Annotated in this window: 42 protein-coding genes and 2 pseudogenes; 40 read left to right on the forward strand and 4 right to left on the reverse strand. The window is 28.1% G+C overall.

What is annotated here, in order from left to right; all coding sequences use genetic code 11:
• The 4 genes from ACESR5_RS10145 to ACESR5_RS10160 form a co-directional block, all read left to right on the forward strand.
• A partial coding sequence (locus ACESR5_RS10145; RefSeq protein WP_373155450.1) for a PD-(D/E)XK nuclease family transposase occupies window positions 1-829 on the forward strand: 829 nt, incomplete at its 5' end.
• Window positions 830-1,010: 181 nt separating this feature from the next.
• The gene (locus ACESR5_RS10150) at window positions 1,011-1,886 is read left to right on the forward strand and encodes an ABC transporter ATP-binding protein (RefSeq protein ID WP_373155453.1); all 876 of its coding nucleotides are present in this window, start codon (window positions 1,011-1,013) and stop codon (window positions 1,884-1,886) included.
• A gap of 6 nt (window positions 1,887-1,892) precedes the next feature.
• The gene (locus ACESR5_RS10155) at window positions 1,893-2,693 is read left to right on the forward strand and encodes an ABC transporter permease subunit (protein WP_191341956.1); all 801 of its coding nucleotides are present in this window, start codon (window positions 1,893-1,895) and stop codon (window positions 2,691-2,693) included.
• Between the two features lie 59 nt (window positions 2,694-2,752).
• Window positions 2,753-3,664: an NAD-dependent epimerase/dehydratase family protein gene (locus ACESR5_RS10160; RefSeq protein WP_373155457.1), complete on the forward strand. Its 912-nt coding sequence runs from the start codon at window positions 2,753-2,755 to the stop codon at window positions 3,662-3,664.
• 24 nt (window positions 3,665-3,688) lie between these two features.
• On the opposite strand, the gene ACESR5_RS10165 is transcribed toward ACESR5_RS10160, so the two are convergent.
• Together ACESR5_RS10165 and ACESR5_RS10170 are read right to left on the reverse strand one after the other, a co-directional pair.
• Window positions 3,689-4,501 carry a purine-nucleoside phosphorylase gene (locus tag ACESR5_RS10165; protein WP_087298323.1) on the reverse strand — a complete coding sequence of 271 codons (813 nt, stop codon included), beginning with the start codon at window positions 4,499-4,501 and terminating at the stop codon, window positions 3,689-3,691.
• 64 nt (window positions 4,502-4,565) lie between these two features.
• Window positions 4,566-5,084 (reverse strand): ferritin, encoded by a 519-nt coding sequence (locus ACESR5_RS10170; protein WP_087935977.1) that lies wholly within the window; start codon window positions 5,082-5,084, stop codon window positions 4,566-4,568.
• A gap of 123 nt (window positions 5,085-5,207) precedes the next feature.
• Between ACESR5_RS10170 and ACESR5_RS10175 the strand changes: the two genes are divergently transcribed.
• The 5 genes from ACESR5_RS10175 (at window position 5,208) to ACESR5_RS10195 (ending at window position 10,446) form a co-directional block, all read left to right on the forward strand.
• Window positions 5,208-6,473: an HD domain-containing protein gene (locus tag ACESR5_RS10175; protein WP_373155461.1), complete on the forward strand. Its 1,266-nt coding sequence runs from the start codon at window positions 5,208-5,210 to the stop codon at window positions 6,471-6,473.
• Window positions 6,454-6,864 carry a GNAT family N-acetyltransferase gene (locus ACESR5_RS10180; RefSeq protein ID WP_373155463.1) on the forward strand — a complete coding sequence of 137 codons (411 nt, stop codon included), beginning with the start codon at window positions 6,454-6,456 and terminating at the stop codon, window positions 6,862-6,864. The genes ACESR5_RS10175 and ACESR5_RS10180 overlap by 20 nt, the downstream gene beginning before the upstream one ends.
• A gap of 273 nt (window positions 6,865-7,137) precedes the next feature.
• Complete coding sequence (locus ACESR5_RS10185) at window positions 7,138-7,944, forward strand: PD-(D/E)XK nuclease family transposase (RefSeq protein ID WP_373155466.1); 807 nt, start codon at window positions 7,138-7,140, stop codon at window positions 7,942-7,944.
• A gap of 163 nt (window positions 7,945-8,107) precedes the next feature.
• Entirely contained in the window at window positions 8,108-9,175 is a 1,068-nt protein-coding gene (locus ACESR5_RS10190) for a hypothetical protein (protein WP_373155469.1), read from the forward strand.
• Window positions 9,172-10,446 (forward strand): hypothetical protein, encoded by a 1,275-nt coding sequence (locus ACESR5_RS10195; protein WP_373155472.1) that lies wholly within the window; start codon window positions 9,172-9,174, stop codon window positions 10,444-10,446. The genes ACESR5_RS10190 and ACESR5_RS10195 overlap by 4 nt, the downstream gene beginning before the upstream one ends.
• 398 nt (window positions 10,447-10,844) lie before the next feature.
• Here the strand turns inward: ACESR5_RS10195 and ACESR5_RS10200 are convergent, their stop codons facing one another.
• Window positions 10,845-12,401, reverse strand: a complete 1,557-nt coding sequence (locus ACESR5_RS10200) for an AAA family ATPase (RefSeq protein WP_373155475.1) — start codon at window positions 12,399-12,401, stop codon at window positions 10,845-10,847.
• Window positions 12,402-12,804: 403 nt separating this feature from the next.
• On the opposite strand from ACESR5_RS10200, the pseudogene ACESR5_RS10205 reads away from it, so the two are divergent.
• A pseudogene (locus ACESR5_RS10205) lies at window positions 12,805-13,132 on the forward strand (recombinase family protein); the annotation flags it as partial.
• 70 nt (window positions 13,133-13,202) lie between these two features.
• Here ACESR5_RS10205 and ACESR5_RS10210 read toward each other — a convergent pair.
• Window positions 13,203-14,669, reverse strand: coding sequence for an IS1182 family transposase (locus tag ACESR5_RS10210; protein WP_373155479.1), 1,467 nt, complete (start codon window positions 14,667-14,669; stop codon window positions 13,203-13,205).
• Between the two features lie 204 nt (window positions 14,670-14,873).
• On the opposite strand from ACESR5_RS10210, the gene ACESR5_RS10215 reads away from it, so the two are divergent.
• The 30 genes and pseudogenes from ACESR5_RS10215 to ACESR5_RS10360 all read left to right on the forward strand — a co-directional run.
• Complete coding sequence (locus ACESR5_RS10215) at window positions 14,874-15,140, forward strand: recombinase family protein (protein ID WP_373155482.1); 267 nt, start codon at window positions 14,874-14,876, stop codon at window positions 15,138-15,140.
• Window positions 15,141-15,343: 203 nt separating this feature from the next.
• Window positions 15,344-15,799 (forward strand): hypothetical protein, encoded by a 456-nt coding sequence (locus tag ACESR5_RS10220; RefSeq protein WP_373155485.1) that lies wholly within the window; start codon window positions 15,344-15,346, stop codon window positions 15,797-15,799.
• A gap of 395 nt (window positions 15,800-16,194) precedes the next feature.
• The gene (locus tag ACESR5_RS10225) at window positions 16,195-18,066 is read left to right on the forward strand and encodes a polysaccharide biosynthesis protein (protein WP_373155488.1); all 1,872 of its coding nucleotides are present in this window, start codon (window positions 16,195-16,197) and stop codon (window positions 18,064-18,066) included.
• Between the two features lie 232 nt (window positions 18,067-18,298).
• Window positions 18,299-18,811 (forward strand): antiterminator LoaP, encoded by a 513-nt coding sequence (gene loaP / locus ACESR5_RS10230; RefSeq protein ID WP_373155491.1) that lies wholly within the window; start codon window positions 18,299-18,301, stop codon window positions 18,809-18,811.
• Between the two features lie 34 nt (window positions 18,812-18,845).
• Entirely contained in the window at window positions 18,846-19,460 is a 615-nt protein-coding gene (locus tag ACESR5_RS10235; RefSeq protein ID WP_373155494.1) for a sugar transferase, read from the forward strand.
• Entirely contained in the window at window positions 19,457-20,242 is a 786-nt protein-coding gene (locus tag ACESR5_RS10240) for an NAD-dependent epimerase/dehydratase family protein (protein ID WP_373155497.1), read from the forward strand. Before ACESR5_RS10235 ends, ACESR5_RS10240 begins: the two co-directional genes overlap by 4 nt.
• Window positions 20,232-21,344, forward strand: coding sequence for a glycosyltransferase family 4 protein (locus ACESR5_RS10245; protein WP_373155500.1), 1,113 nt, complete (start codon window positions 20,232-20,234; stop codon window positions 21,342-21,344). The genes ACESR5_RS10240 and ACESR5_RS10245 overlap by 11 nt, the downstream gene beginning before the upstream one ends.
• A 3-nt stretch (window positions 21,345-21,347) precedes the next feature.
• On the forward strand, window positions 21,348-22,142 hold the full coding sequence (locus ACESR5_RS10250) for a glycosyltransferase family 2 protein (protein ID WP_373155503.1): 795 nt from the start codon (window positions 21,348-21,350) through the stop codon (window positions 22,140-22,142).
• 1 nt (window position 22,143) lies between these two features.
• Complete coding sequence (gene wzy, locus ACESR5_RS10255) at window positions 22,144-23,589, forward strand: O-antigen polysaccharide polymerase Wzy (RefSeq protein ID WP_373155505.1); 1,446 nt, start codon at window positions 22,144-22,146, stop codon at window positions 23,587-23,589.
• Entirely contained in the window at window positions 23,577-24,533 is a 957-nt protein-coding gene (locus tag ACESR5_RS10260) for a glycosyltransferase family 2 protein (protein ID WP_373155508.1), read from the forward strand. The genes wzy and ACESR5_RS10260 overlap by 13 nt, the downstream gene beginning before the upstream one ends.
• Window positions 24,534-24,535: 2 nt before the next feature.
• Window positions 24,536-25,486 carry a glycosyltransferase family 2 protein gene (locus ACESR5_RS10265; RefSeq protein ID WP_373155511.1) on the forward strand — a complete coding sequence of 317 codons (951 nt, stop codon included), beginning with the start codon at window positions 24,536-24,538 and terminating at the stop codon, window positions 25,484-25,486.
• A gap of 5 nt (window positions 25,487-25,491) precedes the next feature.
• Window positions 25,492-26,391 carry a glycosyltransferase family 2 protein gene (locus tag ACESR5_RS10270; protein ID WP_087297850.1) on the forward strand — a complete coding sequence of 300 codons (900 nt, stop codon included), beginning with the start codon at window positions 25,492-25,494 and terminating at the stop codon, window positions 26,389-26,391.
• A 14-nt stretch (window positions 26,392-26,405) separates the two neighbouring features.
• The gene (locus ACESR5_RS10275) at window positions 26,406-27,839 is read left to right on the forward strand and encodes a flippase (protein WP_373155513.1); all 1,434 of its coding nucleotides are present in this window, start codon (window positions 26,406-26,408) and stop codon (window positions 27,837-27,839) included.
• The gene (locus ACESR5_RS10280; protein ID WP_087297848.1) at window positions 27,836-28,747 is read left to right on the forward strand and encodes a beta-1,6-N-acetylglucosaminyltransferase; all 912 of its coding nucleotides are present in this window, start codon (window positions 27,836-27,838) and stop codon (window positions 28,745-28,747) included. The genes ACESR5_RS10275 and ACESR5_RS10280 overlap by 4 nt, the downstream gene beginning before the upstream one ends.
• A complete protein-coding gene (glf, locus tag ACESR5_RS10285) occupies window positions 28,737-29,834 on the forward strand; it encodes a UDP-galactopyranose mutase (RefSeq protein WP_373155518.1) in 1,098 nt (365 codons plus the stop codon). The genes ACESR5_RS10280 and glf overlap by 11 nt, the downstream gene beginning before the upstream one ends.
• Before the next feature lie 598 nt (window positions 29,835-30,432).
• Complete coding sequence (locus ACESR5_RS10290) at window positions 30,433-31,569, forward strand: hypothetical protein (protein ID WP_373155521.1); 1,137 nt, start codon at window positions 30,433-30,435, stop codon at window positions 31,567-31,569.
• Window positions 31,570-31,572: 3 nt separating this feature from the next.
• Window positions 31,573-32,610: a dTDP-glucose 4,6-dehydratase gene (gene rfbB, locus ACESR5_RS10295; RefSeq protein ID WP_373155524.1), complete on the forward strand. Its 1,038-nt coding sequence runs from the start codon at window positions 31,573-31,575 to the stop codon at window positions 32,608-32,610.
• Between the two features lie 2 nt (window positions 32,611-32,612).
• Window positions 32,613-33,518, forward strand: a complete 906-nt coding sequence (rfbA, locus tag ACESR5_RS10300) for a glucose-1-phosphate thymidylyltransferase RfbA (protein ID WP_373155527.1) — start codon at window positions 32,613-32,615, stop codon at window positions 33,516-33,518.
• Entirely contained in the window at window positions 33,487-34,875 is a 1,389-nt protein-coding gene (locus ACESR5_RS10305; RefSeq protein ID WP_373155531.1) for an NDP-hexose 2,3-dehydratase family protein, read from the forward strand. Before rfbA ends, ACESR5_RS10305 begins: the two co-directional genes overlap by 32 nt.
• The gene (locus ACESR5_RS10310; RefSeq protein ID WP_373155534.1) at window positions 34,875-35,846 is read left to right on the forward strand and encodes a Gfo/Idh/MocA family protein; all 972 of its coding nucleotides are present in this window, start codon (window positions 34,875-34,877) and stop codon (window positions 35,844-35,846) included. Before ACESR5_RS10305 ends, ACESR5_RS10310 begins: the two co-directional genes overlap by 1 nt.
• Entirely contained in the window at window positions 35,839-36,963 is a 1,125-nt protein-coding gene (gene rffA / locus ACESR5_RS10315; RefSeq protein WP_373155537.1) for a dTDP-4-amino-4,6-dideoxygalactose transaminase, read from the forward strand. Before ACESR5_RS10310 ends, rffA begins: the two co-directional genes overlap by 8 nt.
• A 1-nt stretch (window position 36,964) precedes the next feature.
• The gene (locus tag ACESR5_RS10320) at window positions 36,965-38,134 is read left to right on the forward strand and encodes an acetyl-CoA carboxylase biotin carboxylase subunit family protein (RefSeq protein ID WP_373155540.1); all 1,170 of its coding nucleotides are present in this window, start codon (window positions 36,965-36,967) and stop codon (window positions 38,132-38,134) included.
• A 5-nt stretch (window positions 38,135-38,139) separates the two neighbouring features.
• Window positions 38,140-39,345 (forward strand): lipopolysaccharide biosynthesis protein, encoded by a 1,206-nt coding sequence (locus ACESR5_RS10325; protein WP_373155543.1) that lies wholly within the window; start codon window positions 38,140-38,142, stop codon window positions 39,343-39,345.
• 122 nt (window positions 39,346-39,467) lie between these two features.
• Window positions 39,468-40,151 carry an acetyltransferase gene (locus tag ACESR5_RS10330; protein ID WP_373155547.1) on the forward strand — a complete coding sequence of 228 codons (684 nt, stop codon included), beginning with the start codon at window positions 39,468-39,470 and terminating at the stop codon, window positions 40,149-40,151.
• On the forward strand, window positions 40,148-41,362 hold the full coding sequence (locus tag ACESR5_RS10335; protein WP_373155550.1) for an ATP-grasp domain-containing protein: 1,215 nt from the start codon (window positions 40,148-40,150) through the stop codon (window positions 41,360-41,362). The genes ACESR5_RS10330 and ACESR5_RS10335 overlap by 4 nt, the downstream gene beginning before the upstream one ends.
• Before the next feature lie 15 nt (window positions 41,363-41,377).
• A complete protein-coding gene (locus ACESR5_RS10340; RefSeq protein ID WP_373155553.1) occupies window positions 41,378-42,019 on the forward strand; it encodes a hypothetical protein in 642 nt (213 codons plus the stop codon).
• 22 nt (window positions 42,020-42,041) lie between these two features.
• Window positions 42,042-42,962: a glycosyltransferase gene (locus tag ACESR5_RS10345; RefSeq protein ID WP_373155556.1), complete on the forward strand. Its 921-nt coding sequence runs from the start codon at window positions 42,042-42,044 to the stop codon at window positions 42,960-42,962.
• Window positions 42,963-42,981: 19 nt separating this feature from the next.
• Window positions 42,982-44,850, forward strand: a complete 1,869-nt coding sequence (locus ACESR5_RS10350; protein WP_373155558.1) for a hypothetical protein — start codon at window positions 42,982-42,984, stop codon at window positions 44,848-44,850.
• A 113-nt stretch (window positions 44,851-44,963) separates the two neighbouring features.
• Window positions 44,964-46,103, forward strand: coding sequence for a pyridoxal phosphate-dependent aminotransferase (locus tag ACESR5_RS10355; RefSeq protein ID WP_373155561.1), 1,140 nt, complete (start codon window positions 44,964-44,966; stop codon window positions 46,101-46,103).
• A gap of 56 nt (window positions 46,104-46,159) precedes the next feature.
• Window positions 46,160-46,509, forward strand: a pseudogene (locus ACESR5_RS10360) (hypothetical protein); the annotation flags it as partial.

Here is a 46,509-nt window from a genome sequence, read left to right on the forward strand (position 1 = left end):
AAAAATAAAAGGAGGAATGATCAAAATGAATCAGGAATATCTTGAATTTGTGAAAACATTAAGACCTATTGATGATATCTTTATGAAAGTTATCTTCAATGATCAGCACTGCATTGAATTATTATTCAATATCATTTTTGAAGAAGATATTTCCATTACAAAATGGCATATTCAGGATGAATACAGAAATCTTCATGGTAGAACAGTCATCATGGATATAGTAGCTTCAACAGAGAATGGGAATATTATTAATGTGGAAATGGAAAGAAGTCTAAAGAACGCTTCACCCTTAAGGGCGAGGTTCCATGCCAGTATATTGGATAGCAGTCTGTCATATGTCAATGAGAAGTGGGAAAAGTTGCCTGAGATTTATATTATTTTCACATGTGAAAAAGATGTTCTAGAAACAAACAGATTGAAAAATCATATCCAGAGGTATGGGGAAGATGGAGAATCATTTGAGGATAAGGTACATATCATTTATATGAATGCCACCAAGGAAGATGAAACACCTTTAGGGAAGCTGATGCATGATTTAAGATGTGAAAATCATGAAGACATGTATGATGAAGTCTTGAAAGAAAGAGTCAGATATTTTAAACAGGAAGAAGGAGGAAAGAAAATTATGTGTGATATGATGGAAAAATTGGAAAAACGAGGAGAAAAAAGAGGAGAAATGAAAAGCCTTATTCAAATTCTGTTGAAGAAATTTCCAGGCATGAACTTTGAATGGGTCAAGGAATGCAATGAAAAGCAGATAGAGAAAATCCAAGATCATATCTTAATGAATATCAGCTATGAAGAATTTTATCGCTTGATTCACTCATAAGTGAAAATGTAAAATAAATATTTATGGCTTTCTATGAGTTGATACTATTGTGAGAAAGATAATCGTTGAATGATGGAAAATGATTATCTTTTTTATTTTATTAAGTATTAAAAAGTGAACATCATATTTTTATTGTGAAAGATTGACAAGAGAGTAAAATAGAAATAGGGAGGGGAATGGAATGAATATCATAACAATTGATCATGTGACAAAGGATTATGGGTGTCAACGTGGTATTTTTAATATGAGTTTTCAAATCAAACAAGGAGAAACATTGGGATTTTTAGGACCTAATGGTAGTGGGAAGACAACAACGATTCGACATTTGATGGGATTTATGAAACCAGATAGTGGCGTTGTTCAAATTCATGGTTTAGATTGTTTTCAGGATGCTGCTCAGATTCAAAAAATGGTAGGCTATCTACCGGGTGAAATGTCATTTATTGATGATATGACAGGAATAGATTTTATTCAATTGATTGCTAAACTGAAGGGAATGCAAGATTTGAGTTATGCCTATGAATTGATGCAGTTTTTAGAATTGGATGCAAAAGCTCCAATCAAACGCATGTCTAAAGGAATGAAACAGAAGATAGGTTTAGTCATAGCATTTATGCAAAATCCACCAATCTTGATTTTAGATGAACCTACAAGTGGACTTGATCCATTAATGCAATTAAAGTTTGTAGAATTGATGAAACAATTCAAACAACAGGGAAAGACAATTCTTATGTCTTCACATATTTTTGAAGAGATTGAAAATATTTGTGATCGTGTGGTTATTATTAAAGCTGGTCAAATTGTAGCTATTGAAGATATGGAAAAACTCAAACATAATCGTTATAAACATTATGAAATTCAATTCAGTTCATTACAGGAAGCAAACTTATTTATGCAAAAATATCCTGATGCCAGGCAAAATGAATATTATGTATCTTTAATGCTTCAAGGACATATTGATGATTTTATTAAAGATTTATCTCATTATAAGGTGAATGATCTGAATATTCGCTCACAATCATTAGAAGAAATCTTTTTACAATATTATGGGGAGTGATGGTAGATGTCCTGGACTTTATATCAAAAAGAATTAAAATCAAACTATAAAATTCTTTTGCTTTTTCTTGTTGTGATAACTATGTATTCAAGCATTATTATCGCTATGTATGATCCGGATATGAATAGTAGTCTGGAAATATTAGCAAAATCTATGCCACAAATTTTTGCGGCATTTGGTATGATGAACATAGCGACAACACTTTTAGATTTTATTACAAATTATCTATATGGATTTATACTTATTGTTTTTCCTTTTTTATTAAGTGTGATCTTATGTTATCGTTTGATTGGCAAATATGTAGATCATGGATCTATGGCTTATTTATTGGCAACACCTTTAAGTCGCCAACAGTTCATGATGACACAGCTGATGGTTTTATTAACAGCATTGGTCATTGTTGTGATATATGCTTTTGGATTTATTTCTATTTATGCCTGGTTGATGGTTAAAGATGCGAGTATAGATATGATTTCCTTTTTGTCTGTCAATATAGGATTGTTAGGTATCCATTGTTTATTGGGAAGTTTATGTTATCTATCTTGTGCTTTGTTTAATGAAGCTAAGTTATCTATTGGCTTTGGTGCTGGATTAGGTATTGTGTTTATTTTAATTCAAATGTTATCTGATGTCAGTCAACAATTTGAAATTCTTAATTATTTGACACCCTTAACTTTATTTGATCCTCAAAGTTTATCGAGTGGAGAATATCAGGCATTTGTTTATGTATTTATACTTTTTGTGAGTGCTTTGTTGTTGTTTGGGATTGGACAATGTCTTTTTAAAAAACGTGATTTACCATTATAGGCATATATGTTGTGCCTATGATGGTTTTTCTATATAATGAAGACAAAGGTGGGATATTTGTGAAAGTATTAGTTATTGGTGGTAGTTATTTTTTAGGACGTGTTTTAACCATGTCTTTATCAAAGTCATGGGATATGACATTGGTTAATAGAGGACATTATTCTATGAAAGATTATGGTGTCTTGGAATATATTTTGGATCGTCATGATTTGGATGCCTGGCAAAAATTACCAAAAGAAGATTATGATGCAGTTATTGATTTGTGTGCTTATCAAAAAGGAGATATTCAAACAGTGATTCAGTCTTTTCCTGGACAGATTCGTCATTATATATTGATCAGCACTGTTGATGTGTATCAGCGTCAAACAGGTCTTGACAAAGATGAACAGCACCCCCTTGAAACACGTCAGTTTGAAGGAGAAACAGGGGCTTATATTTTAGGAAAAGTTCAATTAGAACAAGAATTACAGTCATTATCAAAAGAACATCATATTCCTTATACCATTTTAAGACCAGGCAATATTTATGGTCCATTCAATTATGCACCTAGAGAATCTGTATTGATTGAAAGAGCAGTGAAAGGATGGCCTCTATTTTCAATCCAGGATGCTCAGTGTACTTTTCAGCTTGTCTATGTGAAAGATGTTGTCAGTGCGATTGAAAAAGTTGTTGAAAAGAAAGCTTATAATACTATTTATAATGTTATTAATGATGAACAAGTGACTTATTCTATTATGAATGAAATTCTTAAAACTTGTCAGTCTGATGTCAGTATAGAAGAACATTCTTTAGTTGAAGCCATTGAACAACAATATCCATTGCCATACCCTATTTTTCAAGAAGAAATGGAATCTTATAATGGACAAAAGATTGTTCAAGAATTAGGTTTATCTTATACTCCACTAAATGTCGGATTAAGTAAGACTTATCAGGCTTTTTATCCAGTCTTTAGTCAAAATGAAAAACGATGAGATTTTGATTCTCATCGTTTTCTTTTACATATCTTGAATAGTTTGTTTGACAAGTTTCACAAGATTGATTTCAGCCTGATTGGCAGCTTCCATGACTTCCTGATGATTTAATTCACTATTTCCTAAACCAGCAGCTTTATTTGTCACAAGTGAAATACCTAAAGTTGTCATACCAGAATGTCTAGCGACAATCGCTTCAGGAACTGTAGACATTCCAACCATGTCTGCACCAATTGCTTTTAAAGCACGAATTTCAGCAGGTGTTTCAAACATTGGACCTTTAAAGAAACAATAAACACCTTCTTTAAGAGAAACATTTGTTTTTTGGGCTGCTTTTTTTGCAATTTCCTGTAAATGTTTTGAATAGACTTCTGTCATATCTTTAAAGCGTGGACCAAATTCATCTAAGTTAGGGCCACGTAATGGACTAGGTGCCATAAATCCAATATGATCTGAAATTAAAGTGATTTGTCCAGGATTTAAATCTTCTCTAATTCCACCACAAGCATTTGTAACAAATAAATAAGGAATGCCTAGTTTCGCAAATACACGAATAGGTAATGTCACAACATCCATATCATGCCCTTCATAATAGTGAAAGCGTCCTTTCATGGCACAGACTGTTTTTCCAGCAATGGTACCAATATAAAGTTTTCCTTCATGTCCAGGAATAGTAGAAACTGGAAAATGAGGAATATCCTGATAATCAATAATGATTGGATTTTCAATTTCATCTGCCAATGGACCTAAACCAGATCCTAAAATAATCGCAATATCAATTTTCCCATTATAGCGTGAATGGATATATTCATAAGCTTCATTAATTTTTGTATACATAACTCTCCTCCTTGTTTTCATTATAAACAAACTGTGCATGAAAAAAAAGACCTTTTTGAGGTCTTTAGTCAGCATTTAAGATTGCTGCCTGTGTATATGTTCTTTGAGCCAATTCATTATTTAATGAATAAAGTGATTTAGGATCATGACCAAACAATTCAAATTGTGTTAATAAGTCAGTTGCATTTTTTTCTTCTTCACCTTGTTCAGAGACATACCAGTCTAAAAATTTCATTGTACGGTAATCTCTCACTTCATATGCAGCATCATAGATTGTATGGATTAAACTTGTGACATATTGTTCGTGTTCTAACCCATATTTTAATGGATCATCAAGATGATTTAATTCTTTATCAGGTTTATCAATAGCAGATAATGTTACAGCATAATCATTATCCTGTAAATATTGAAGAATACCCATAGCATGATCCATTTCTTCTTTAGCTTGAATATTATACCAGTTGGCATAACCATTTAAACCCTTATGCGTATAAAAATTAGCAAAATCTAAATATAAATAAGCAGAATACATTTCTTTATTAATTTGTTCATTTAATAAATCAGCAACTTTTTGATCTAACATTTTTTCATTCCTCCTTATATGTCTCATTATATACCTGATAGAATACAAAAACAATATTCAACATTTAAGATTATGGACTTTATGAATCAAAATTTGATACAATATATATAAGAAGGTGAGGCTATGAATTTTAAGGAGAATTTTAGACTACAATCAATTGAACTTAATGAAAAAAGAGTCATACGTGATGCCATTCATGATTATATTCATGTTGATCATTTGATTATCTGGCGTTTGATTAATTCTAAGGAAATGCAAAGGCTTCGAAGAATCAAACAATTAGGAGGAACTTATCAGGTTTTTCAAAGTGCAGAACATTCAAGATTTGTCCATTCTTTAGGTGTGTATCAGGTTGTAAGACGCATGTTAGAAACAGAGTGTTTAACAAATGCTTTAAGTGATTATGATAAGCTTTGTGTGATGTGTGCGGGATTACTGCATGATATCGGACATGGTCCATTTTCTCATTCTTTTGAAGGTGTTTTTGAAGAAAATCATGAAGATATGACAGTCAGAATGATTTTAGAAAAAAGTGAAGTTCACGATATTCTCGTATCGTTATATAAACAACTACCACAAGATGTCGCAAGTATTATTCAACATACACATCCTAATCGCATTTTAATTCAAATGGTATCCAGTCAGTTAGATGCTGATCGTATGGATTATTTATTAAGGGATTCTTATATGAGTGGAACGACTTATGGACATTTTGATATGTCACGTATTTTGCGTACAATGCGTATTCGTGATGGGAAAATTGTGTATAAAGAATCTGGAGTTCAAGCTATTGAAAATTATATTTTGGCAAGATACCATATGTACTGGCAGGTGTATTATCATCCGACAGCTCGTAGTTATGAACATCTTCTACAAAGCATTTTTCAAAGAGTCAAAGATTTATACTACGATGGTTACGTTTTCCAGACCCATTTACATTATTTAATTCCCATGTTGGAACACCGTTTTCAGGTCAGTGATTTTGTTGATTTAGATGAAGCTGTTATTTTATATTATTTTAAAGAATTTACACGTGAAAAAGATTTCATTTTAAGTGATCTGTCATCAAGATTTTTAAATCGTCATTTATTTAAATATCAACAATTGAAAAGTCAAAAAGATCTCATGTCTATCAAAGCTATTGCCCAAGCCAAAGGATATCATCCGGATTATTATATTGTCAGTGATAATCAAAAACAAATTCCATATTTGCATTATGGTGAAAGTGGAGAATTAAGTGAAATTGAAATTTTAGATAGTGAAGGTTGTCTATCACCATTACCAATGAAATCTGAGATTGTTTCAGCTATCTTAAATTCAAAACGTTTTAAATCAGATCAAAAAGTATTTTTCCCAAAGGAGATTAAAGATGAACTATCAATTTTTTAATAAGCTTCCTGAAGAAGCAAAAATGATTAGACAAAAAGTCTTTGTTGAAGAACAGGGATTTCAAAATGAATTTGATGAACAAGATGAACATAGTTGGCATCTGGTTATTTATGATTATCGTACACCTGTAGGATGTGCCCGTATGTTTGATGAAAAGGGAGATATTGTTTTTGGGAGAATCGCAGTGATTCCAGAAAAACGACATAAACATTTAGGAAGTTATATCTTACATGAACTAGAAAAGAAAGCCAGAGAACTTGGTTATCCAAAAGCAAAACTTTCAGCTCAGGTAAGTGCTATGGGATTCTATGAAAAAAACGGTTTTCAAGCATATGGAGAGGAATATTTAGATGAATTTTGTCCTCACATTCATATGGAAAAAAGATTATAATATGTGTCATTGTCAATGAACTGTTGTTCATTGACTTTTTTGAAAAATAAAATCATTTGAATATATAGAAACTATATATAATGTTTCATATACCACAATATTTACTATCAGCAAATATTATGATATATTTGTCTTAGAAAGATATGTTTTTTTACTTTTTTATCCTGAAAAAAAGAAAAATGTCAAAATAATGCGTATATAGATAAGTGAAGGGTTCCTGATTATCATTCTTTAAATATCCAAGAGATTGAAACTATAAAAATAAAAGGAGGAATGATCAAAATGAATCAGGAATATCTTGAATTTGTGAAAACATTAAGACCTATTGATGATATCTTTATGAAAGTTATCTTCAATGATCAGCACTGCATTGAATTATTATTCAATATCATTTTTGAAGAAGATATTTCCATTACAGAATGGCATATTCAGGATGAATACAGAAATCTTCATGGTAGAACAGTCATTATGGATATAGTAGCTTCAACAGAGAATGGGAATATTATTGATGTGGAAATGGAAAGAAGTCTAAAGAATGCTTCACCTTTAAGAGCGAGGTTCCATGCCAGTATATTGGATAGCAGTCTGTCATATGTCAATGAGAAATGGGAAAAGCTACCTGAGATTTATGTCATTTTCATATGTGAAAAGGATGTTCTAGAAACAAACAGATTGAAAAATCATATCCAGAGGTATGGGGAAGATGGAGAAGCATTTGAGGATAAGGTACATATCATTTATATGAGTGCCACCAAGGAAGATGAAACACCCCTAGGGAAGCTGATGCATGATTTAAGATGTGAAAATCATGAAGACATGTATGATGAAGTCTTGAAAGAAAGAGTCAGATATTTTAAACAGGAAAAAGGAGGAAAGAAAATTATGTGTGATATGATGGAAAAATTAGAAAAACGAGGTGAAATGAAAAGTCTTATTCAAATTCTGTTGAAGAAATTTCCAGGCATGAATTTTGAATGGGTCAAGGAATGCAATGAAAAGCAGATAGAGAAAATCCAAGATCATATCTTAATGAATATCAGCTATGAAGAATTTTATAAGTTAGTACTCCATGATAAATAATAGAATGTAATAAAAAAATAGAGAAGTTCTATGATAAGCAGTTATAGCTTATATCATAGAACTTTTTGAATAGGGATAAAAAAGAATCTCTGTGTTGATTTCAATAAAATTGTCTTTATTTGTCAGGAATTATGATATACTAAAACAAAGGAAGGTGAGGCAAATGCTTTGTTATTATGCTGTGTTTCCAACAAAAAATTTAAATCAAGATATATTAATAGGTTTTTTATGGGATTGGCTGGAACATTCTAAAAATAAAATGGAAGGATTATATATAGAAAAAACTTTTCCATTTGAATATGAAGTGGATCATAAACATTTAAAGCTTCAGATTTTTGATGAAAAATATTTTACGATTTATTTTTCTACACAGGATAATGATAAAAATACACATTTTATAGTAGAAGTGATATATGATATGTTAGAAGAAAAAATACATTTACGTTTTTCTAAAGAAACATCTCATGATTCACGTTATATATCAGCTGTATCTATTCCCGTTTTGTTTAAAAACATATTAGTATCTCCCTATATAAAAAGTGATATTTATCCGCTTTCTTATAAAGCACATCATGTTAAAGATATTGAAGCTATGAAAGTTCAGGAACACCAGTTACCGATTCTTTACATGCATACCACATATATAGATGCAAATCTTCTTGCAAGAAAGATGCTGGGCTTAGCGCATGTCTGTTATTGTAAAAATCAAAAAGAAGAAGGATATATTGAAATAATTGATGATCATGAAAGCCGTATATTTCAATTGAATAAAAAACGTCAAAGTTTATATCAGATTTATGAATTAAATGAACTGTTGAGAAATGAAATCATTAAAAAATATAAAAATCATATACCTTCTTACGAACAGCTTTATCAAAATCAAATTCTTCATCAACAAAATATGACAATGAAAAATGCTTATGACTATCAGGAAGAATTTAAAAAAGAAATCAAACGTCAACAAATTGAAGTGGATGAACTGAAAGATATATATCATATGTTAATGGAAGATAAACAAAAGGCTCAAAAACAAAATCAAAAATTAATGCAGGTGGGACAATATCATGATGCTTTGATATATGTGGATCATATGGACAAAATAGCAAGCTATCATGATTGTCTTCTTCAGTATATTCAACATAAAGCTCATGATTTAGAAACAACACAGGAAATTTATCGCCGTCTGGATATTTTAAATGCAATTTTAAAAAAGAATGGAGATTCAATATGAAATCATTTTCAACTTATTTAAAACTCAAAGAAAAATGGACAATTCCACAGTTTATAGAATCATTATTTGAAGTCTATGATATTCAATATGATAATCTCAATTTACAACAAAAAAGAATTATTGAAGATTATTTTGATATCTATCAGTATCCTCAAGATCAAAGTGTTGTGATTCATTTGTATCATCGTATGGAATACATATATAATGAAAAAGATGGTGGTTTGTGTATTCATAATGAGGGATATCAAAAAGGATATCGTTATATAGATTATTTATTGACACATCAATTGCTTCAAACGAGTAGAATTCCTATCAGTGATAGTCCTATAGCAATTAATATGGATCATTGTCAACAAGTCATGCAATGGCTTGAAACTTATGAGAATTTACCTATTGTTTATATTAATTATGAACAGGTTGTTGATCCTGATTATCTTGCCGGACAGTTAAGAGGAATAGCTCATGTTATGTATGAAACATCATATGATGTCTCATTATGGATGAAAGAACATTGTCAGCTCATTCCTCAACAAAGCCGAGTGATTCTCTATTATTTGAATCATGATTATAAGGCATATCGCTTCTTTAAAAAAGAATCCCAAGATCAACTGCAACAACGTATTCTTCATCATCTGAGTCTGTATTTAAAACAAAGACGGTATGGAACAAGTTATGATTTTCATAGTTTACAAAAAAGATATCTGGAAGAATTAAAAAATCATGCACAAGATTATGAAGAAGAAACAGTTTATCAGTTAGATCAGGAAATGGAAAAATTAGAGAATGAAAAAATCAAATATAGTGAATTAATCAGTCAATTAGAAAATGAAGTAGAATTATTGAAAATGCAAAATGAAATGTTAGAAGAACAAATGAGTCTACAAAATCAATATGGTCTTTTAAATAAAGGTGATATTCAGGAATATTATCAGGGAGAACAAAAAGATATTCTTTTAAATATGCTGGAAGATGATGTGAAAAAGAAAAATGTCGGAAATCTTGATATGAGTATATTGGAAGATATTCTCCAACAAAATACGAAAGATGGTATTAGAGAGGAATATTTAAATTGTATTTTGAAAGCTTTAATCAGTAGTTATGATATATATAAATTAAAAAGCTATGGTATCACAATCAAAGATGAAAAAAATAAGCATCCTATTGCTATGTTTTTTGATAATCCAAGATATCAATCTACGCTTTCATCCACACCAAGTGATCAAAATGCCTGCCGACAGATTTACAGACAATTTAGAAAATACTTTTTTTAATAGTGGGCTGTAACAAATTAACTTTTTTAAAGAGTTGATTTTGTTTCAGTCCTCTTCTTGTAATCAGGATGCAGTATTTCCTGGCGAGAATGTAGATGTGACGTTTGTAGTAGCCGTGAAATGAAAAAACTAGATTCATGACAGTTAGAATGTTCCAATAAGTTAAGAAATATCAGAGCTAAGGATGCATTATATTGACTACAGATAACTGAAAGAAATGAGCGAGAGTGTTTTATCATGAATAAATTTTTATTAAAATTGTTGATTAAATTTGTTATTATCATAGTGTGAAATGTACAGAATGGAGCTCAATCTTTAGTGGGAAAGAGTTTCGTTTTTTTTCTTTCTATTATAATATTATTAATAGAAAATAAGAAAAACACCAAAGATGTTTCATTTTATTGGTGTTTTTCTATATGACATGTATGTTTTTTTGTTTTCTTATTATAACTGATTCCTACAATCAGTAAGTTATCTTTATATTTTTCTAATCCTTTTGGGTATTTCTTGTCTTTAATCTGATCTATCGCTGTCTTGACTTCTTGATCCCATTTTAATTCAAGAATCATAGCAGGCTTATCATGTCTTGGTATGAATACTAGATCAGCAAAGCCTTTTCCTGTGGGCATTTCCCTGATGATTGTATAATCATCCCTAGCTGTAATATATGCTAAAGATAATGTATAGGCTAAAGCATTTTCATTGTTGTAAGTTAATATTGATGTATTCAAATGGGCCTCTTCAATATATTTAGCAACAGCTTCTTCATCTTCTCTCCACGTTGCTTGTAAGAGCTCACGGCTGTTTAATAGTGCTTTTGTTGTTTCTTCCCAATTGGACTTTCTGATTGAGTTTACAAAAGAATCTATCACTTCTTTATTAGGAATATAACATGTATGATCTGAGCTGTTATATCCTAAATATCCAAGATGTATTAAAAGTGTTAAGACATCATCCTTAGTATCAAATGTTGTCATATCATTCTGGAATGAGGATGTCTGTACTGGTACACTTTCACCAGCCAACATTTCAATAACACTATCTTTGAGTCCATCCTTATTCAAATCTATATAAACCTGTAAGGCTTCATAAGTTTCGGTAGATGTCCAATAGTTTCCAAATCTATTTCTTATAAGTGAAGCAACAACAGAACGTGGGGAAAGAGTTGATAAAGAATCTGTCATATGATATCCATCATACCATTGTTTCATTTCATCATAACTGACGTTATATTGAATACAAAGATCTTGAACTTCAGCTTCAGTAAATCCCATAAATTCAGGTAATAATCCCGGATCAATCATAGAGATTTCTTCAAACATATTCAAAGCACTATGTGTTCCATATTTTTTAATAGGCAATATCCCTGTCATATATGCTAACTCTACATAAGGTTTATCTTTCAATAGATTTCTTAAAAAGTCAAGATATTGTTTTTGTGCTTCTTTATCTTGCTTATATTCTCTAAAGATACAATCCCATTCATCTATAATAAAAATAAATTGATTCTTTGAAGAAGCATAGATATCTTCTAGAGATAATGAAAGATTTGTTTCATCAAAGAAAATGATTGAATAAGCCTGTTTAAACTCATTTAAAATTCTTATTGTTAATAATTGGATCATCTTATCAATATCATGTGTATTGCTTAAAAAACTTTGCATGTTGATATGAATGACATGATGTTGGTTAAGATGTTTTAAATAATGATTGGTTTCACTGATTTTGAGTGAATCAAAAATGTTGTGAGAATCGCATCCTTTAGAATAATAGGCAACAAGCATATTCGCATCTGTACTTTTTCCAAAACGTCTAGGCCTTGACACACATATTTTATTATCGCCAGTACCTACCAATTGATTCATATAGTTAATTAACAATGATTTATCTACATATATAGGATTGTTAAGTGCCTGTTGAAAACTATCATTTCCTGGATTGAGATATAATCCCATGCTTTCACCTGCTTTCTTTTCCTGTTTATTATACCATTTATATGATTAAAATACCATGATTATATATGTCGTCAATTGTTTAGTATTTTTGAAATTTATCAATATATTTGTTTATGGATACAATGATGATAAGATATCAAAAACATAAAGAACTCATTCATAATGCATATAAATAACTGATTGCTATGTTTGTATATTCAAAACTCTTTTCACAAACAAGAAATAGTCTTTATATACTATAAACAAGTCGTATGATGAAATAGACAATAAGTATGAAGTTATATTTGTGATTTGAATAAAAAACGTTAAATATACGTTTTTTTGATTATACTAAATATGGCAAGAATGCTCTTTTGATATTTCATTGTAACTCATTTTCTATAGTTAATAAGGAGGACATAAATTGAAAAGAAATATATATGGGTATGTCAGAGTGTCGTCTAAAGATCAATGTGAAGACAGACAATTACTAGCATTAAAAGAATTTGGGGTTGTGGAGAGGAATATATATATATACGGATAAAATCAGTGGGAAAAATTTTAATCGACCACAATATCATCGTTTAATGAAAAAATTAAAACAAAGGGATGTCGTTGTTATTTTATCTATTGATAGATTAGGAAGAAATTATGATGAAATACAGAATCAATGGAGAATTATTACAAAAGAAAAACAGGCTGATATTGTTGTCTTGGATATGCCATTATTAGATACAAGAAAAAGTCAAAACAATGATTTGACTGCAGACTGTTGACAAAGTGGTAGAATTTTTTATTAAATCTACCACTTCTTTTATTTTTTTATGAAAATTGATAAATTTGTATTGTTTTCCTTATATTTCCTTCTTTTTTATTGGGTGAGGGAATATTTATGAGTCCTTTCCTTTTCTTCATTCTCGCTAATTTGCCTAAATTATGGCAGCCAAAAATAATCAACGATTCCTGTTGATTTTTCTTCAGTCCTTTTAATCTTGTGAATCTTAGTCCATGCTTTTCTTTGCAATCTGCATAGACTCTTTCTATCGTCTCTTTTCTTAGTGGATAGATGTCTTTCCATTCTGGTGTATATCTATTCTCATCTGCTATTTCTCTATATTCCTCCCATACATGTCTTGTGATGACCTTCTGATGATTTTTGCTCTGTGTACATTTTTCTAAAAATGGACATCCTTCACAGTCCTTTGGATTTGATTTGTATTCCCTGTATCCTGATCTGTTTGTTGTAGTATATTTCAAATCCTTGTTATTGGGGCATATATAAATATCCAACTTTTCATCATAGACATATTCATATTTCTTGAAGTATCCTTTTTTTGTCATGGGTCTTTTATATGGCATATATGCTCTGATTCCATCTTCTATGATTTCTCGACATATTGCTGGTGTCATGAATCCTGCATCTAAACTGATGTTATGTATTAAATCTCCATAGGTGTTCAACAGCTTTCTATATGCATCATGAAAAACAACACTATCGTGCTGATTGCCTGGTGCCACTGTATTATGCAGTACAAATCCGTGTCTATCACAGAATGTTAGATTTGTATATGCAAAGCATTTCTGTTTTTCTCCCTTATGAAAGCATCCGCTTTCCGGATCTGTCTTGCTTACCTTTATTGATTTTGTTCCTTTTCCTTCAATGAGTTCACCTGTTTCTTCGTCATATGCAAGTTCTATACCCTTTGTTTCCTTTATTGGCTTTTTCTCAGGGGCTTTTCTATCCTTGTTGATTTCCTCCAGAAGTTCATCGTCATAGTATTTCTTTACTATTTCTACAACCTTATTTTCATGTTTTCTATTATTGGCATTGGCCTTTCGATGTGTTCCATCTCCAAATACCGTATCAAGATCCACAAAATCATATGCGATGGCTTCTTCAATAATTTTTTTGAAAATCTCATCGAAAACTTCAGAATCTCCATATCTTCTGATGTAGTTCTGTGACCATGTTGAGTAGTTTGGAACCTCATCATCAATGGACAACCCTAAAAACCATCTGTAGGCAAGGTTCACCTTTGTTTCTTCACATGTTCTTCTCATGGAATGAATACCAAATGCAAAGTTGATAAAAAGCATTTTAAAAAGTACCACCGGATCAATACTTGGTCTGCCAAAAGAACTATATAAAGGTCTAACGAGAGGATATATGAAATTCCAGTCAATAGCTTCTTCAAGCTCTCTTACCTTGTGATCCAATGGTACTAATTCATCTATAGTACTCAAAATCAAGCTGTCATTTTTTCGATTGTTTAAACATGTCATTGCCATAATATTTTACCTCCAAATATGCATTTACATTATACCATATTTTCATGATATAGTGGTAAAATAAAAAGTCGTGGAGCCTCAAAATTTGCATATTTGGAACGAAGTCATCCACGACAATAGATATAATACCATATATTTTTCTATTTGAAAACTAAAAGCTGTTGACTTTTTACTTTGTCAACAGCCTGAAGTCAAAACAATGATTTGACTGGAACATTTATTGCAGATTTAGTTTTACAGATTCTTGCCTATGTTGCACAAATTGAGCGAGAGAATATTAAACAAAGGCAAAAAGAAGGAATTCATGCGGCTAAGTGTAGAGGTGTACAATTTGGTAGACCAAGGAAAAATATCCCTGATAATTTTGATGATGTAAAAGGAAAGTGGGAAAAAAGTGAAATTAATTCTCGGCAGGCTGCTCAAATATTAGGAATCTCTCAAAACACATTTTTAAGATGGTCACATGAGTAGATATATAGAGATTTTATTTTGTAATTTTGCCTTTAAAAAGTAGACATTTTCACGCATACTTTTTGTTTTATATTTCATCAAAAATCGTAAATTTTTTTATATTTTTTTACTCATGAAAAGCTTATTTTTATTATAAATTCATTGAACGATAATGTCTACTTTATCATTCGTTTTTTAGTTTATGGAGAAAGGTGTTGGAAAATGTGTCGTTTATGACGAAAGAAATGTATTTTACAATTGCACTTTTATCATATGAAAATGGTGTGATCTGTGGTGATTTACATAGTCCAGTTTTAAAGAAAAGTATCCAGTTTCAAAATTTAACAGAACTGATATTAATGATGGATCAAATCATGCAAGATTTTAATATTCCTGAATATGATGAAAGATATCATCATGTGATCATAAAAAATCAATTACTTGATGTTGAATTGGATTATCAGGAATTAAAACAAGATAATTTTGAAAAGTATTTAAATCGTTCATTAATGTATCCTAAAAAGAGTAAAGATATTTTTATGGTGAAAGTGATGTATAGGCAGAACAATACATGGCAAGGAAAAATCACATGGCTTAGAACAAATAGAGTTAGATTTTTTAGGAGTGAGTTAGAATTAGCAAATCTCATATATTCTGTGATTGATAAATATCATAAATAATATATTCATTTTGTTGTTATTTAGTTAGGATAAACATGAGCACTATTTTTAATGCCCTATTAGATTTATGTAGATAAAATGAGAATTGTTTTTTATGTTTATAATTTACAAAATAGAGATAAAATAAGGTATATGGGTATATCTTTGATTGTTTCATATAAAATATATGGATGATATATAGATGAAGGGATAAAAATCTGAATTTATTATAATGAAGGTTTTTTATCTTTTTATTTTGATAAAGCGTTCAAACAGATAATAGATAATTGGGATGATGATGAACAATGAAGATGATGGATATTGTGTTGAAATATGTCGGTAAATTGGTTATAATGGCATTGATAGTTACTATTTAGTCATAAGTTATGCTAAAATAAAATTTGGGAGATGGATATATGTTACATGTTTTTTTTGAAAATGCCATATACAGAAAACATAGGGAAAAATTATTATTGATATTAGATTTATTGATAGTATTGTTTTCTTATTTGATTGCTTATTGGTCAAAAAATGATTTTCAATTAAGAACTATGCAACTTGGATTAACGGGAACTGAAGTTGCAGTGGGGCTTTTGGTATTATTGATTGTATATACATTTAGTTTTGCTTTTTTTAAAGTCTATAAAAGTTTATGGAAATATATTGGGGTAGATGAATTATTAAGATTAACTGCTTCTAATATATTAGCGATGATTATTGTGATGTTTTTATCACAACTTTATTTTGGCATGTTTTCATTGATTAGTTTAGAGTTGATTGCTGGAGTTTATGCATTGATTATTATGTCAGGAGTGAGAGTTTTATATCGCTTGCTTAGACGTTATAGTTTGAAGAAAAATGCTAAAGAAGTGAAAACAATTATTATTGGTGCAGGGGATGCTGGAAACTTATTATTAAGAGAATTAAGACAGAACAATAGTTTGAATTATAAAATTGTTGGTTTTATTGATGACTTTAAGAAAGATTTAATGATTGGTGGGTATCCTATTTTAGGAACAACTGAAGATTTAGCAAAGATTAAAAGTAAGTACAATATAGAAAGTGCTTTAATTGCTATATCACATGTGAATCAAAAAGATTTAAGACGTATTTATGATGAATGTGTGAATAATGGTTTAGATACAAAGATTATGAATTTTCAATTTAAGAACAATACGAAAAATAATAGTGTTGTTGCCGATATTAAGATTGAAGATTTATTAGGTAGAGGTGAAATTCATCTTGATCAAAGTGAAATCAGTTCTTATTTACAAGATCAGGTTGTTGTTGTGACAGGAGCTGGTGGAAGTATTGGTTCTGAGTTATGTCGTCAGATTGTGAAATTTCAACCTAGAAAATTGGTTATGATTGATATTAATGAAAATTCTTTATATATGTTAGAACAGGAATTTAGACGTCATATTGAACATGGTCAAATGAGTCAGAATATTGAGATGAAATCATTGATTGCATCTATTAGAGATAAAAAAGCCATTGATGAAATATTTAGTAGATATCATCCAGATGTTGTTTATCATGCGGCAGCACATAAACATGTGCCATTAATGGAAACAAGACCTATGGAAGCCATTAAAAATAATGTGTTTGGAACAAATAATGTTATACATTCATGTATTGAACATAAAGTGAAAAGATTTATTATGATTAGTACAGATAAAGCTGTTAATCCTACAAATGTTATGGGAGCAACAAAACGTATGACAGAAATGATTTTACAGGCTAATGGTCATAATGGTGTTACAAAAATGGCAGCTGTTAGATTTGGAAATGTATTAGGTTCTAATGGTTCAGTTATTCCTATTTTTAAAGCACAGATTGCTGAAGGAGGACCTGTCACATTAACAAGTAAAGAAATTATACGTTATTTCATGACAATTCCTGAAGCTGCACAACTTGTTTTACAGGCAGGATATTATGCTGATCAGGGAGATATATTTGTTTTAGATATGGGGGAACCTGTTAAGATTTTAGATTTAGCTGAAAAGATGATTAGATTAGCAGGATTAAAACCTTATGAAGATATTGAAATAAAAGAGATTGGTCTTAGACCAGGAGAAAAAATGTTTGAGGAGTTACGCTTAGACGGTGAAGATACAACACGTACAAAGAATGATTTGATTTATAAGAATGCACCAATGGATATATCTGTTGAAGATATTGATGCAAGATTAAGTCAATTACATAATGTGATTTATAAAGAAAATGTAACTCCATCAGAAATAAAAGAAACAATTTTGAACTTAATTATTTCTGATAAAAATTCTTAACGATGATATTACATTTTTATACAGTTGCAATCTGAATAAAATTGTAGTATTATGTCTTTGGTTTTATAAAGGATAATAGAGAGTTATCCGTCAGGAATGCTGTAGAGGGAAATCGTTGCCTTGTCACGTTTGTCTTGAAGTATGGTCATAGATGTGTGATACGTTGAACATTTTTTTTAATCAAAAACATGTTCAACAGGCGAAGCCTACCCTTTTTAAGGAGGTCATGGAAATGAACTGGTATGTCATGCAGGTCAGAAGCGGTCATGAAAGGGAGATTGCCGACAGATGTCGATTTCTCATCTCGAATGACATCCTTCACGAATGCTTCATTCCCGAGTTTGTCGCAAGGAAAAAGTTTAGAGGAGTCTGGCAGGATGTCAGATGCGTGCTCTTTCGGGGATATGTTTTCATGATTACTGAGCATATAGAAGAGCTCTATGTGGAGCTTAAGAAGATACCAGATCTCACCAAGATCATTGGAAAGAAGAAAGATGTCATCTATCCTTTGGAAGATGGTGAGGTAGAGTTTTTGAAGAGGTTTGCTGGAGATGACCATCTGGTGGATATGTCGGTAGGATTCATCGAGGGAGAAACGATACACATCAGCGAAGGACCACTGAAGGGATATGAAGGAATGATAACGAAGATAGACAGGCACAAGCGCATTGCCTATATCAGTCTGCATATCTTCGGCAATGATACAACAGCAAAGGTAGGACTAGAAATCATAAGCAAGAATTAGACAATTCTTGTTTTTTTATTGGGAGGGAAAACAAGTGTATAAGCACTTCTTGAAACGTGTTATAGATTTTATACTTTCGCTGATTGGACTTATTGTATTAAGTCCTGTTTTTATTATCCTGTGCATATGGATCAAGCTTGACAGCAAGGGACCTATCTTCTTTAGACAGAAGAGAGTTGGAAAGAATAAAAAGCATTTCAACATATTAAAATTCAGAACAATGTATATAGATACACCAAAGGATATGCCAACGCATATGCTATCCAATCCAGACCAGTATATAACAAAGGCTGGAAAGTTCCTGAGAAAGACATCGCTTGATGAACTGCCACAGATCATCAATATATTAAAAGGAGAAATGGCTATCATTGGTCCAAGACCTGCATTATGGAATCAAGATGACCTGATAGCTGAAAGAGATAAATATGGAGCCAATGACATCAAGCCAGGACTGACTGGATGGGCACAGATCAATGGAAGAGATGAACTTGAAATTGATGTCAAGGCTAGTTTGGATGGATACTATGTAGAACATATGTCTTTTCCATTTGATGTGAAATGCTTCTTTGGAACAATCACATCCGTATTAAAGCATGAAGGTGTGGTTGAAGGTGGAACTGGTGAACTCCATAAGGAGGAAGAAGCATGAAGAGAATCCTGATTACCGGAAAGGACAGCTACATAGGAACAAGCTTCAAGAAATACCTTGAACAGTATCCAGATGACTATTACGTAGAAGAGTTGGATGTCAGAGATGACAGCTGGAAAGAGTTTGACTTCTCTTCGTTTGATGTTGTCTATCATGTGGCTGGCATAGCACATAAAAAAGAAGTTAGAGAAAATGAGCAGCTTTATTATCAAGTGAATAGAGATTTAGCAGTTGACATTGCAAAGAAAGCAAAGTCAGAAAATTTTCGCCAATTTATCTTTATGAGCTCAATGAGTGTATATGGTTTAAATTATTCAGATCAGCTTATTACGAAAGATACGAAATGTCATCCTCATACATACTATGGAAAAAGCAAATATGAAGCTGAATTAAAATTAAATGAATTAGATGAGGATAATTTCAAAGTATGTATTGTTCGACCACCAATGGTATATGGAAAAGGAGCTCCAGGAAATATGGAAAGATTATATAAAGCTGTCAGAAAGTTTCATATTTTCCCTACTCTTAGAAATGAGAGAAGCTCAATATCTATAGAGAAGCTATGTCAGGATATAAAAGAATATATAGATGAGGATAGTCAGGGATTATATCTGCCACAGAACAAGGAATATATGTGTACGGTTGATATGATAAGAAGACAGATGAAGGAAGAGAATGTCAAAGTATTTTATCTATCAATATTTAATCCTATTATTCGACTATTTATTGGAAAAGTAGGAATTATTACAAAATGTTTTGGAGATTTGAGATATGAAAAATAAGAAAAAAGTCTTATTTGTTGCACATGTAGATAGTCATATACAAGCTTTTCATATTCCATTTTTAAAAATGTTTCATGATTATGGATATGAAGTTCATGTAGCTTCTCATGGAGAACATGTTTTTGAATCTTGTGATATTAAACATGACCTTCCTTTTGAAAGAAATCCATTTCACACTCATAATTTAAAAGCTTTACGACAATTAAAAAAAATTATAAATCAATACAATTTTGATATTATTCACTGTCATACACCTGTAGGTGGTGTTATTGCTCGTATTGCAAATAGAATGAGCAAGCATTATAAAAGTACAAAAATGATTTATACTGCACATGGTTTTCATTTTTTTAAAGGAGCTCCTTTAAAAAATTGGGTAATTTATTATCCAATTGAAAAAATATGTTCTCACTATACTGATATTCTTATAACCATTAACAAAGAAGATTATAAAATTGCACAAAAATTTAAATTGAAAAAGACCGGAAAAATTCAATATGTGCCTGGTGTAGGAATTGATATGGATAAAATAAACTCTATTCAAGGAAATAAGAAAAAGTTATGTGAAGAATTACAAATACCTATAGATTCCGTATTATGTTTATCTGTAGGAGAACTCAATGAAAATAAAAATCATAAAGTTGTTATAGAATGTCTCCCTAATTTACCAAATCATATTCATTATCTTATTTGTGGAATTGGTAATATGAAAGAGAATTATGAGCAATTAGCAAAACAACTTCATGTGTCTAATAGATTACATTTACTAGGATATAGAAATGATATTATTGAAATCATGAAATCTTGTTATATTTTTTTATTCCCCTCTAAAAGAGAAGGCTTATCTGTTGCCTTAATGGAAGCAAAAGCTTGTGGATTAGTTTGTATAGCCAGTCGTATTAGAGGAAATACTGATCTCATATCTCATCAAAAAGATGGATATCTTCTGGATTTATCTCAATTCCAGGAAGATGCGATAGATATTATTTTAAACCAGCAAGATGATTTTCCTAATATTATTCAGAATAGTTTAAAATCTATGGAGACATATAGTTTACAAACTATATTAAAAGAAATGAAAAAAATCTATGGATTGGAGTTTTAATGGATGGTAATGATTTCTGTGATAATGAGCGTATATAATGATGCTAAATATCTTGAAAAATCAATTCAATCAATTTTAAATCAAACTTTTGAAGATTTTGAATTTATTATATGCAATGATTGTTCAACTGATTCTAGTTTATCGATAATACAAAAATATCAAAAACTAGATTCAAGAATTAAAGTTATTAATCATTCAACTAACTTAGGTTTAGCTGCATCATTAAATGAATGCATACAAATGGCAACAGGTCAATATATTGCAAGAATGGATAGTGATGATATTAGCTATATAAATAGATTAGAAGTTGAATACAATTTCTTATTAGAACATAAAGAGTATGCTGTTGTAGGTGCAAAGAGCATAACCATTAATGAAAACGATGAACCATGTAAAGAATTTATTATTCATCCTTATGAAGTCAGTTTATCAGATGCAATAAAAAAGACCCAAATTATTCATCCTACTGTACTTATGAAAAAGGATGCATTACTAGCTGTGAATGGTTACACAGTCAATCAATTAACACAAAGAGCTGAAGATTATGATTTATGGTGTAAGCTTTTGTCAAATAAATTTAAAATATACAATTTGGATATTCCTCTTCTCTATTATAGAGAAAGTTTTTTTTCTATAAAAAAGAGAAAGTATAAATATAGATTACAAGAAGCAAAATTAAAGTTTTATTGGATGAAAAAAGAAAATGTTTCTATTCGTTATTATCTTTATGCATTAAAGCCTCTAATTGTTGGTTTGATACCAACGAGAATAATGAATATATATAAAAGGAAGATTTGAGATGAAAAATTATTTACTAAGTCAAAAAGAAGATATTTTGAAATATAAAAATTTGTTGTGTATAGAAGTCATTTTATGCTTGCTAGGGGGTGGAACGCTTCTCATTTCTCATCAACAAACCTGGTTTATTATCTTCTTTTTAATTACTTTGCTTCAACTTATTATACATATTGTTTCTTTTTTTCAATTAGAAAAAAAGTTAATTACTTTTCCAATTGTATTTTTTATTTTAAGCTATGTCTTTAATTATGGTCATATCCCAATTAAAGCTTTCAATATGGATTTTGGAAATAATGTCCTTTTTCCATTATGGTATATTCGATTTGATGTTTATAAAGAAGCAGCCGTATTTACTTTGTTATCACAAACAATGCTTTTTATAGGATTGTTTTTTTTCTATAAATATATGATGAAAAAACATTCAAATTCTTATACAAACCATGCAATATTTAATATTTCTTTAAAGAAAATACAAATAATTGGTATCATTTGTTTTTTGATTGGAATTATCCCTACCTTATATATCGATGTATCACGTTTAATATTATTTTTTCAGGGTGGTTATACAAATACATTTAATTTAAATGTTCACGATTTTGTAGAAGTCATCGCTAATTTCTTTAATTTTTCAGTTTTTGCTTTGATTATTGGCTTTTCTAATAACAAGAGAATTGCCAATACCATATTTTGCTCAACTATCATATATAAAGTGATTATGATGTCAAGTGGTGGTCGAGGAGAATCTATTGTATTTTTAGTAGGATTGTTTATTGTTTGGGAAAACCTCGTATACAATCTATCAGGAAAACAAATTATTTATTTAATTTTACTTGGATATTTTGGATTAGTTTTATTGAATTTTATAGCAAATGTAAGAAATATATCAGGATTTCATCTAAATGAAATTGCCGATGTTTTTTTATACTCATTAACTGATAATCAGATTGTCATGGCACTATCTGAATTTGGATCGACATTTTCAACTGTGTGTTTTACTATCGCTTCAAAACCTGGACCAACATTTGGTTTAAATTATATTTTACCAATTATTTTAGTTTTACCTAACATTGGTGGGTTTAATGCTAATGTAGTCAATCAAATGATTTATACCAATCATATCAACACATATAATCAACCCATCGGAGGTTCGTATGTAGGAGAACTGTTTTATTCGTTCCATTGGGCTGGTTTTCTTTTTGCTTTAGTATTAGGAATTCTTCTAGGTTATATATATTATCGAATTGTTATTTCTAGAAAAAATAAAAAGTATTTTCTTTATTTGTTGGCAACATATATCACGCCTCTCCTGTTTTTTTGGATTAGAGGATACTTTGGTGCAATATATAGAGAATACATATGGCATTGTGGATTTGCGATATTACTTGTCATCGTTTTTGAATATTTATCTAAAAAATATAAAAAAGGAGAATTAAAATGGTTGAAGTAAGTATTATTGTTCCAATATATAATACAGAAAAATATTTAAGAAAATGTATTGACTCATTATTAAATCAAGATATAGATAATTATGAGATTTTACTTGTTAATGATTCTTCACCAGATAATTCTCAAACTATAATAGATGAATATGAAAAGAAGTATCCAAACATAGTAAAGGGATTTGTTAAGGAAAATGGTGGATTAGGTGATACTAGAAATTATGCCATTCCTTATGCAAAAGGACAATATCTTATGTTTGTAGATAGCGATGATTATATAAAAGAAAATAGTTTGAAGAAATTAACGTCTTTCATGAAAGAAAAAGATTTAGATATTTTAGTTTTTGATTTTGTGAAAGTATATAATGATGAGAAATTTGTTCATGAAAAAAGTATGAATAATGTTTCATCAACAGATTACATTTTATCTACGCCAAATGCATGTAATAAAATGTTTAAAAGATCATTATTTGTAGAAAATCAAATTATGTTTCCAACTAAAATTTGGTATGAAGATTTAGCAGTTATTCCTAGTTTAGCTAATTATACAAATAAAATTGGCTATATTCATGAGGGTATTTATTTTTATCAATTTAGAACTAATTCAATTATGAATCAAAATAAATATAATCCAAAAATTTTGGATATGATTGAAGCTATAGATAACTTGAGAAGGCACTTGAACAATCAATTTCCTGAAGAATTAGAATATCTGTCTCTACAACATCTTTTTTATGGATCTGCTTTAAAGTTATTACCATTAAAAAGATATGAAGAATTAGATAAATGTTTAAGTGATCATGAAAAATTTTATAATCATTGGAATCAAAACAAATATTATTTATTAAAGCCAAAGTTATATAAATTATTTTGTTATCTTTTATTTAAAAGACAGTTTACGTTTGCAAAATGGCTATTATTTTTTAAAGATTGTTTATTGAAAAGGAGTTAATCATGTTTTCAATAGTTATACCTATATATAATGTGCAAGACTATTTAAAAGAATGTTTAGAATCTATTATATGTCAAAACAAATCCAACATTGAAGTTCTATTAGTAGATGATGGATCAACAGATTATTCAAGCCAGATAGCTCAAAATTATGCAGATCAATATCCATATATTTTCAAATATTTAAAAAAAGAAAATGGTGGATTAAGTGACGCTCGAAATTATGCTATACCATATGCGAAAAATGAATATATATTTTTTATTGATAGTGATGATGTTATTACTGATAACAGTCTTGATCAATTAGAAAAAATCATTAATGACAAACATCCTGATTTAATAATATTTGATTATTTTAATAAATGGGAAACACAAAATGAAGTTGTTCACATTTCAAATCAGAAGAGTGGATTTATCAACAAAAAAAATTATTTATTAATGAATCCAGCTGCATGGAACAAAGTTATTAAAACAGACATCATCAAGAATAATCAAATATATTTCCCTAAAGGATTATGGTATGAGGATAGAGCAACAACAGCGAATTATATTAATTTTTGTCAAACAATTTATTACTTACATACACCATTGTACTACTATAGGCAAAGAGAAAATTCAATCATGAAGCAAAAGGATTATAATCCAAAGATGTTAGATATACTTACTGCCATGGAATATTTTGATAATCAGGTTTCTGATACAGATTTTAAAGATGAAAAAGAATATCTATTTATAAGTAATCTTCTTTTTCAAAACGCTCTAAGAATGATTCCTTTTATGCGCGTCAAAGAAATAAGACAATGTTACTTGAAATTAAAGAATCATTATCCAAATTGGAAAAAAAACAAATATTTTCAACAGCAGTCTAAAGGTTATAAAATTCTTTGTTATTTGATAAGCATGAAATGTTATCGTTTATCAAAAATTTTAATAGATTTAAAAATGAAAGGTTGAAGTTAATGAATAAAATTGTAGCTATAATTGTCACATATAACCGTAAAGTTTTATTAAATGAAGCTATAGATGCTTTATTAAATCAAACTTTCAATCAATTTGATATTTATATTGTTGATAATGCCAGCACAGACGGAACTTATGATTATATTCAACAAAAAATTGATCAGTTTCAAAATATCTCTTATATGAATACTGGCGAAAATCTTGGTGGTGCTGGTGGTTTCCATTATGGAATCAAAAAAGCAGTAGAACAAAACTATCAAAAAATTTGGATTATGGATGATGATACAATTCCTACCCCTACTGCTTTAGAAGAACTTATTAAAGCAGATAATATTTTACAAGATTATGGCTTTTTATGTAGTGATGTTAAATGGATAGATGGAAATCCTTGTGCTATGAATGTTCCTAACATTTCTAATAGTTGGATTTCAAATACACAATATCTTTCGTATGGTTTATTAAATGTTTCACAATGTTCATTTGTTTCTTGTTTCTTTTCATCTGATATAGTTAAACAAGTTGGATTACCATTGAAGGAATTTTTTGTTTGGGGTGATGATGCTGAATATACAAAAAGAATTAGTGAAGCAAAAGATTCATATTTTGTTTCTAAAAGCATAGTTGTCCATAAAATGAATAGTAATATTCCAACAGATATATCACAAGATTCTCCTGATAGACTCTTTAGATATAAATTTTCTTATAGAAATATGTACTACGTTAATAAGAAACAAGGAAATAAATTATCAATGCTCTTATATTACTATGGCATTTTCCTAGATATCAAAAAAATATTAAGAAGTCAACAAAGTGGAAAATGGAAAAAAATAAAGATTATTATTAAAGGCATAAGAGACGGTCGTAAATTCAAACCAAAAATTGAATATATAAATCAATAAAGGAGTTGAAATGAATGAAGAAAAAAATAACTGTAAACTATATCTTTAATCTTTTATATCAGATACTTGTTATTATTCTTCCATTAATAACAACTCCATATGTATCTCGTATTTTGGGTCCGGATGGAATTGGTACTTATAGCTATACAACCTCTATTGTTACTTATTTTATTCTTTTTGGTTGTATTGGATTAAATTTATATGGTCAGAGAGAAATTGCATATTACCAGAATGATCAAGAAAAGAGAAGTACTGCTTTTTTTGAAATTCTATTGTTAAAAATGTGTACTATGACTATTAGTATCATTATTTTTATAATGACCATTCAAATAATGAATCAATATAAAATTTTGTTTTATATCCAAATCATTGATTTGATTGCCAATATGTTAGATATTACATATTTTTATCAAGGAATTGAGGATTTTAAGAAAATCGTTGTTAGAAATGTGCTTGTTAAAATATTAGGAATTATTTGTATTTTTGCATTTGTAAAAGAAAAAAATGATTTACCTTTATATGCATTCATATATTCATTTTCCTTATTATTAGGAAATCTATCTATGTGGATAACAATACATAAATATGTTTGTAAAGTCCCGTTACGCTCACTTCAAATCAAAAAACACATAAAACCAACTTTGATTTTATTCTTTCCACAAATTGCTATTTCAATCTATACAGTTTTAGATCGATTCATGATAGGTTTGATTACTAATAATACAGCCCAAATAGGATATTATGAACAAGCTCAAAAAATTGTTAAATTAGCTTTAACTGTCGTTACCTCATTAAGTACTGTCATGTTACCAAGAATAGCTAATTTGTATGTTCAAAAAGATCAAGAAAAAATCATTCAATATACAGAGAATTCATTGATTTATACATTTTTAATTGCTTTCCCTATAATGTTTGGATTAATTGGAATTTCGTTTAATTTAATTCCTTGGTTTTTAGGATCTGAGTTTCTAGAGTCAGCGCAGATACTGATTATTACTTCACCAATAGTTGTATTTATTGGCATTAGTAATATACTTGGTTTTCAGTATTTGATTCCTACGCAACGCCAAAAAATATATACTATTTCTACAATTGTTGGGTCATGTATCAATTTAGTACTTAATTGTATTTTTATTCCTATCTTTTTATCTACTGGTGCTGCATTTGCTTCAGTTATTGCTGAATTGGGTGTTGTCGTTGTTCAAATGTGTAGTATTTATAAAGAAATAAATATGATAAGCGTCATTAAAAAATCCAAAAATTATATATTTTCTTCATTTATCATGTTTATTTTAATCTTTGCTTTATCTTTTATATTAGAACCAACCATGATAATGACATTAATTCTTATATTAATAGGTATTCTTATTTATTTTGGATTGTTATTTCTAGTAAAAGATAAATTGATTTTTGAAACACTTCATCAATTTAGGGAGAAATTAAAATGAGACATGCAATATTAATTACAACACATAATAATGAAGAAATTACACAGCATCTTTTAAAAGCATATGATGATGAAAATATCGATTTTTATATTCATGTTGATAAGAAAGCAATTCATTATAAGTATGATCTTATAAAAAATGTATGTCATAAATCTCAAGTTTATTTTGTAGATTCATTAAAAATATATTGGGGAACATATAATCAAATCAAATCTGAATTGATTTTATTACGTACGGCAATAAAAAAAGAATATGATTATTATCATTTGATTTCGGGGTGTGATATTCCATTATTTACCAAACAACAATTTCTAGATTTTTTTGAAAAAAACAAAGGAAAAGAATTTGTTGAATTTTCACCAGAAGAAATTGCTATAGAAAATAAAGTCATTGATAGAGTTAAATATTATTATATATTTATGAATTCAATTCGCAGTTCTCATGCAATTTTGAGAAAACCTCAAACTTTCATTAGAGAAACATTTTTAAAATTGCAAAAGTTTTTAAAAATCAATAGAATCGACAATCAACAATTTAAATATGGATCAAATTGGTTTGATATAACACATGACTTTGCGAAATATGTGATTGCATCCCAAAAATGGATAGATAAATATTTTAAGTATTCTTGTTGTGGAGATGAATTATTCTTACAAACTTTATTGTTTAATTCTAAATTTTCAAAAGATAACTATTATGACTTACCAAAAGAAGAAAGAAAAATTCAATTAGGTAGATATGTAGATTGGGAAAGAGGAAATCCTTATACTTTTGTAGAAGAAGATTATGAAGAAATTGTTAACATACATTCTTCTTTTTTTATACGAAAATTTGATTATAGTAAGGATTCAAAAATCGTTGACAAATTATTTCAAAATTTGGAAGGGAGTGAAATATATGAAATATGATTATTTAATAGTAGGAAGTGGATTATTTGGCAGTATCTTTGCTTATGAAGCTCATAAAAAAGGAAAGACATGTCTTGTTATTGATAAAAGAAGTCATGTTGGTGGAAATATTTATACTGAAGAAGTGGAAGGCATCAATGTACATAAGTATGGAGCGCATATTTTCCATACTTCCAATAAGATGGTCTGGGATTATATTCAACAGTTTGCTGAATTTAACAGATATACAAATAGTCCGATTGCTAATTATAAAGGTGAAATCTATAACATGCCTTTTAACATGAATACTTTCAATAAGTTATGGGGTGTTGTCACACCTGAACAAGCTAAAGCCAAAATCAATGAGCAGATTAAAGAATCAGGTATTACAGAGCCAAAAAATCTAGAGGAACAGGCTATTTCTTTAGTAGGAAAAGATATTTATGAAAAGCTTGTCAAGGGCTATACGCAAAAGCAATGGGGTAGACCATGTACTGAGCTACCATCATTTATCATTAAAAGACTGCCTGTCAGATTTACATATGATAACAACTATTTCAATGATTTGTATCAGGGTATACCAATAGGAGGATATACACAGATTATTGAAAAGATGCTTGAAGGTATCGATGTGAAAGTTAACTGTGATTTCTTTGAACATCGTAAAGAACTAGAAGAGATTGCAGATAAGATTGTCTTTACAGGGATGATAGATCAGTATTATGACTACTGCTATGGAGAACTGGAATATCGCAGTTTAAGGTTTGAAGAAGAGGTTTTAGATATAGACAATTATCAGGGAAATGCCGTTGTGAACTACAATGAATATGAAGTGCCTTATACAAGAATCATAGAGCATAAGCATTTTGAATATGGAACACAACCTAAAACAGTCATAACCAGAGAATATCCTGCAACATGGAAAAAAGGAGATGAACCCTATTATCCAATGAATGATGAGAAAAACAATGCCTTATATGAAAAATACAAAGCATTAGCACAGAAGGAAGATAAGGTTATCTTTGGTGGAAGACTAGGCATGTATAAATACTTTGATATGCATCATGTTATAGAAGAGAGCTTAAAATATGTTGAATTATATTTATAAAACATGGGAACGAATCAAAAATAAAATATTTCAACTGAGTCCATTACAACTATCTTTTATTTTTAATTTATTATGTTTAATACCATTTATATTAAGCCACACAATGAAATTTGAAACATCAGATGATTTTATAATGGAATTAATAGTATCAGGAGCATATAATAATCAACCATCTCCAGAAATTATGTTTATGCATATTTTCGTTGGCTATATACTCTCATTCCTATATGAAATATATGCACATATAAATTGGTATAGTTTATTCCAAATTGTTATTATATTTTTTTCATTGTTAGCTATATCATATATTTTTCTTTCTCAAAAAAAGACATTATTAACTATAACTCTTAATATTTTATTTCTATCTTTTGTGAGCGCTGACCTATATTTGTTAATGCAATTTACAAAAACTGCTGGTATAGCCATTATTGCAGGAGGATTGTTATTAATAATATATATTTTTGAGAAGTCTAATAAAAAGTATTTTTTTGGGGGAATGATATTTTTAGAAGTCGGTTTACTTATTAGACAGTATACTCTGTATATTACACTTCCATTTTTCTTTTTGATCATTTTATTCTATATCTATAGATATAGAATGAAAATCAAAAAAAACCTATTAAAAATATTTATATGCTGTATATCAGTACTAGGATGTTTTATAGGAAACACAATTACAGAAAAGATGTATGTAAACAGTCATTCTGATTATTCGGAATATAAAGAATATAATCAATTGCGAGCTCAATTAGTTGATTATCCTCATCCTGATTATTATGCAATAAAAGAAGAATGTCAAAAAATTGGTATTACTGAAATTGATTATCTGACATTTCTTCATTGGGATTTTGGAGATACCAGTTATTTTTCTAAAGAAAAACTCAAAGATTTAAATCAAATATTAGAAAAATATCATTCTGAGCATAGAACTGGATATAAAGATACACTCATAAAATTATTAGATCGAAACTATATGAATTACATTTTTGTATGGACAATTATTATTATCGGTATTTTATTTTTGTTATATCAAAGAAAAATGTTATTTATTTATCTTATATATATATTAGGATTTGTATCTTTGTTTTATGTTCTTTTGTATCGAGGCAGACTGGTATATAGAATTGAAAGTGTCATATTATTTACAGTCATCACTCATTTAATATATTTAATGATTTATTTTGCTAAAAAACAAAATAAAGATTATAAAAGTTTTTTACTTACTTTGTTGTCAATGATGGTTCTATTGAGAATACCTTTATATTATCAAAATGATTCAAGTTCTGTGTTTGATATTATGTATTATGCAAATGATAATTCATTGTCAAAATATAGAACAACATTCAATAAAGAGAATAATCAACACAATTTATTCAATGAAATTATAGGACATCGTGATAATATCTATCTTTTAGGATTTCAAACGACAGTACAAAGTATATATCTTAATTACAATATTCTTGATATTGTAGAACCTAATATATTTACAAATAGTCTTTTTTTATCTGGAACTGATACGAAACATCCAACAGTTGTAAAGATATTAGAAAACCAAAATGTTGAAGATACATTCGCCCTTTTAAATCACGAGAATGTTTATTTAATAGAAAATTATTATGTTGATGAAATAATAAATTTTATTAATCAAAGAAGTGATACGAAAAAGAAAAAAATATTTATAAAAGAAGTCGATGGATATCAAATATGGAAAATTGTAAGTGCTAAGGGGGAGTAAATAATGAAAATATTAGTAACAGGTGGAGCAGGATTTATTGGTGGTAACTTTGTCCATTATATGGTGGATAAATATCCTGAAGATATGATTGTCAATTTAGATTTATTAACTTATGCTGGTAATTTAGAAACATGTAAACCAGTAGAAGGAAAACCTAATTATAAGTTTGTTAAAGGTGATATTGCTGATAGAAAGTTTATCTTTGATTTATTTGAAAAAGAAAAATTTGATGTTATTGTCAACTTTGCAGCAGAATCACATGTTGATAGAAGTATTGAAGATCCTGAAAGCTTTGTCAGAACAAATGTTATGGGAACAACAACATTATTAGATGCTTGTAATCAATATGGAATCAAAAGATATCATCAGGTATCAACTGATGAAGTCTATGGTGATTTACCATTAGATAGACCAGACTTGTTCTTTACAGAAGAAACACCATTACATACATCTAGTCCATACAGTTCATCTAAAGCTGCTGCTGATTTATTTGTGTTAGCATATCATAGAACATATGGTTTACCTGTCACAATCAGCAGATGTTCTAATAACTATGGACCATATCATTTTCCAGAAAAACTTATTCCATTAATGATTTCAAGAGCATTAGCTGATGAATCATTACCAGTTTATGGAACAGGGGAAAATGTGAGAGACTGGTTACATGTTTATGATCATTGTGTGGCTATTGATTTAATCATTAGAAAAGGAAGAGTTGGAGAAGTCTATAATGTAGGTGGACATAATGAAAGAACAAATCTTCAGGTTGTTAAAACAATCTTAAAAGCATTAGATAAACCAGAATCATTAATCAAGTATGTAGAAGATAGAAAAGGACATGATTTAAGATATGCGATTGATCCAACAAAACTGGAAACAGAATTAGGATGGAAACCAAAATATAACTTTGATACAGGTATCCAGCAGACAATTCAATGGTATCTTGATAATAAAGAATGGTGGCAAAACATTCTTTCAGGAGAATATCAAAACTATTTTAATAAAATGTACAAAAATAGATTAGAAAAGGGAGAACAATAAAGATGAAGGGAATCATTTTAGCCGGAGGATCAGGGACAAGATTATATCCTCTCACAAAATCAGTGTCAAAGCAAATTTTACCTGTATATGATAAACCAATGATTTATTATCCATTATCAACTTTAATGTTAGCAGGTATTAAAGAAATTCTTATTATCTCTACTCCTAGAGATGTTGTTGTATTTGAAGAATTATTAGGAGATGGAAGTCAATTAGGTATATATATTGAATATGCAATTCAAGATAAACCAAATGGTTTAGCTGAAGCTTTTATTATTGGTGAAGAATTCATAGAAGATGATAGTGTATGTTTAATATTGGGAGATAATATCTTTTATGGAACCAATTTTACAGAAACTTTACAAAAAGCAAGTCATATTAAAAATGGAGCTTTGATATTTGGATATTATGTTAATGATCCAAGAGAATATGGAGTTGTTTCTTTTGATATAAACAAAGATGTTATTTCTATTGAGGAAAAACCACAGAATCCTAAATCAAATTATGCAGTTCCAGGCTTATATTTTTATGACAATGATGTTGTTGAAATTGCTAAAACAATCAAGCCATCTGATAGAGGGGAATTAGAAATTACTTCTGTTAATAATGAATATCTTAAAAGAAAACAATTAAAAGTTGAACTTTTAAGTAGAGGGACAGCGTGGCTGGATACAGGAAATCATGATAATTTATTAGAAGCTTCACAGTATGTAGCGAGTATTCAAAAGCGACAAGGATTATATATTTCATGTATCGAAGAAATTGCATATGTTAAAAGATATATCAATAAAGAACAACTATTAAAATTGGCTGAAGAACAATGTAAAACAGAATATGGGAAATATTTAAGAAGAATTGCAGTTGAGGGAAGTACATATGAAAGAACAGTGGAACAATCTTCTCTTTAATTCATGGATAGATAAAAATGGTAATGTTTCTACTAATCAAGAAATTGATGAATGGATAGCTTTTCTTAATAAGAATATTGAAGTCACTATTACTAAAAACAAATTAGATGATAGCAATTATTGGTTTTATGATCATGATAAAGGAATCATTACAAACAAAAATAATAGTTTTTTTTATATTCAGGGAATTCAGGAATATATTGATGATAAAGTTGTTAGTGAACAACCTATTATTTTTCAAAATGAAATTGGTTTTTTAGGTATTATATGTTCTGTTATAGACAATCAGCTCAATTTTTTAATGCAAGCTAAAATAGAACCAGGAAACATTAATCAGATACAAATTTCACCAACTATTCAAGCTACAAAAAGTAATTTCACACAAAAACACGGTGGAAAAAAAACATTGTATTTAGAATATTTTATAGATGTAGATCCAAAACATATTATTGTAGATCAGATACAATCAGAACAATCTTCTCGTTTTTTTCATAAAAGAAATAGAAACATTGTTATTATGGTTGATAAAGATATAGAGATACATAAAAATTTTAAATGGATGACATTAGGACAAATAAAAAGATTAATGAAATTTGATAACATAGTCAATATGGATACACGTACTGTTATATCTTGTTTACCGATTTTCCCTTTTCAAAATGATAAACAAAGAGAATCTTTATTCAATCAATATAAAAATAAAGAATTTTTGAATTCAGTTTTTGATGATAATTCTAGCAAAATGAGTGAAGCATTTCATAAATTGAATAATATAAAAATGTTTGAAGATAAGAAATATAAATTTATAAAATTAGATGAATTAAAGACATGGAAGTTCACTTCCAATGAAATAAGTAATTCTAATGCAAATTTTAAAGTCATATTTTGTGACATTAAAATCGATGGCCGTGAAGTAACACATTGGACTCAACCTTTATTTGAAGCAACTGGTATAGCTATTTTTGGATTGATAACACGTATTCATAATTCAAAACGTGAATATTTAGTTCATCTAAAAAAAGAAATTGGATGCTTTGATACTGTTGAATTCGGACCATCCATTCAATTTGAAGCAAACGAAATTAATAAAAAAGAGAGAGACATTGTAGAAGATGTCTTTTTTAAGTACTTAAACGAAGAAAAGAATATTGTTTTTGATACTCTTTTATCTGAAGAAGGTGGAAGATTTTATCATGAGCAAAATAGAAACATTATTATCGACATCAAAGAAAATGATATCAATATTACAGATCAGTACATATGGTTAGACTTTCATACGATTAATAAAATGATTCAATTTAATAATGTATGTAATATACAATTAAGAAATTTAATGTCTTTATTGGAGGTAGAATAATGATAAAAATTGGGATACTTGGAGCCGCTGATATCGCATATAGAATGTTTTTGCCAGCTCTTATGGAAAATAAAAATTTTCAATGTGTTGGTTTAGCCGAAGAATATGATCAATCTAAAGTTGAAAAGTTTCAAAATGAATTTCATATAGATATATACGATTGTTTTGATGATTTAATCGACAATCCAGAAATTGAAGTTTTATATATACCTTTACCACCAGCATTACATTATCAATATGCAAAAAAAGCCCTTTTGAAAAATAAACATGTTTTTCTTGAAAAACCACTGACTACAAATTATGAAGATACATTAGAACTCATTAAAATTGCTAATGAAAGAAATCTCGTATTACAAGAAAATTACATGTTCCAATACCATTCTCAACTTTCAGAAATACAGAATGTATTGTTAAATAAAGAATTAGGAGATTTAAGACTCATAAGATCCAACTTCTGTTTTCCAAAACGACAATCGAATGATTTTCGTTATTCTAAAAAGTTAGGCGGTGGTGCCTTGTTGGATGCAGGTGGATATGTAGTCAAATTGGCTACAATATTATTAGGAACAAATCTACATATAGAATGTGCACATCTATATAATTCTATTGAATACGATATTGATTTGTTTGGAGATTTTTCTGCTTCAAATGATAATGTCACTTTTCAAGGAGCTTTTGGAATGGATAATGACTATTCCTGCTCTTTAGAAATTATAGGGTCAAAAGGAAAATTATCAACGAATAGAATTTTCACATCACCACCAGGTAATAAACCAATGCTAACTATAACAAAAAATAATCAAATAGAAGAATTTGTATTGAAAGAAGATAATCATTTTTCTAAATCAATTAATGTATTTTGGAATGCATTAAGAGACGAAAATGAAAGAAAAAAACTATACGATGATTTAAAAATACAAAGTTATTTAGTTAATCAAATAAGAGATTTAGGGGGAAATAAAAATGATTAAGTTTAACAAACCAACCATTACTCAATTAGAAGAAAAATATATTGTTGATGCGTTACATAACAGTATTTTATCAGGTGATGGAAAATATACAAATAGAGTGTACCAACAATTTCAAGAGAGATTTGGAATAAAGAATATGTTGTTAACAACATCAGGAACAACAGCTTTAGAAATGGCATCAATTTTAGCTGATTTACAAGATGGTGATGAAGTCATCGCCCCTTCTTTTACATTCTCATCTACTATTAATGCTTTTTTATTAAGAGGTGCTAAAGCAATCTTTTGTGATATAAGAGAAGATACTTTTAATATAGATGAGAATAAAATAGAATATTTAATTACTGATAAGACAAAAGCAATCTATGTTGTTCACTATGCAGGTATTCCATGTGAAATGGATAAAATCATTGAAATTGCTAATAAATATAATTTATTCATTATTGAAGATGCAGCACAAGCTGTTGGTTCAACTTACAAAGGAAAAGTGGCTGGTACAATGACTGAGTTTGGTTGCTATAGTTTCCATGAAACAAAAAATTATGCAATGGGTGAAGGTGGAGCAATTATCGTTAATGAAGAAAAATACATGGAAAGAGCTGAAATTATTCGTGAAAAAGGAACTAATAGAAGAAATGTTTTAAGAGGTCTTGTTGATAAATATACTTGGCATGATATTGGTTCATCATTTCTTCCATCAGATCTTTTAGCAGCATTATTAAGTGCTCAAATGGATAGATATGATGAGATTATGGAAAAAAGAATGTTAGTATGGAATACATATTATGAAGGATTACAAGATTTAGAAAAAAATAAAAAATTACGTTTGCCTATCATTCCAGAAGGTATACAACATAATGCACATATGTTTAATATTTTATTACCTACTGCAGAAATAAGAGATGATCTAATTAAAAAATTAAAAGAAAAAGACATCGTTGCATATATTTGTTATGTTCCATTACATTCTTCGCCATATGGATTGAAATTAGGATATAAACCAGAGGATTGTCCTATTACGGAAGACATTGCATCACGATTACTTAGATTGCCATTATATGCTGATATGACAAAAGAAGATGCTACGTATGTTGTAAAAGCAATAGAGGGAGTATTGTAAAATGGAAAAACTGGTTATTATTGGTGCAGGAGAATTTCAATTACCTTTGATTCAAAAGGCAAAATCATTAAATTATGAAACACATGTTTTCGCATGGGAAGAAGGTGCAGTTGGAAAAGAAGTTGCGGATTATTTTTATCCAATTAGTATAACAGAAAAACAAGAAATACTTGATATATGTAAAAAAATTCAACCTAAGGGTGTAGTATCGATAGGTTCAGATTTAGCAGTTTTAACCGTGAATTATATTGCAAGAAATCTTGGTTTAGTATGTAATCCTAAAGAATCAGATTTAATTACAACAAATAAATATTTGATGCGAGATGCTTTTCAAAATAATAGTATTCCTGTTCCTAAATTTATTAAAACTGATAGATTAATTCAAGAAAATGAGATTGAAGATTTTACTTATCCACTTATTGTAAAACCTACTGATCGTTCTGGTAGTAGAGGCATAAAAAAAGTAAATAGTTTCGAAGATTTAAACTTAGCTATTAGTATAGCAATAAATAATTCTTTTGAGAAATGTGCAATTGTAGAAGAATATATTAATGGGGAAGAATATAGTTGTGAATGTATATCTTTTGAATCTAAACATAATTGTCTAGCGTTTACCAAAAAATATACTACTGGAGCACCACATTTTATAGAAACTGGACATTTAGAACCAGCAGATTTAGATAATGAACAAATAACATATTTTTCAAAAGAAATTTTCAAAGCACTTGATGCATTAAAAATACAATATGGCGCATCTCATTGTGAGTTTAAAATAACTGATGATGGAAAAATAAAAATTATTGAAATAGGAGCCAGAATGGGTGGAGATTGTATTGGTTCACATTTAGTGCAATTATCAACTTCCAATGATTATATAAAAATGGTTATAGATGTAGCCTGTGGAAAAAGAATTGATGAAATAAAAAATTCAATTAAACAAAATGCATTTATAAAATTTATTTTTAATCAAAATGATTTAAATATTTTAGAAAAATTAAAGACGTTATATCCTGAAAAAATAATTTATGTGAGCAATATTGAGAAAATAGATAATACACATAGAATTACGGATAGTTCGTCAAGATTTGGTTTCTATATTGGGGTTTCCTTAGAAAAAGAAATAATAGAAACAATTATTACAAGTAATGATCATAGACAACTAGAGAGTTAGTAATGATGATTTTTCAGAAAAGTAAATTAAAAATAATAAAAGATTTTCTTTATTGTATATTTGCAGTAATTATAATGAATTTAGTTTTGCAGATCATTATATATCCTATAATAAATGCTAAATTAGGTATAAATAAATTTGGAGACTTTTTGTTTATTTTAGGGATAATTAATGTAATTGGACCATCTTTAGGTCTTGCATTAAATAATACTAGATTAATATTAGAATCAAAGAATTATTCTAATAGATCATATTTAAATATATTAAATATATTTTGCTTAGTTTCTTCGATATTTATTTTAGGAGTGGGTATATATAAATCATATACATTTTATAAAATATTTTTAATCATTCTTGTAACAATATTATCTATATATAGAAATTACTTGTGTGTTGAATATAGGATATCTTTAAATTATAAAAAACAATGCATTTTTTATTTAATAATATCTGCAGGTTATCTATTAGGTATAGTTATTTTTTTGTTTACTTTTGAATGGGCATATATAATGATATTAGGAGATTTATTAGGATTTATATATATTAAATATACTGGTAACATTTTAAAAACAAAAAAAGAATGTACCATTATAACGAAAAAGATTTTTAAGACCTCTACAGTTTTATCTGGATCTTATTTTTTAACTAATTCCATGTTAAATTTAGATAGATTTATTTTATCAGCTTTTTTAAATGAAGTTGCAGTCTCAAACTATTATGTTTTATCATTATTTGGAAAAACAATTGCTTTAATAAGTGGTCCATTGCAAAGTGTAATTATGGGATATTTCTCTAAATTAAAAGAATCTATAACAAAAAAATTTTATTTTAAGATTGTTTTCTTTATTGTTTTAATAATGATTTCTTTTTCCATAATATGTAGTGTATTAACACCTATATATATTAAAATTTTCTACTCAAGTATGCCAAAATTCGAGAGTTATTTATATATAATTATAAGCTGTAGTCAAATTTTATATTTTGCAACTAATTTACTTTTAACAATTATATTAAATTTCACTAAAGTGAAATGGCAGCTATATATTCAACTATTATACTCTTTATTATATATTTCCATGGCAATTTGGTTTACCTGTTTGTGGGAATTTGATGGTTACAGTTTTGCAAATTTTATTTGTAATATTATATATTTTTTAATTACTGTGTTGATTGGATATAAATCTTTAGTAAATAAAGATATTAAATATTAGCTTGAAATAAAATACAGTGGTAATTAAATAATTTGAATGTACATATATTCTGTTCAAAATATAAATAAAAGATTAACACTATTAAAAAATTTAATTTAACTCAGTAATAAGAAAGGAGAAAAATGAAGAAAATTATTATTTTTGGTCTGACAGATTTTGAAAAAAGATTAAAGTATTATATTGAAAAATATACAAATGATCAAGTAGTGGCATTCACTGTTAATAAACAATTTATAAAGTTAAAAACTTTTGAAGGAAAGCCGGTAATAGATTTTGAATCAATAGAAAGCTATTACAATATAGAGGAATACGAAATATTGATAGGAATTGGATATAAAGACATGAATTCCTTGAGAAAAAGAATTGTGTTAGAAGCTATAGATAAAGGGTATAAATTATATACTTTTATACATCCAAATTCATTAATTGATGATAGTGTATGTATTGACGAAGGAAATATAATTATGAGTGGTGTTATTATTGATTATAATGTTAAAATTGGGAAATCTAACATTATAGAAATTGGTTGTAATATTGCACATGAAACATTAATAAATGACTATAATTACTTTGCTCCTTCAGTTTCTATAGGTGGAAAAGTAAAAATAAAAAATAATTCTTTTTTTGGATTAAACGCTACTATAAGAAGTGCAATAACTGTTAACAATTATTCTTTAATTGGCGCAGGTTGTTACTTAAATAAAAGTACAAAAGAGTATGGAGTGTATGTTCCAGCAAAAAGTACATTATTAAAAAAAAATAGTACTGAAATAAATATATTATATGAAGAAAGGATATATAAATGAAAAAACTATTAATAATTTGTGGTGGAAAATTTCAAATTCCTATAGTAAAAAAGGCAAAAGAAATGGGGTATTTTGTAATTAATTCAAATCTTTATGAAAATTCCCCTGCTTTTAAATATGCCGATTCTCATTATGTAATTGATGTGTTAAATTGGCAAAAGAATTTAGAAGTTGCAAAAAAGGAACATGTTGATGGAGTCATTTCAGAACAAAGTGAAATATCTGTTAGAACTGTTGCAAAAGTATCAGAAGCTTTAAATTTAAAATCTATTTCAACAGAGTTGTCCAAGTTATATACTAATAAATATTTAATGAGGGAGTTTTGTAGACAAAACAACTTTTTTTATCCAAAGTATTTAAAAACAACAGATAAGAAAAAAGCTTGTGATTTTGTAAAAAGAATTAATAAAAAAACCATTATGAAACCGTTAGATGCAATGAGTAGCAGAGGGATTTATATAATAAATACAGTAGATGATGTTATTTCTAACTTTGAAAATTGTTGTAAAAATTCAAGTGATAAAAAAAGTGTTATTATCGAAGAATATATAGATGGGCCAGAATTTACAGTAGATGGAATTACTATTAATGGAAAACATTATTGCTTAGCAATATCTGAAAAACAACATTTTAAACATAATCCATCAATTGCAAATAGGTTATTTTTTAGTTATAGCAATGAAAAATATAATTATGATGAATTAAGAAAAGTTTGTAATAGTATAATTGAATCAAGTCAATTAAAATTTGGTTTAACACATTCTGAATTTAAATTTTACAACAATAAATTTTATTTAATAGAGATGGCGGCTCGTGGAGGTGGTGGAAATATAGCCACAGATATAGTACCTTTTATATCAGGTATAGATAATTATAAATACTATATTTCTTCAGCAGCAAACGATTTGATAAATTTTGATGAAATGGATTTTCTTAATACAATAAAATGTAGTAAAAATAAAATAGCAGTATTAGGATTTTTAGATTTTGATTCAAAAGGATTGCCAATAAAAGAAATAGTAGGCTTAGACTTTGTTAAAAAGATAGAAGGTCTTCATAAATTACAAATTAATTTTGAAATCGGCGATATAATTAAACATGCAGAAGATGATAGCAGTCGTTCAGTATCATATATCTTGCTTTCTGATTCTAAAGAAAAACTTTTGAGAAATGAAAAACTAATTATAGATAGTTTAAAAATAAGATTTTAAAAAGGAGAAATTAATATGACATGGGATTCTAAAATAATAAATTACATAAAAAAGAATAGAGTATCTACAACAGAAGTTGCAGATTGCTTAGGAAAAAAAGGAGCTTTAAAAGGAGTAAAAGCTTTAAATAAAGGTCACTTTAAAGTTGGCAAAATAAAATGGGTTTATGCTTACAATAACTCAAATTGGAGTGTTCATGAACAGGTTAGAGATACAAAAGAGGGAGATATTGTTTTTATTGAAGCATTTAATTGTGAAGACAGAGCAATTATTGGAGAATTAGTTACAAAATATATAATTTTATATTGTTCAGCAGAAGCAATAATTTGTAATACAAATTTCAGAGATGCAAACGATTTACTGAAAGAAAACTACCCAATTTGGGGGACTGGTTTTAATCCAGAGGGATGTTTTAATGTAAAAAATAATGAGGATTTAGATGAACAATTATTAAGAAATCATATATCTTTGTATGATGGAGCAATTGCTGTGTGTGATGATACAGGTGTAGTAATAATTCCAAAAGAAAATTTTAATGAAAAATTTTATAATAAATTAGTTGATATAGAAAAACAAGAAGATATTTGGTTTGATTGTTTAGATCATAAAAAATGGAATACATATGATATTGTTTGTTTAAAAAAATACAACAAATGACATAGTATAGGAGGTAAATAGGATGCTATCAATTGTAATTCCTTGTTATAATTCTGAACTTACATTAAAGTATGTTGTTCAAAATATTTTAGATTTTTTCAAATTAAAGAAAAATTTTGAATTTGAAATAATCTTAGTTAATGATTGCTCAAAGGATAATACTTTAAATATAATTAATGAATTATGCAAAATACATAAAAATATTATTGGTTTAGATTTGGCTAGGAATTTCGGTCAAGCTAATGCATTATTAGCTGGTTTTTCTGTTGCCAACGGTGATTACATAGGAACTTTTGAAGATGACGGGCAATCCAAGATAGAAGATGTATGGCGATTTTATGAAGAAATACAATACGGTTATGATATTGTTTGTGCAAAAAATGTATGTAAAATGAAAAGATCATTTTTAAGAAAATATGGAGCGATTATTAATAGAAAAATGCTTGTTTATTTTTTAGATATGCCACAAAATATTTCACCATCTATATCTTTTGTTGCAAAAAAAGAAATAATAAATGAAATGTTGAAGTTTGATAATCCATATGTATATATACCAGGATTAATATTAAGAACTACTAAATATATAGGAAATGTTGAAGTGCAACGTAATGATAGAATAACAGGAAATAGTGGTTATACATTCAAAAAATTATTTTTATTATTTTTCAATGGTTTAACAGCATTTTCTATAAAGCCTTTAAGATTAGCTTCGATTTCGGGAATTATTTTTAGCTTTATTGGTTTTTTATTGATGTTATATATAATTATTAAAAAAATGATTTTTGATAATATACTAATAGGATATACATCTATTTTATCTAGTATTTTACTTATAGGTGGACTAATTTTACTGGTTTTAGGAATTATTGGGGAATATATAGGTAGAATATATATGTGTATAAATCATAATCCTCAATTTATAATACGAAAAAAGATAAATTAAAATAAATGGAGATATCGAAATGATAACAATAAAAAAAGAGAAATTTATAAAAGTTATATGTTTAGCAATTATTATTTTATATCCTTTAATAAATTCTTTTCTTGGCATAGAAATGGGAGATTCAGGATTGCACTATTTTACTTTTACACATTTATTTTCTAATCCTGAATTAATAGGATATTCTTCTTTCTTTACATCGCTAATTGGCTGGATTTGGTATCAAATTTTTGGTTTTTTAGAATTGTGGGGATTTAATTTATTAGAAGTATTTCTTGAATGGAGCATGGCTTATATTACTTATAAATTTTTAAAAAATTATTTAGATGAAATTATTTGCTTAATAGGAATATCAATAGCAATAATAGCTACTGGGTGTTATTTAAATATATTTAATTATCATCAGTTTTCTGTTTTTTTAATTGAAATAGCTTTAATTTTAGTTTACAAGCATTTAATCGATAAAAAAAATGATTGTATAACTTTTTGTATAGGGATAATAATAGGTTTAGCAATTTTGGCAAGAACATCAAGTATAAGTTTATTAATATTTATATTAGGATTATATTTTATGTGGTATTTATTTGATGATTGCTCTATAAAATTTCTTCTTGTTTCATATACTGGAATTATTCTTGGAGCTATTATCTCTATAACAGTATTAATTATGATTTTATATTTTTCCAATGACTTATCTTTTTTTATAGATAATATGTTTAAATTGAAAAATATGACAAGCGATGCAACCAATGTCTATTCTACATCTAATATCATAAAAAATTTTATATTTGGAAATTTAAAAACTATTCTTTCCGGAATAATTCTTTTCTTTGCTTCAATATTATTTAGCCTAACTACTGTATATTTTAAAACTACTTCAAGATCTATAAAATACAAAGTTTTCAAATTATGTATTTTTATTATTATGTCTTTTATTTCAATTTATTTTGCTTACATATCTTATAATATTAATCCTGTAGGAAATTCTCCTCAGTTTACTACAGGGCCAAATTTTTTTAGTGGAATTTTTTATTTCATTATGTTAATATCATTTTGCTATACTTTGTATTTTAAGAAGAGCAAAAAATTATTAATGCTATATGTAATAGCTACTGCATTACCATTATTAACAGTAGCTGGATCAAACACTGTAACAAAACATATAATTATATCAATGTGGCTCATTGCACCTCTATCTCTTAATTCGATAGTCCAATTATACAAAAGCAGTTTAGATAAGCCTAAAATAATGCAAAAGAACACTTATATAAATAACAATTTTTCAACTTTCATAAAAATTGCCATCTGTTTTTGTGTTGTATGTAGTTCTTTAAAATTTGCAGATTTAGTATATAGGACCAATAATTTTGATTCACTAAATAAATTTGAACAAAGATATTCTATCAATAGCAACAATGTTAAATTTTTAAAAACAACTGAGCGACAATCCAGTGCAGTTAATGAGGTAATTACGTGTGTTAATAAATTTGATTCAGATGATAAATTAATTGTTTTTGGCCAAGGAATTTTATTATATAGTATATTGGATAAAGAACCTTATATTAAACCTTGGATTACTGGAGATAGCTATAGTGTAGAAATGTTTAAGAAAGATTTAGAAATAGCACAACAAAATAATAGTAAAAATCCTATAATCATCTTTTGCAGAACAAATCAATATTTTGGCTATCAATCAGAAAACTATGATTATCTAATATCTCTGGAAAAACAAACTAATATCTCAAAAAAAGAAGTCTTATTAGAGTTTCTAAAAAATCATAATTACAAAATGAATTTACTTAATGATTATTATATAGTTCTATCTACGAATGAATTAGATATTAATTATAGTTATGAGGATTATTATCACTATTTTATTAATGTAAATTGATTTTAGGATAAAATAATTGTTATTTTTAATTTTAATATTGTAACTGATTTAAAAAATTAAAGAAAGGACAAATATTGGTTTAAAATCATTAAACAAAATATTTCAATAGAAAAATGAATAAACAACTTGATAAAATTAAGATGTCTTCTTCAATTGCTGTTAAAGAAAAATATAGCAAACATCAAAAGAAAGATAAAACACTAATTGACCTTACTCTAGGTGAACCTTTTTTTTCTACAAGCGAGAGAATAATTAACCGATGTATTGAAGAATTAAAAAAGGGTAATACACATTATAGTACAGGAAAAGGAGATTTAGAACTTAGAAAACAAATACTTTGTAAAAATAATTTAAGTGTATTAAATGAAAACAATATACTAATAACATTAGGAGCAAAATATGGTATCTATTTAGCTTTACAATCTATTTTGAATCCAGATGATACTGTTATGATTTTTAATCCTTCTTGGGTATCATACAAGCCAATGATTAAATTGAATTATGGAAATATTATTGAAATAAATTTGCTAGATAGTAATAATTATGAAATTACATTGGAAATACTTGAAAATCATTATGATACTAATTTAAAAGCAATTATAATCAATAACCCTAACAACCCTACTGGAAAAATTTTGTCAAGAAATGAAATGGAAAATATAGTTTCTTTTGCAAAAAAATATAAATTATTTATTATCGCTGATGAAGTTTATAATGAAATTATTTATGATCATAATTATATTAGTTTTCTAGAATATTTTAATTTTTATGACCATATTATTATTATAAACAGCTTCTCTAAATGTTATGCAATGACAGGGTGGCGAATAGGTTATATTATTTCAAATTATGAAATAATATCTAAGTGTGAAATTATTCAATCTCATTCTATAACAGGAGTCTCACCATTTATTCAAAAAGCTGCTTTAGAATCTCTAAAGAATGATAAAGAAATTTTTCAAATGAATAATTATTATTATCACAATTTGCGAGATCTTGTTCCAGCAATTAATTCAATTCCAACTCTACATTGTAGCTTTCCTATGGGTGGATTTTATCTTTGGGTTAAATGTAGTAATAAAAATATAAATTTATTTGAATATTTTTTAAATAATTTTTCAATTTTAGGAATACCAGGGATTAATTATGGAGATAAGTATAGTAATTATATTAGATTATCTGCATCAGTATCGCCATCACAAAAAGAAAAAGCTATTATGCATATCAATGAATATTTAAAAAATAATAGATAAAATTGTATATTAATACTAATAATACTTAAATATTAATGATTGGAGGGATATATGTAATGATGAAAAAAATAGTATTTTTTTTATTTTTAATTTGTTTTTTCTCATATCTAGATATGTCAAATGTTTATGCAAATGATATCCAAGAAGGCTATTGGGCATGGACAGACACTGGATGGAAATATTATGATAAAAATGGTAATACTTTAAAAGGATGGCAATATCTTAATGGTTATACTTATTTATTTAACGATGATGGTGGTTATACAATTGGTTGGTACTATAATGATGAAGGATATCATTATTTTAATGAAGAAGGTCATATGCTGATTGGTTGGCAGACAGTAAATGGAAAAAGATATTACTTCAACAGTCGTGGTATTATCACAAAAGGCTGGCTAACACAAAA

The organism is Clostridium sp. AUH-JLR23, assembly GCF_964238065.1.
In the GTDB taxonomy this organism is placed as follows: Bacteria; Bacillota_I; Bacilli_A; order Erysipelotrichales; family Coprobacillaceae; genus Allocoprobacillus; species Allocoprobacillus merdigallinarum.

What these genes read in the sequence shown, in the direction of transcription:
- ACESR5_RS10150 (WP_373155453.1), top strand. Translation starts at nt 1,011, where the DNA reads ATGAATATCATAACAATTGATCATGTGACAAAGGATTATGGGTGTCAA.
- ACESR5_RS10155 (WP_191341956.1), top strand. Translation starts at nt 1,893, where the DNA reads ATGTCCTGGACTTTATATCAAAAAGAATTAAAATCAAACTATAAAATT.
- ACESR5_RS10165 (WP_087298323.1), bottom strand. Translation starts at nt 4,501, where the DNA reads ATGTATACAAAAATTAATGAAGCTTATGAATATATCCATTCACGCTAT.
- ACESR5_RS10170 (WP_087935977.1), bottom strand. Translation starts at nt 5,084, where the DNA reads ATGTTAGATCAAAAAGTTGCTGATTTATTAAATGAACAAATTAATAAA.
- ACESR5_RS10175 (WP_373155461.1), top strand. Translation starts at nt 5,208, where the DNA reads ATGAATTTTAAGGAGAATTTTAGACTACAATCAATTGAACTTAATGAA.
- ACESR5_RS10180 (WP_373155463.1), top strand. Translation starts at nt 6,454, where the DNA reads ATGAACTATCAATTTTTTAATAAGCTTCCTGAAGAAGCAAAAATGATT.
- ACESR5_RS10185 (WP_373155466.1), top strand. Translation starts at nt 7,138, where the DNA reads ATGATCAAAATGAATCAGGAATATCTTGAATTTGTGAAAACATTAAGA.
- ACESR5_RS10190 (WP_373155469.1), top strand. Translation starts at nt 8,108, where the DNA reads ATGCTTTGTTATTATGCTGTGTTTCCAACAAAAAATTTAAATCAAGAT.
- ACESR5_RS10195 (WP_373155472.1), top strand. Translation starts at nt 9,172, where the DNA reads ATGAAATCATTTTCAACTTATTTAAAACTCAAAGAAAAATGGACAATT.
- ACESR5_RS10200 (WP_373155475.1), bottom strand. Translation starts at nt 12,401, where the DNA reads ATGGGATTATATCTCAATCCAGGAAATGATAGTTTTCAACAGGCACTT.
- ACESR5_RS10210 (WP_373155479.1), bottom strand. Translation starts at nt 14,669, where the DNA reads ATGGCAATGACATGTTTAAACAATCGAAAAAATGACAGCTTGATTTTG.
- ACESR5_RS10225 (WP_373155488.1), top strand. Translation starts at nt 16,195, where the DNA reads ATGTTACATGTTTTTTTTGAAAATGCCATATACAGAAAACATAGGGAA.
- loaP (WP_373155491.1), top strand. Translation starts at nt 18,299, where the DNA reads ATGAACTGGTATGTCATGCAGGTCAGAAGCGGTCATGAAAGGGAGATT.
- ACESR5_RS10240 (WP_373155497.1), top strand. Translation starts at nt 19,457, where the DNA reads ATGAAGAGAATCCTGATTACCGGAAAGGACAGCTACATAGGAACAAGC.
- ACESR5_RS10245 (WP_373155500.1), top strand. Translation starts at nt 20,232, where the DNA reads ATGAAAAATAAGAAAAAAGTCTTATTTGTTGCACATGTAGATAGTCAT.
- ACESR5_RS10250 (WP_373155503.1), top strand. Translation starts at nt 21,348, where the DNA reads ATGGTAATGATTTCTGTGATAATGAGCGTATATAATGATGCTAAATAT.
- wzy (WP_373155505.1), top strand. Translation starts at nt 22,144, where the DNA reads ATGAAAAATTATTTACTAAGTCAAAAAGAAGATATTTTGAAATATAAA.
- ACESR5_RS10260 (WP_373155508.1), top strand. Translation starts at nt 23,577, where the DNA reads ATGGTTGAAGTAAGTATTATTGTTCCAATATATAATACAGAAAAATAT.
- ACESR5_RS10265 (WP_373155511.1), top strand. Translation starts at nt 24,536, where the DNA reads ATGTTTTCAATAGTTATACCTATATATAATGTGCAAGACTATTTAAAA.
- ACESR5_RS10270 (WP_087297850.1), top strand. Translation starts at nt 25,492, where the DNA reads ATGAATAAAATTGTAGCTATAATTGTCACATATAACCGTAAAGTTTTA.
- ACESR5_RS10275 (WP_373155513.1), top strand. Translation starts at nt 26,406, where the DNA reads ATGAAGAAAAAAATAACTGTAAACTATATCTTTAATCTTTTATATCAG.
- ACESR5_RS10280 (WP_087297848.1), top strand. Translation starts at nt 27,836, where the DNA reads ATGAGACATGCAATATTAATTACAACACATAATAATGAAGAAATTACA.
- glf (WP_373155518.1), top strand. Translation starts at nt 28,737, where the DNA reads ATGAAATATGATTATTTAATAGTAGGAAGTGGATTATTTGGCAGTATC.
- ACESR5_RS10290 (WP_373155521.1), top strand. Translation starts at nt 30,433, where the DNA reads ATGAAAATCAAAAAAAACCTATTAAAAATATTTATATGCTGTATATCA.
- rfbB (WP_373155524.1), top strand. Translation starts at nt 31,573, where the DNA reads ATGAAAATATTAGTAACAGGTGGAGCAGGATTTATTGGTGGTAACTTT.
- rfbA (WP_373155527.1), top strand. Translation starts at nt 32,613, where the DNA reads ATGAAGGGAATCATTTTAGCCGGAGGATCAGGGACAAGATTATATCCT.
- ACESR5_RS10305 (WP_373155531.1), top strand. Translation starts at nt 33,487, where the DNA reads ATGAAAGAACAGTGGAACAATCTTCTCTTTAATTCATGGATAGATAAA.
- ACESR5_RS10310 (WP_373155534.1), top strand. Translation starts at nt 34,875, where the DNA reads ATGATAAAAATTGGGATACTTGGAGCCGCTGATATCGCATATAGAATG.
- rffA (WP_373155537.1), top strand. Translation starts at nt 35,839, where the DNA reads ATGATTAAGTTTAACAAACCAACCATTACTCAATTAGAAGAAAAATAT.
- ACESR5_RS10320 (WP_373155540.1), top strand. Translation starts at nt 36,965, where the DNA reads ATGGAAAAACTGGTTATTATTGGTGCAGGAGAATTTCAATTACCTTTG.
- ACESR5_RS10325 (WP_373155543.1), top strand. Translation starts at nt 38,140, where the DNA reads ATGATTTTTCAGAAAAGTAAATTAAAAATAATAAAAGATTTTCTTTAT.
- ACESR5_RS10330 (WP_373155547.1), top strand. Translation starts at nt 39,468, where the DNA reads ATGAAGAAAATTATTATTTTTGGTCTGACAGATTTTGAAAAAAGATTA.
- ACESR5_RS10335 (WP_373155550.1), top strand. Translation starts at nt 40,148, where the DNA reads ATGAAAAAACTATTAATAATTTGTGGTGGAAAATTTCAAATTCCTATA.
- ACESR5_RS10340 (WP_373155553.1), top strand. Translation starts at nt 41,378, where the DNA reads ATGACATGGGATTCTAAAATAATAAATTACATAAAAAAGAATAGAGTA.
- ACESR5_RS10345 (WP_373155556.1), top strand. Translation starts at nt 42,042, where the DNA reads ATGCTATCAATTGTAATTCCTTGTTATAATTCTGAACTTACATTAAAG.
- ACESR5_RS10350 (WP_373155558.1), top strand. Translation starts at nt 42,982, where the DNA reads ATGATAACAATAAAAAAAGAGAAATTTATAAAAGTTATATGTTTAGCA.
- ACESR5_RS10355 (WP_373155561.1), top strand. Translation starts at nt 44,964, where the DNA reads ATGAATAAACAACTTGATAAAATTAAGATGTCTTCTTCAATTGCTGTT.